Annotated in this window: 52 protein-coding genes and 1 tRNA gene (1 of these 53 running past the window's edge); 15 read left to right on the forward strand and 38 right to left on the reverse strand. The window is 71.9% G+C overall.

From position 1 onward, the window contains the following. Window positions 1–762 precede the first annotated feature (762 nt). Together ADK66_RS13405 and ADK66_RS13410 are read right to left on the reverse strand one after the other, a co-directional pair. Complete coding sequence (locus ADK66_RS13405) at window positions 763–2733, reverse strand: acetoacetate--CoA ligase (RefSeq protein WP_053655261.1); 1971 nt, start codon at window positions 2731–2733, stop codon at window positions 763–765. Between the two features lie 150 nt (window positions 2734–2883). Beyond that, window positions 2884–3408: an acyl-CoA thioesterase gene (locus tag ADK66_RS13410; protein ID WP_053655263.1), complete on the reverse strand. Its 525-nt coding sequence runs from the start codon at window positions 3406–3408 to the stop codon at window positions 2884–2886. A 23-nt stretch (window positions 3409–3431) separates the two neighbouring features. On the opposite strand from ADK66_RS13410, the gene ADK66_RS13415 reads away from it, so the two are divergent. Further along, complete coding sequence (locus tag ADK66_RS13415) at window positions 3432–4097, forward strand: hypothetical protein (protein ID WP_053655265.1); 666 nt, start codon at window positions 3432–3434, stop codon at window positions 4095–4097. 51 nt (window positions 4098–4148) lie between these two features. Here ADK66_RS13415 and ADK66_RS13420 read toward each other — a convergent pair whose 3' ends face one another. Then, the gene (locus ADK66_RS13420; protein WP_369814790.1) at window positions 4149–5426 is read right to left on the reverse strand and encodes a multidrug effflux MFS transporter; all 1278 of its coding nucleotides are present in this window, start codon (window positions 5424–5426) and stop codon (window positions 4149–4151) included. Window positions 5427–5651: 225 nt separating this feature from the next. Continuing rightward, the gene (locus tag ADK66_RS13425; RefSeq protein ID WP_053655267.1) at window positions 5652–6821 is read right to left on the reverse strand and encodes an acyl-CoA dehydrogenase family protein; all 1170 of its coding nucleotides are present in this window, start codon (window positions 6819–6821) and stop codon (window positions 5652–5654) included. A gap of 245 nt (window positions 6822–7066) precedes the next feature. On the opposite strand from ADK66_RS13425, the gene ADK66_RS13430 reads away from it, so the two are divergent. Beyond that, window positions 7067–8494 (forward strand): UDP-glucose/GDP-mannose dehydrogenase family protein, encoded by a 1428-nt coding sequence (locus ADK66_RS13430; RefSeq protein WP_053655269.1) that lies wholly within the window; start codon window positions 7067–7069, stop codon window positions 8492–8494. A gap of 151 nt (window positions 8495–8645) precedes the next feature. Beyond that, window positions 8646–13535: an SCO7613 C-terminal domain-containing membrane protein gene (locus ADK66_RS13435; RefSeq protein ID WP_053655271.1), complete on the forward strand. Its 4890-nt coding sequence runs from the start codon at window positions 8646–8648 to the stop codon at window positions 13533–13535. 178 nt (window positions 13536–13713) lie between these two features. Here ADK66_RS13435 and purE read toward each other — a convergent pair whose 3' ends face one another. The 6 genes from purE to mca all read right to left on the reverse strand — a co-directional run bounded on the left by purE (window position 13714) and on the right by mca (window position 21618). Further along, window positions 13714–14202: a 5-(carboxyamino)imidazole ribonucleotide mutase gene (gene purE / locus ADK66_RS13440; protein WP_053655411.1), complete on the reverse strand. Its 489-nt coding sequence runs from the start codon at window positions 14200–14202 to the stop codon at window positions 13714–13716. Window positions 14203–14219: 17 nt separating this feature from the next. Beyond that, window positions 14220–15395, reverse strand: a complete 1176-nt coding sequence (locus ADK66_RS13445) for a 5-(carboxyamino)imidazole ribonucleotide synthase (RefSeq protein ID WP_053655273.1) — start codon at window positions 15393–15395, stop codon at window positions 14220–14222. A gap of 131 nt (window positions 15396–15526) precedes the next feature. Continuing rightward, the gene (locus tag ADK66_RS13450; RefSeq protein ID WP_053655275.1) at window positions 15527–17563 is read right to left on the reverse strand and encodes a thioredoxin domain-containing protein; all 2037 of its coding nucleotides are present in this window, start codon (window positions 17561–17563) and stop codon (window positions 15527–15529) included. A gap of 129 nt (window positions 17564–17692) precedes the next feature. Then, on the reverse strand, window positions 17693–20215 hold the full coding sequence (locus ADK66_RS13455; protein ID WP_053655277.1) for a bifunctional diguanylate cyclase/phosphodiesterase: 2523 nt from the start codon (window positions 20213–20215) through the stop codon (window positions 17693–17695). 179 nt (window positions 20216–20394) lie between these two features. Beyond that, complete coding sequence (locus tag ADK66_RS13460; RefSeq protein WP_053655279.1) at window positions 20395–20688, reverse strand: hypothetical protein; 294 nt, start codon at window positions 20686–20688, stop codon at window positions 20395–20397. A 48-nt stretch (window positions 20689–20736) separates the two neighbouring features. After that, window positions 20737–21618, reverse strand: coding sequence for a mycothiol conjugate amidase Mca (gene mca / locus ADK66_RS13465; protein ID WP_053655281.1), 882 nt, complete (start codon window positions 21616–21618; stop codon window positions 20737–20739). 200 nt (window positions 21619–21818) lie between these two features. Between mca and ADK66_RS13470 the strand changes: the two genes are divergently transcribed. Continuing rightward, window positions 21819–22259, forward strand: a complete 441-nt coding sequence (locus ADK66_RS13470; protein ID WP_053655283.1) for a DUF4307 domain-containing protein — start codon at window positions 21819–21821, stop codon at window positions 22257–22259. A 157-nt stretch (window positions 22260–22416) separates the two neighbouring features. Continuing rightward, window positions 22417–22914 (forward strand): transcription elongation factor GreA, encoded by a 498-nt coding sequence (gene greA, locus ADK66_RS13475; RefSeq protein WP_053655285.1) that lies wholly within the window; start codon window positions 22417–22419, stop codon window positions 22912–22914. Window positions 22915–22976: 62 nt separating this feature from the next. Here greA and ilvA read toward each other — a convergent pair whose 3' ends face one another. The 5 genes from ilvA to ADK66_RS13500 all read right to left on the reverse strand — a co-directional run bounded on the left by ilvA (window position 22977) and on the right by ADK66_RS13500 (window position 29012). After that, the gene (gene ilvA / locus ADK66_RS13480; RefSeq protein ID WP_053655287.1) at window positions 22977–24197 is read right to left on the reverse strand and encodes a threonine ammonia-lyase; all 1221 of its coding nucleotides are present in this window, start codon (window positions 24195–24197) and stop codon (window positions 22977–22979) included. A 133-nt stretch (window positions 24198–24330) separates the two neighbouring features. Further along, window positions 24331–25224, reverse strand: coding sequence for a DUF4328 domain-containing protein (locus ADK66_RS13485; protein ID WP_082377436.1), 894 nt, complete (start codon window positions 25222–25224; stop codon window positions 24331–24333). Between the two features lie 44 nt (window positions 25225–25268). Next, window positions 25269–26678 (reverse strand): amidase, encoded by a 1410-nt coding sequence (locus tag ADK66_RS13490; RefSeq protein WP_053655291.1) that lies wholly within the window; start codon window positions 26676–26678, stop codon window positions 25269–25271. Window positions 26679–26690: 12 nt separating this feature from the next. Next, the gene (locus ADK66_RS13495; protein WP_053655292.1) at window positions 26691–27833 is read right to left on the reverse strand and encodes a cystathionine gamma-synthase; all 1143 of its coding nucleotides are present in this window, start codon (window positions 27831–27833) and stop codon (window positions 26691–26693) included. A gap of 123 nt (window positions 27834–27956) precedes the next feature. Beyond that, window positions 27957–29012 (reverse strand): YncE family protein, encoded by a 1056-nt coding sequence (locus ADK66_RS13500; RefSeq protein ID WP_157552448.1) that lies wholly within the window; start codon window positions 29010–29012, stop codon window positions 27957–27959. A 105-nt stretch (window positions 29013–29117) separates the two neighbouring features. Here ADK66_RS13500 and ADK66_RS13505 point away from each other — a divergent pair, with 105 nt between their 5' ends. From ADK66_RS13505 to ADK66_RS13520, 4 genes are all read left to right on the forward strand, one after another. Beyond that, the gene (locus ADK66_RS13505; RefSeq protein ID WP_053655296.1) at window positions 29118–29528 is read left to right on the forward strand and encodes an HIT family protein; all 411 of its coding nucleotides are present in this window, start codon (window positions 29118–29120) and stop codon (window positions 29526–29528) included. Window positions 29529–29639: 111 nt separating this feature from the next. Next, a complete protein-coding gene (gene msrA, locus ADK66_RS13510; protein ID WP_053655298.1) occupies window positions 29640–30302 on the forward strand; it encodes a peptide-methionine (S)-S-oxide reductase MsrA in 663 nt (220 codons plus the stop codon). Window positions 30303–30671: 369 nt separating this feature from the next. Next, entirely contained in the window at window positions 30672–31601 is a 930-nt protein-coding gene (locus ADK66_RS13515) for a ribonuclease Z (protein WP_053655300.1), read from the forward strand. Continuing rightward, window positions 31598–32107 carry a GNAT family N-acetyltransferase gene (locus ADK66_RS13520; RefSeq protein ID WP_053655301.1) on the forward strand — a complete coding sequence of 170 codons (510 nt, stop codon included), beginning with the start codon at window positions 31598–31600 and terminating at the stop codon, window positions 32105–32107. Before ADK66_RS13515 ends, ADK66_RS13520 begins: the two co-directional genes overlap by 4 nt. A 189-nt stretch (window positions 32108–32296) precedes the next feature. On the opposite strand, the gene ADK66_RS13525 is transcribed toward ADK66_RS13520, so the two are convergent. Together ADK66_RS13525 and ADK66_RS13530 are read right to left on the reverse strand one after the other, a co-directional pair. Next, the gene (locus ADK66_RS13525; protein ID WP_053655303.1) at window positions 32297–33667 is read right to left on the reverse strand and encodes a cystathionine beta-synthase; all 1371 of its coding nucleotides are present in this window, start codon (window positions 33665–33667) and stop codon (window positions 32297–32299) included. A 72-nt stretch (window positions 33668–33739) separates the two neighbouring features. Next, window positions 33740–34096, reverse strand: a complete 357-nt coding sequence (locus ADK66_RS13530) for a YkvA family protein (RefSeq protein ID WP_053655305.1) — start codon at window positions 34094–34096, stop codon at window positions 33740–33742. A 152-nt stretch (window positions 34097–34248) separates the two neighbouring features. Between ADK66_RS13530 and ADK66_RS13535 the strand changes: the two genes are divergently transcribed. The 3 genes from ADK66_RS13535 (at window position 34249) to ADK66_RS13545 (ending at window position 37451) form a co-directional block, all read left to right on the forward strand. After that, on the forward strand, window positions 34249–35301 hold the full coding sequence (locus ADK66_RS13535) for an SGNH/GDSL hydrolase family protein (protein WP_053655307.1): 1053 nt from the start codon (window positions 34249–34251) through the stop codon (window positions 35299–35301). Further along, a complete protein-coding gene (locus tag ADK66_RS13540) occupies window positions 35298–36110 on the forward strand; it encodes an SGNH/GDSL hydrolase family protein (protein ID WP_053655309.1) in 813 nt (270 codons plus the stop codon). The genes ADK66_RS13535 and ADK66_RS13540 overlap by 4 nt, the downstream gene beginning before the upstream one ends. 78 nt (window positions 36111–36188) lie before the next feature. Further along, window positions 36189–37451, forward strand: a complete 1263-nt coding sequence (locus tag ADK66_RS13545; protein ID WP_053655311.1) for an acetyl-CoA C-acetyltransferase — start codon at window positions 36189–36191, stop codon at window positions 37449–37451. A 2-nt stretch (window positions 37452–37453) separates the two neighbouring features. Here ADK66_RS13545 and ADK66_RS13550 read toward each other — a convergent pair whose 3' ends face one another. The 4 genes from ADK66_RS13550 to ADK66_RS13565 all read right to left on the reverse strand — a co-directional run bounded on the left by ADK66_RS13550 (window position 37454) and on the right by ADK66_RS13565 (window position 39722). After that, window positions 37454–37774 (reverse strand): hypothetical protein, encoded by a 321-nt coding sequence (locus ADK66_RS13550; RefSeq protein ID WP_053655313.1) that lies wholly within the window; start codon window positions 37772–37774, stop codon window positions 37454–37456. A gap of 46 nt (window positions 37775–37820) precedes the next feature. Then, the gene (locus ADK66_RS13555; RefSeq protein ID WP_053655315.1) at window positions 37821–38579 is read right to left on the reverse strand and encodes a Bax inhibitor-1/YccA family protein; all 759 of its coding nucleotides are present in this window, start codon (window positions 38577–38579) and stop codon (window positions 37821–37823) included. Window positions 38580–38715: 136 nt separating this feature from the next. Next, window positions 38716–39531, reverse strand: a complete 816-nt coding sequence (locus tag ADK66_RS13560; RefSeq protein ID WP_053655317.1) for a Bax inhibitor-1/YccA family protein — start codon at window positions 39529–39531, stop codon at window positions 38716–38718. Between the two features lie 107 nt (window positions 39532–39638). Further along, a tRNA-Leu gene (locus ADK66_RS13565) sits at window positions 39639–39722 on the reverse strand. A gap of 102 nt (window positions 39723–39824) precedes the next feature. Here ADK66_RS13565 and ADK66_RS13570 point away from each other — a divergent pair. Further along, window positions 39825–41681 (forward strand): hypothetical protein, encoded by a 1857-nt coding sequence (locus ADK66_RS13570; RefSeq protein WP_197281516.1) that lies wholly within the window; start codon window positions 39825–39827, stop codon window positions 41679–41681. A 92-nt stretch (window positions 41682–41773) separates the two neighbouring features. Here the strand turns inward: ADK66_RS13570 and ADK66_RS13575 are convergent, their stop codons facing one another. The 16 genes from ADK66_RS13575 to eno form a co-directional block, all read right to left on the reverse strand. Beyond that, window positions 41774–43105, reverse strand: coding sequence for an NAD(P)/FAD-dependent oxidoreductase (locus ADK66_RS13575; protein WP_053655319.1), 1332 nt, complete (start codon window positions 43103–43105; stop codon window positions 41774–41776). 90 nt (window positions 43106–43195) lie between these two features. Next, window positions 43196–43756 (reverse strand): LPXTG cell wall anchor domain-containing protein, encoded by a 561-nt coding sequence (locus tag ADK66_RS13580; protein ID WP_369814792.1) that lies wholly within the window; start codon window positions 43754–43756, stop codon window positions 43196–43198. A gap of 34 nt (window positions 43757–43790) precedes the next feature. Further along, window positions 43791–45227, reverse strand: a complete 1437-nt coding sequence (locus ADK66_RS13585; RefSeq protein ID WP_053655323.1) for a DUF58 domain-containing protein — start codon at window positions 45225–45227, stop codon at window positions 43791–43793. Beyond that, window positions 45227–46234: a MoxR family ATPase gene (locus tag ADK66_RS13590; RefSeq protein WP_053655325.1), complete on the reverse strand. Its 1008-nt coding sequence runs from the start codon at window positions 46232–46234 to the stop codon at window positions 45227–45229. Before ADK66_RS13590 ends, ADK66_RS13585 begins: the two co-directional genes overlap by 1 nt. Continuing rightward, window positions 46234–46818, reverse strand: a complete 585-nt coding sequence (locus ADK66_RS13595) for a hypothetical protein (protein WP_053655327.1) — start codon at window positions 46816–46818, stop codon at window positions 46234–46236. The genes ADK66_RS13590 and ADK66_RS13595 overlap by 1 nt, the downstream gene beginning before the upstream one ends. Continuing rightward, window positions 46815–47618: a DUF4129 domain-containing protein gene (locus tag ADK66_RS13600; protein ID WP_053655414.1), complete on the reverse strand. Its 804-nt coding sequence runs from the start codon at window positions 47616–47618 to the stop codon at window positions 46815–46817. The genes ADK66_RS13595 and ADK66_RS13600 overlap by 4 nt, the downstream gene beginning before the upstream one ends. Window positions 47619–47639: 21 nt before the next feature. Beyond that, on the reverse strand, window positions 47640–48380 hold the full coding sequence (locus tag ADK66_RS13605; protein WP_053655330.1) for a uracil-DNA glycosylase: 741 nt from the start codon (window positions 48378–48380) through the stop codon (window positions 47640–47642). Then, window positions 48373–49059 (reverse strand): dienelactone hydrolase family protein, encoded by a 687-nt coding sequence (locus ADK66_RS13610; protein ID WP_053655332.1) that lies wholly within the window; start codon window positions 49057–49059, stop codon window positions 48373–48375. Before ADK66_RS13610 ends, ADK66_RS13605 begins: the two co-directional genes overlap by 8 nt. A gap of 215 nt (window positions 49060–49274) precedes the next feature. Beyond that, window positions 49275–49745, reverse strand: coding sequence for a hypothetical protein (locus ADK66_RS13615; RefSeq protein ID WP_082377437.1), 471 nt, complete (start codon window positions 49743–49745; stop codon window positions 49275–49277). Between the two features lie 130 nt (window positions 49746–49875). Further along, window positions 49876–50862: a hypothetical protein gene (locus tag ADK66_RS13620; RefSeq protein ID WP_053655334.1), complete on the reverse strand. Its 987-nt coding sequence runs from the start codon at window positions 50860–50862 to the stop codon at window positions 49876–49878. After that, complete coding sequence (locus ADK66_RS13625) at window positions 50859–51191, reverse strand: PadR family transcriptional regulator (RefSeq protein ID WP_053655336.1); 333 nt, start codon at window positions 51189–51191, stop codon at window positions 50859–50861. The genes ADK66_RS13620 and ADK66_RS13625 overlap by 4 nt, the downstream gene beginning before the upstream one ends. A gap of 116 nt (window positions 51192–51307) precedes the next feature. After that, window positions 51308–52249: a Ppx/GppA phosphatase family protein gene (locus tag ADK66_RS13630; protein ID WP_053655339.1), complete on the reverse strand. Its 942-nt coding sequence runs from the start codon at window positions 52247–52249 to the stop codon at window positions 51308–51310. Window positions 52250–52302: 53 nt separating this feature from the next. Then, window positions 52303–52839 carry an amino-acid N-acetyltransferase gene (locus ADK66_RS13635; RefSeq protein WP_053655341.1) on the reverse strand — a complete coding sequence of 179 codons (537 nt, stop codon included), beginning with the start codon at window positions 52837–52839 and terminating at the stop codon, window positions 52303–52305. Next, window positions 52836–53393: a DUF501 domain-containing protein gene (locus ADK66_RS13640; protein WP_053655418.1), complete on the reverse strand. Its 558-nt coding sequence runs from the start codon at window positions 53391–53393 to the stop codon at window positions 52836–52838. The genes ADK66_RS13635 and ADK66_RS13640 overlap by 4 nt, the downstream gene beginning before the upstream one ends. Before the next feature lie 34 nt (window positions 53394–53427). Beyond that, window positions 53428–54069 carry a septum formation initiator family protein gene (locus ADK66_RS13645; RefSeq protein WP_053655344.1) on the reverse strand — a complete coding sequence of 214 codons (642 nt, stop codon included), beginning with the start codon at window positions 54067–54069 and terminating at the stop codon, window positions 53428–53430. Between the two features lie 33 nt (window positions 54070–54102). Next, window positions 54103–55386, reverse strand: coding sequence for a phosphopyruvate hydratase (gene eno, locus ADK66_RS13650; protein WP_053655345.1), 1284 nt, complete (start codon window positions 55384–55386; stop codon window positions 54103–54105). Between the two features lie 213 nt (window positions 55387–55599). On the opposite strand from eno, the gene ADK66_RS13655 reads away from it, so the two are divergent. Beyond that, on the forward strand, window positions 55600–56292 hold the full coding sequence (locus ADK66_RS13655; protein ID WP_053655347.1) for a hypothetical protein: 693 nt from the start codon (window positions 55600–55602) through the stop codon (window positions 56290–56292). Next, complete coding sequence (locus ADK66_RS13660; RefSeq protein WP_053655349.1) at window positions 56289–57155, forward strand: NAD(+) diphosphatase; 867 nt, start codon at window positions 56289–56291, stop codon at window positions 57153–57155. Before ADK66_RS13655 ends, ADK66_RS13660 begins: the two co-directional genes overlap by 4 nt. Before the next feature lie 25 nt (window positions 57156–57180). On the opposite strand, the gene ADK66_RS13665 is transcribed toward ADK66_RS13660, so the two are convergent. Further along, window positions 57181–57671: the final stretch of a DUF885 domain-containing protein gene (locus ADK66_RS13665; protein ID WP_053655352.1), read on the reverse strand. 1129 nt of this gene lie beyond the right edge of the window; only the last 491 of its 1620 coding nucleotides appear in the window; its start codon lies beyond the right edge, outside the window — the gene reads right to left on this strand; it ends in the stop codon at window positions 57181–57183.

The following is a 57671-nucleotide window of genomic DNA, read 5'->3' on the forward strand; positions in this document are numbered from 1 at the left end:
CCTCAGCCCGGCACACCTGGCTCGGCACACCTCAGCCCCGCCCAGCCGACCCCAGCCGCGCCCATCTAGCCCAGCCCGGCCGCCCCGACCTAGCCTGGCTCGGCCCAGCCCGACTCGGCCCCGGCCGCGGCCCCGACCCCGACCCGACCCGACCCGACCCGACCCGACCCGACCCGACCCCGACGATCTTGCAGTTTCGGTCGCCGAGATGCACGGGATGCCCGTTAAGTCGCGGCAGCAAGTGCAAGATCGCCGGGCTTTGGGCTCAGCTCGACGTCGATCATGGAGTTGTGGTGGGCGGAAGGCGGCGATACGCGCCTTTCGCAGGGCACCACAACTCCATGATCGACACCAGCGGGCGGGGCGCAGCGGGCGCGGGCGCCAGCTGGGGACGGGCGCCAGCCGGGCAGGAGTGCCAGCCGGGCAGGAGTGCCAGCCGGGCAGGAGTGCCGTTCGGGTCGGAGCGCCGTCCGGGTCGGAGCGCCAGCCGGGCATAGACGCCAGCCGGGGGCGCCCGCCGGGTTGGAACGTCCAGCCCTGGCGAATCCGAACCGAACGTCAGCGCCACGGCACAGACGCCAGCCCCGGGGGACACCAGAGGGACAGACGCCAGCCAGGGCGGGACCCAGAGGGGACAGACGCCACCCAGGGCGGGGCGCCAGCCAGGCACCCACGCCACCCAGGTCAGGGCGCCCGCCAGGCACCCACACCAGCCGGGGCGGGGCGCCGGTCGGTACGCGGACGCTGGCCGGGCGAGGGTTCTTAGGCTGAGGTGCGGGACTGGGCGAAGGTTGCGAACGCGTTCAGGGACTCGGGGTTCGCCAACGCGCCCTTGGCCGCAGCGCGGTCGACAGGGATTCCGGTGAGAATCTTCTTGACCGGAACCTCCAGCTTCTTGGCCGAGAGGGTGCGAGGTACCGCGCGTACCTGGTGGATCTCGTCGGGGACGTGCCGGGGCGAAAGAGCGGTACGCAGTTCGCGGCAGATCTTCTTGCGCAGCGCGTCGTCCAGTTCCAGGCCGTCAGCCAGCACCACGAAGAGCAGCAGCTCGCCGGCTCCGCCCTCGTCGTCTTCCAGGTGTACGACGACGGAGTCGACGACCTCGGCGAGCCCTTCGACCACCGTGTAGAACTCCGCGGTGCCCAGGCGTACCCCGCCACGGTTGAGGGTGGCGTCGGAGCGGCCGGTGATGACGCAGCCGCCGCGGGAGTTGATGGTGATCCAGTCGCCGTGCCGCCACACGCCCGGGTAGACGTCGAAGTACGCCTCGGCGTAGCGGCTGCCGTCCGGGTCGTTCCAGAACCCCACGGGCATGCTGGGCATGGGCTCGGTGATCACCAGCTCGCCCAGCGAACCGATCACCGGGGTGCCGTCTGCGGAGCGGGCCTCCACCTTGGCGCCGAGCGCGCGGCAGGCGATCTCACCGGCGTACACCGGTAGGAGCGGGACCCCGCCGACGAAGCCGGTGCACACGTCGGTGCCGCCGGACAGCGACTGGAGCTGGACCTGGTCGCCGACCGTCTCGTACACCCATTCGAAGCCCTCGGCGGGCAGCGGCGCACCTGTGGAGCCGACGCCGCGCAGCGCGGACAGGTCGGCGATGTCACGGGGCACCAGCTGGGCCTTGCGGCAGGCCAGCAGGAACGGCGCCGAGGTGCCGAAGTAGGTGGTTCCGGTCTCGGCGGCGAGCCGCCACAGCCCGCCCAGGTCGGGGTGGCCCGGGTTGCCGTCGAAGAGCACGATCGTCGCGCCGACGGCCGGGCCGGAGGCCAGGAAGTTCCACATCATCCAGCCGGTGGTGGTGAACCAGAAGAACCTGTCGGCCGGGCCGAGGTCGTGGTGCAGGGCGAGCATCTTCAGGTGTTCCAGCAGGATGCCGCCGTGGCCGTGCACGATCGGCTTCGGCAGCCCGGTGGTGCCTGAGGAGTAGAGCACGTACAGCGGGTGGTCGAAGGGCACGGGCGTGAACGTCAACGGCTCGTCGGTCGGCGCGGCCAACTCGTCCCAGCTCAGCGCGCCCTCCGGCGGGGTGCCGGCCGGGTCCAGGTAGGCGATGCTGACGGTGTGCCGCACCGACGGCAGGGCGGCGCGGATGGCGGCGACCTCGGCGCGCCGGTCCACCGCCTTGTCGCCGTACCGGTAGCCGTCCACGGCGACAAGCACCGACGGCTCGGTCTGCTGCCAGCGGTCGGTGACGCTGCGGGTGCCGAACTCGGGCGCGCAGGAGGAGAAGATCGCGCCGAGGCTGGCGGTGGCGAGCAGCAGGACGTACGTCTCGCCGATGTTCGGGGCGTACGCCGCCACGCGGTCACCGGCGGTGACGCCGAGCCGGCGCAGCCCGGCGGACACCCGGCGGACCTGTTCGCGCAGCTCGGCGGCGGTAAGGGTGACCGGCGCGCGGGTCTGGCCGTGCGCGATGACAACTGCGTCGTCGTCGGCGCGCCCGGGCATCCGCAGCACGTTCTCGGCGTAGTTGAGCGTGGCACCGGGGAACCAACGGGCGCCGGGCATTGCCCGCTCGGCGAGGGTGGCGGTCGGTGGGGTGTGCGCCACGACCTCGAAGTGGTCCCAGATCGAGCGCCAGAACCCATCCAGGTCGGTGACCGACCACTGCCACAGCGCGTCGTAGTCGGCGAAGTCCAACCCGCGGTGCTCCCGCAGCCAGCGTAGGTAACCGCCGATTCGGGACCGATCGAGTACGTCCGCCGGCGGCGTCCAGAGCATGTCGTTCACTGCCCTACCTCCCCTGACCACGCACGACACCGCGAATGTGCCGTGGCGACATCATGCCCTACCCGGAAACGCCATTCTGCGGACCGGGTCCGGCCATCGACGCGGGCCCACACCACATACCGGCACTGCGGAGCATGTGGGTGTGCCCACTCAGCCGTCGGTTCCGCGATGGGCTTGGATGGCTCGGCGCCGGGCGAGGCGGTGCGCGCGACGGATCTCGGCCTCCCGGTACCGGCGCTCGTCCTCCGGTGTCTCCGGCAGCACCGGGCGGACCGTTCGCGGCGCGCCACCGACGTCCACCCCGACGAAGACCAGGTACGCGGTGGCGACCCGGACCGGGGCGTCCTCGGCGGAGTCCCAGCGCTCGGCGACCACCCGTACGCCGACCTCCATCGAGGTCAGTCCGCTCCAGTTCACCTGGGCGTGCGCGTGCACTAGGTCGCCGACCCGGACGGGCTCGGAGAAAACGATCTCGTCGATGGCCGCGGTGACCGCCGTTCCGCCGCTGTGCCGGGCGGCGGCTGCCCCGGCCACGTCGTCGACGAACTTCATCAGGACACCGCCGTGGACGGTGCCGTGGAGGTTCACGTCGACGGCGGTCATGATCTTGCTGAGGGTGACTCGCGAGTACGAGGTCGGCTTGCCCGTCGGAGCGTCGGAGGGATGCTCGGTCATGTCGGAAACGGTACGGTGCGCGGATGCGACATCTCTGGAGCTTCCTCGCCGGGTTGGTGGTGGCGCCCATCACCTGGGTGCTTGTCACACTCGGGCAGGACGGGTCGAGCCGGACGGTCGACCGCTGGGTGGAGATCGGCACCTTCAACACAGCCAACCTGATCGAGCCGGCCGTGTACCTCGGTGTCGGCGGTGTCCTGCTGGGCCTGCTCGGCACACTGCGCTTCTCACCGGCCGGCCCACTGGTGGCCGGGCTACTGCTGGCCACCCCGTACGTCGGGATGTTCGTGGCGCCGTTCGAGGTGCGGGACGCGGTCCCGCAGGGGTGGAAGGTCTTCGGTGACCCGCTGCCGCTGCTGCTGCCGGTGGAGAACGGCACGCTCTTCCTGATCGGCCTGCTGTTGCTGATGGCGACGTTCAGCGGGCAGCGCTGGCGGCCCTGGCCGCAGGCGGCGACCACGCCGGCACCGGCGACGACACCGGCGGACGGCCCGCGCAGCGACGACTTCACAATGACCGACTGGCCGACGCCTGAGCCCTCGGAGCGCGACACCGCCCCGTTGACCCTTGGTTACCCGGCCGATCCGACACCGACCGAGCCGCTGCCCCGCCGGGTGGGCGGCGAGTCGCCGTGGTCCGCCCCGCCGCGCGGCCAACCGCGCCCCGAGGACACCACCGAGATCCGATGACCGTCGGGCGGGCCGGTCACCCGGCCCGCCCACCAACCCACCGGGCACCGGTCAGTGCAGGCCGATCGCCAGTTCCGGGTCGACGGTGTCGCGGAGGGCGGCGCGGGGCACGACCAGGAGCATGACCGCAAGGGCCGCAGCCATACCGCCCGCGATGACGACCGCCATCGGTACGCTCCCGGTGCCGAACAGCCCCGCCAGAGGTGCCGAGAACGCGCCGATGCCGAACTGCACGGCACCGAGCAGCGCCGCGGCCGTGCCGGCGGCCTCGCTGTGCCTGGTCATCGCCAGCGCGGGCGCGTTCGGCATGGCCAGTCCAGTGGCGGCCAGCACCAGCCACAGCATCGCGAGCAGGGCGCCCAGACCACCGAAGCCCGTCGCGGCGATCACGATCAGCAGCACGCCGAACACCGTTCCGGAGATCAGGGCGCTGATGAGGATCTGCTGCGGCGTGAACCGGCGCAGCAGCCGTACGTTGAACTGGGTGGCCGCGATCAGGCCGACCGCGCCAGCACCGAAGGCCAGCCCGAACTCCTGCTCGTCGAGGCCGTACTGCTGCTGCAACACGAACGACGACCCGGAGACGTACGCGAACAGGGCTGCCATCGCCAGCCCCGCGACCAGTACCAGTCCGACGAAGGCCCGGTCGTTGAGCAGCCCTCGGTAGTCGCGCAGGGTCGCTCGCACCCCGCCACGGCGGCGACGGGCGACGGGCAGGGTCTCCGGCAGCTTCAGTGCGGCGACGATGATCAGCAGCCCGCCCAGCACCGCCAGCGCCGCGAAGACGCCCCGCCAGTCGGTCCAGGCCAGCAGGGCGCTGCCAAGCGTCGGCGCGAGGATCGGCGCCAGCCCCATCACGAGCATCAGCCGGGAGAAGATCCGGGCGAAGGCGGAGCCGCTGAACAGGTCGCGTACGACGGCCGTGGCGACCACGGTGGCGGCGGCGACGCCGAGCCCCTGAAGGACGCGCAGCACGCCGAGCACGGCGATGTCGGGTGCGAAGACGCACAGCACGGAGGCCACGATGTGCACGGCCAACCCGGCCAGCAGGGGCTTGCGCCGGCCGACCACGTCGGAGAGCGGCCCGATCAGCAACTGGCCCAGCGCGAGGCCGACCAGGGTGCCGGTCAGCGTCAGCTGGACGGCGGTCTCGGTGGTTTCCAGGCCGGACGTGATGGCGGGCAGCGCCGGCAGGTACATGTCGATGGTCAGCGGGCCGATCGCGATCAACGCGCCCAGCACCAGGACGAGTTGCGCGCGCTGGCGGTTGGTCATCAGGTCACCCGGCAACACCTCGGGCTCGGCGGTTTTCTCCACCAACTGCTTCATGATCTCGATCTCTCTGCGGGTGTTGTACGTCGTGGGGCATGCCCGACCGTGGGCTGCGAGTGGACGAGGCAGACGGTGGTGGCGGCTGAGCGGCTCTGTGAGTCTGCCTATCCGACAACGTCTCCAGCCGGGCTGAGACGGCGACTGTGTGCGGACTCACGCACGAAACCGGCCCGTCCCGCCGCTGGGCAGCGGTGGGACGGGCCGGATGCGGTCAGGTGGCGCTCAGACCGTGTCGGCCAGCAGCTGACGTGCCATGACGATGCGCTGGACCTGGTTGGTGCCCTCGTAGATCTGGGTGATCTTGGCGTCCCGCATCATCCGCTCGACCGGGTAGTCGCGGGTGTAGCCGTAGCCGCCGAGCAACTGCACGGCGTCGGTGGTGATCTCCATGGCGGCGTCCGAGGCGAAGCACTTGGCCGCCGCGCCGAAGTAGGTTAGGTCGGCGTCGCCCCGCTCGGACCGGCCCGCCGCGGCGTACGTCAACTGCCGGGCCGCCTCCAGCTTCATGCCCATGTCGGCGAGCATGAACTGAATGCCCTGGAACTCGGCGATCGCCTTGCCGAACTGCCGGCGCTCGGCGACGTACCCCTTGGCGTAGTCGAGCGCGCCCTGTGCGATCCCGACGGCCTGCGCGGCGATGGTGACCCGGGTGTGGTCCAGGGTCTTCATGGCGGTGGCGAAGCCGGTGCCCTCGGCGCCGATCATCCGGTCGGCGGGGATCCGCACGTTGTCCAGGTAGACCTCGCGTGTGGGCGAGCCCTTGATGCCGAGCTTCTTCTCCGGCGCGCCGAAGGTCACCCCGGGGTCGGACTTCTCGACCACGAAGGCCGAGATGCCCCGGGAGCGGGCGGCCGGGTCGGTGACGGCGAAGACTGTGTAGAACTCGGACACGCCCGCGTTGGTGATCCAGCGCTTGACGCCGTTGAGCACCCAGTGATCCCCGTCACGCACCGCGCGGGTAGTCATCGATGCCGCGTCGCTGCCCGCCTCCGGCTCGGAGAGGCAGTACGAGAACATCGCCTCGCCGGACGCGACAGGGGTCAGGTAGCGACGCTTGAGGTCCTCGGAACCGGACAGCAGCAGCGGCATCGTGCCGAGCTTGTTGACCGCCGGGATGAGCGAGGACGACGCGCAGGCGCGGGCCACCTCTTCGATCACGATCGCTGTGGCCAGGGCATCCGCGCCCGCCCCGCCGTACTCCTCCGGGATGTGCGGCGCGTGGAAGTCGGCGGCCCGCAGCGCGTCGTAGGACGCCTTCGGGAACTCCCCGGTCTCGTCCGCCTCCGCGGCGTGCGGAGCCACCTTGGCGGCACAGACCTCACGCACGGCCTCCCGGATCGCCTCGTGCTCATCGGGCAACCGGTATACGTCGAACGACTCCACTGCGGCCATGTCGGCCCTCCCCTTCACCGCTATCATGCGCAGTCTGTGGCCTTCCCTGACCGCCAACCGCGCAGACTGAAGGATAGCGACTGCAGTTCAGGCGATGTTACCGGCGCGTAGGTACGGGGCATGACGGCGCACCCACGCCGCTGGGCAATGATGGACACAAACAGAGTCATACCTCCGGTGCCCGCCAGGCGCCGCAGCAGAATGCGACGCGACGAGCGCCGCCAGTGCGAGCGGAGAAGACAGGCGTGACGATCCCCTACCCCACCATCCAGCCGAGCCCCGCTATCGCCGCGGTGACCCCGCCGTCGGGCGCACCTCGGCCGCGGGTGACCTTCCTGGGGACCGGCTACCTCGGCGCGACGTACGCCATCTGCTACGCGGAACTCGGGTACGAGGTGCTCGGGTTCGACGTCGACGCCGACAAGATCGCGATGCTGAACGCCGGCCAGGTGCCCATCCACGAGCCTGGCCTGGACGAGCTGCTCAAGCGCAACCTGGCCGCCGGCCGGCTCCGGTTCAGCACCGACATCGCCGAGACCGCCGAGTTCGGCGACGTGCACTTCATCTGCGTCGGCACCCCGCAGCGGGCCGACGGGATGGGCGCCGACCTGTCGTACGTCGAGGCGTCGGTGACCAGCCTGGCGCAACACCTGACCCGCAAGGCGCTCATCGTCGGCAAGTCCACCGTGCCGGTGGGCACCGCCGAGTGGGTGGAGCAGCTCGTCGGCAAGCACACCCCCGACAACCTTGGTGTCGAGGTGGCGTGGAGCCCCGAGTTCCTCCAGGAGGGCTTCGCCGTCGACGACGTACTCCGCCCCAACCGGATCGTGGTCGGCGTCAAGAGCGAGTGGGCCAACGGCATGCTCTACGCCGCGCACAAGGGCGTCTTCGACCTGGCCGCCACCGAGGACCGCGAGGTGCCCCTGGTGGTCACCGACTTCGCGACCGCCGAGCTGGTGAAGGTCGCGGCGAACGCCTTCCTCGCCACCAAGATCTCCTTCATCAACGCGATGGCCGAGGTCTGCGAGGCATCCGGTGGTGACGTCACCCAGCTGGCCCGGGCGATCGGGTACGACCCCCGCATCGGCAACCGGTTCCTCCAGTCGGGCCTCGGCTTCGGCGGCGCCTGCCTGCCCAAGGACATCCGCGCCTTCCAGGCCCGCGCGCAGGAGCTGGGTGCCGGTGAGGCCCTGCGCTTCCTGCACGAGGTCGACCTGATCAACCTGCGCCGCCGGGCCCGGGTGCTCCAGCTCGCGGCGGACCTGCTCGGCCGGCGCTCCGGCCCGGCCGGCCCGGACTTCTCCGGCACCCGGATCGCCGTGCTGGGTGCCACCTTCAAGCCCAACACCGACGACGTCCGCGACGCCCCGGCGCTCGCCGTAGCCGCACTGCTGCACAAGGCCGGCGCCGACGTGCACGTGTACGACCCGCAGGGCACCGAGAACGCCCGCCGCGCCGTTCCCGAGCTGACCTACGAGACCGGCATCAACGAGGCGGTCACCGGCGCCGACCTGGTCTGCGTCCTCACCGAGTGGGCCGACTTCCGCAACGCCGACCCGGTCGCCCTGGGCGAGCTGGTCGCCGGCCGCAAGGTCGTCGACGGACGCAACTGCCTCGACTCGGCACTGTGGACGCAGGCCGGCTGGGAGTACCGGGGCATGGGCCGCCCCTGACGTTCCGAGAACCCACCGGCCGGCCGCGAAGCACCAGTAGCGGCCGGCCGGTGATGTTGTTTGCCCCGGACCCGCCGACAAGAGTCGAAATCCACGCCGGCATTGGGCATGCTGCGACAGTGGGAGTCCACAGTGCGGGTGGAGGGGTGTCGTGGCGACCTTTCAATGCTCCTCGTGCGGCCGGGAGATCAAGCCGGCCGTCCGCTGTCCGCACTGCGGGTCTGACCAGCCGCAGTGGGTCGAGCATCTGGCAAACGTCGAGCGCTCGATCGCGGAGATGAAGGCGCGCGACGCCGCCATCGCCCGTGAGCAGCGGCAGATCGCCGCCAAGATGCAGGCCGCGCTCTTCCAACGGGACATCCTCGCCCATGCCGGGGAGGAACGACTCAAGCAGGCGACCCGCCCCCGGCGGGTGCTGCGCCGCCGTCCCGGTCGTCGCCCACCGACGGCCACCACCGGCGCCCCGCCCCGGGTGCCCCGCCAGGGCACGCCTACCGCTCCGGAGGACCCGCCACCGCCGCCACCGCCGTCCTGGCTGGATGCCGACGACCCGGAGCACCCCCCGGAGGCGTCCTCCCGGGAGGTACAGAACATCCCCCTCGGTCTGGGTGCGCTGCTGCTCGGCGTGGCCGCCGTGGTCTTCGCCGCGGTGGCGACCAGCTCGATGGACGCCCTCGCCCGCCTCGGTGTCCTGCTGATCGCCACAGTGCTGATGCTGCTCGCCCCGCCGGTGCTGGCCCGGCGCGGGCTCACCTCGACGGCGGAGACGATCGCCGCCGTGGGTCTGCTGCTCGTGCCACTCGCCGGGTACGCCCTCTGGGCAGTCGACAGGATCGGCGACGGCGGCACCTCCGGTGCGATCTTCGCCGGCCTGATCTTCGCGGGCACCGTCGCCGTGTCGGTCGGCTACGCCACGTGGACAGGTCTGCGCGCACCCCGCTTCGCCGCCGTACTCGCCGCACAACCGGTGCTGCCGCTGCTCACGTACGACCGCATCACCGGGCCGGGCGGCTGGGCGCTGGTGCTGACCGTGGTCGCCCTCCTCAACCTCTGGCTGGTCCGCTCCGGGTTGATGGTGGAACGCCCCGTCCGGCAGGACCTGCCGGAGGCGAGCACGCCTGCCCCGCCCCGGCAGCGTGACGCCGAAGGCCGGCCGGAGGGCGCCCCGGAGGAGGCCGGCGAGGTGATCGACGCCGGCGTGGGGACCACCCAGCCGCCGGCCCGTCCGGTTCCCGGGGTGCGCGAGCTGACCTGGTCGCTGCACGCGGTGGCGGTCGCCGTCGCCCTTGCGTACGCCGTCACCGCCCTGCTGCGGGCACAGACCGTTCCGACGGCGACAGGCGCCGGGCTGGTGCTGCTGCTGGCCGCGGCGGTCGGGTTGGCCGGTGCGCTGGTGCTGCGCCGCCCACCGCTGCCCGACGTCGGGGCCGGCATCCTCACCCTTGCCGTGATCGGCGCCTTCGGCCGGATCGCGTCCGTGGCCCTGCCCGGCCAGTCGCTGCTGCTGATCGCCGCCGTCATCACGGCGACCGGTCTGGCGGTGCGCGCGGTCCCCGAGGCCGCCCGGCGCGGACCGCAGATCGCCTCTGCTGTGGCGCTCACCGTCAGCGGGTTGGTGGTCGCCGGGGGCGCGCTGCGCGCCGGCGTCGCCACGGTACGGGCGGCGCTGCCCGCGTGGGGCGCCGACCTCGACGGGTACGCCGCCGAACTGGCCGCCGCTGTCGGCCCCAACACCTGGCAGCTCGCCGCCGCCGCGTTCCTGCTCACCATCGCCGCCGTGCTGGCCCTGCCAACTGACATCCGCCGCGAGTTCGCCGTCGCGGGAGCCGCGCTGACCGCGCTCGCCGTACCGGCCTCGTTCGGTCTCGGCTGGGTGTCGGCGCCCTGGCCGATGGTGCTCACCGCGATCGGCATCGGAGTGACGGGCCTCTCTGCGCGGACCACCCGGGCCGCGCTGGCACACTCCGCCGCCGCCGCCGTGGTGGGCATGTTCGGCGTCGGTGCCGGCCTGTCCCGGCCGGGGCTCACGGCCGCCGTTCTGCTCACCATCTTCGCGGCAGCCACGCTGGTCGCGCTTGCCCCCCGGGTGCGGATCGCGTCCGCCGCGGCCGACACGGTCACGGACTGGGCCTCCGGCGGCGCCGCCTTCGCGCTGCCCGGCGCTGTGGCGGCGTTCGTGGCCGCAACAGCGACAGTCGACCCGACACCCACCCCGGCCAGCCTCCGCGAGGTGACAGTGCCGGTGCTGGCGGCGAGCTTCCTGGCGGTTTGCGTGACCCTCGGGTACGCCGCCATGGTGCAGGTCTCCCAGCGGCGCATCCCGGCGCCCCTGTCGGTCGGCACGGGGCTGGGCGCGCTTGTGGTCACCGCCGCCGCCTTCGGCGCCCCCGGGGCGACCGTCGCCGACGCCTGGGTCGGCGCGCTCCTGCTTGTCGCGGCGGTGCTGCTCTACCTGGCGCCCTCGATCGACGCCGGCCGCCGCTCCGACCTCACACTGGACGGCTCCGACCTGGCCGCCGCGGCGGTCACCACAGCGCTGATCGCCACGATGGTGCGCATCGGCGCAGTCATCGCCCCCGGCGGGCAACTCGCCGTGGCCGCCGGCCTCGTGCTGGTGGTCGCCGTCGGCGCCCGTGCCATGCCCGAGGAGTGGCGGCGCGGGCCGACCCTCGGCATCACCGTCGGCGGCGTACTCATCGGTGTGCTCGCCGGTTGGATGGCCCTGCGCGGCGGGGTGGGAGTGCTCGCCACGCCCGGCCCGATCTGGGACGGCGACCTGAGCAACTGGCCGGCCGCACCGACCGGCGGCTCGACCTGGCAGGCCCCGATCGCGCTGCTCCTGCTGGCCGTCACCGCCGGCATCCTGCTGCCGCCGCCGTGGCGGTGGGACGTGTCCGGCGCCGCCGTGGTGCTCGCCACGATCGGCGCGCCGGCCGCGTTCGAGCTGCCCTGGTGGTCGCCGGTGCTGGTCGGCGGGATGGTGGCCACCGTCTTCGGGATGGCCTCGGTGGCCACCGAGGAGGCCCGCGCCGGGCTGTCCCGGGCCACCGTCGCCGGGGTGGTGGCGTTGCATGCCGCCGGCGCGGGCCTGGTCCGCCCCTGGACCACAGCGCTGGCGCTGGGCAGCATCGCGCTCATCGGCGTGGTCGTGGCCGCGGTGGCCCGCGTGCTGGCCGGCCCGCAGGTGACCGACCTGGAGACCGAGGGGATGCCGCCGCACCTGGCCCAGATCGGTGGGGCGGCCGCCGGCGCCGCGCTGCTGGCCCTGCCCGGTGCGGTGGCGGCGCTGGCCGTCGAGTTCCAGCACTCGCCGCAGGTGGTGCTCACCGCAGCGCTGGCGGCTTCCAGCCTCGGTCTCGCGGCCGTGGCCGCGGTTCGCCGGCACGTGCCGCAGTACCTGCCCTGGGTCAGCGTGGCAGTGGTCGGCGGTGCCACCATCAGCGCCCTCGCCGCCATCCCCACCGGCCTGCCCTCCGGGGTCTACGCGGCCGCCGCCGCCCTGCTGGGCGTCCTCGCCGAACTGGTCCGTGCGGCCACCACACCGCCCACCGGCTCGGCCCAGCCGGTCCGGCGGTGGGCGGTGCTCCTCGACGGCGCGCTACGCCGGCTACCGGACGACCCGGACCGGCTGCGCTGGCGAATCAGCCCGTCCGCCGGTGCCCTCGCCGCTGCCGCCCTACCCACGGCGCTGGCTCTCGCCTCGATCACGCCCGCCCTGGTCACCGCCCTCGTCGAGCCGCACCGCACATTGAGCCGGATCTGGCAGGGCCCACCGCCGGAGCTGCTCACCCCACCGGCGGACGTGGTCAACCCGACCCATGTGCTGACCGCGCTGCTGCTCACCGCGACCGCCGCGCTGGCCGCCACCGGGTTCAGCGGCGGACGGCGGTCCCGCGCCGTGCCTGTGGTGCTGCCCGGTGCGGCCGTCACGCTGCTGATCGCGCCCATCGCGCTCGGCCGGGGCTGGCCCGCGAGCACCATCGGAGCGCTCTCCGTCTTCACCATCGCGATGCTCGGCCTTGCGCTGACCCCGCCGCCGGCGCTCGTCGAGCGGGCCCGGTCGCTGCGGCTGGCCCGGGTGCTGGTGTTCGCCATCGGTCTGGCCGGCGGCAGCGCCGGGCTCGCCGGCAGCCTGGCGGACCGGCAGTTGACCCTGTTCACCCTCGGCAGCGCCGTCGGTGTGGGCGCGGTGGCGGCGTTGTTCGGCGTCACACAGCGGGCGCGCATCCTCGGCTGGCTCTTCGCGTCGCTGATGGCGCAACTGTTCGTGCTCACCGCCGGCCTGGTCGCCGGGCTTGCCGCTGTGTGGTCCGCGTTCGGTGTGCTCGCCGTCGGCGCGGTCCTCCAGGTGCTCGCCGCGACCCTGCCACGGCTGCGCCGCCCCGAGGCGCAACGCGAAGCGTCCACTGTCGAATGGAGCGGGTACGCGGCGGCGCTCATCGCCCTGGCCCTCGCCTTCGACTCGCCCCGCCACATCGCCGCCCTGCTTGCCGCGTGGGGTGCCGTGCTCGGCGTGGCGGCCACCCGCCCGGGTCGCCGGCCGGTGGAGCGCCGCATCCTCTTCTGGGCGGTCGTGTTCTGCGAGATCACCGCCTGGTGGATCCTGATGCGCGTCGCCGACGTGGCGCTGCCCGAGGCGTACACGCTTCCGTTCGCCCTGTTGGCCCTGCTCGTCGGGGTGCTGGAGTTGCGCCACCGGCCGGACATGAGCAGCTGGGTGGCGTACGGGCCGGCGCTGGTCGCCGCGTTCGTGCCGACACTGGCCATCGTGCTTGCCACCGAATCCAGCACGCTGCGGCAGATGCTGCTGCTGCTCGGTGCGGTCGCGGTGCTGATCTTCGGCTCGTCCAGCCGTCAGCAGGCACCGGTCATCGTCGGCGCGTCGGTCACCGCGATCGCGGCGATCCATGCGCTTGTCAGCCTCGGCCCGTGGCTGGCGCTGATCCCCGTGGGCATCCTGCTGCTCATCCTCGGCGCCAGCAACGAGCGCCGCCGCCGAGCCCAGGAACGCCTACAGACCGCGCTACGCGGCATGAGATGAAACCGGAGGGTCCCCGCGGCGTAGGTGAGTGGGGACGGTGAGCGTGCCGGATCCGCCCGTCCCCCTCCCCCGCGATCTTGCACTTTCTGCCCGGGCATAAGGGGCATACCCGCTCTGATCGGCGGCTGAAAGTACAAGATCGCCGAGGGCTGGGGGTGGGAGCGCGAGGGCGGGCGGGTTACAGGGTGGCCTGGAGGGCTTCGTCCTTGGTCTTGATCAGCTTGTCCAGGTCCTGCTGGTAGGTCGTCATCTGGGCGCGCAGGGTTTCGTCGGCGGCGCCGAGGATGCGTACGGCGAGCAGGCCGGCGTTGCGGGCGTTGCCGATCGACACTGTCGCCACCGGGATCCCGGCCGGCATCTGCACGATCGAGAGCAGCGAATCCATGCCGTCGAGGTGCTTGAGCGGCACCGGCACCCCGATCACCGGCAGCGGCGTCACCGAGGCCACCATGCCCGGCAACGCGGCGGCACCACCCGCACCCGCGATGATCACCTTGAGACCCCGATCGGCGGCCTCCTGGCCGTACTCGATCATCGTGACCGGGGTTCGGTGCGCCGAGATCACCCGGACCTCGTACGACACGCCGAAGTCGTCAAGCACCTCGGCCGCGGCTCGCATCGTCGGCCAGTCCGAGTCACTACCCATGATCAACCCGACGGTGGGCACCCCGGCCGCCTTCTCGCTCATTCGTGCCCCTCACGCAACCAACGGGCGGTCCGCACAGCCCGCGCCCGTACGTCGTCCAGGTCGTCACCGAGCACCGTCACGTGCCCGATCTTGCGGCCGGGCCGCACCTGCTTGCCGTAGAGATGCACCTTCGCGCCCGGCTCGGCGGCGAAGAGGTGGTGCAGCCGCTCGTCGATCGACATTCCGCCCGGCTCGCCACCGAGGACGTTCGCCATCACCACCACCGGCGCGGTCAGCGCGGTGTCGCCCATCGGGTAGTCCAGCACCGCCCGCAGGTGCTGCTCGAACTGGGAGGTCCGGGCGCCCTCGATGGTCCAGTGCCCCGAGTTGTGGGGCCGCATCGCCAGCTCGTTGACCACGATCGCGGGTCGACCGGCCTCGTCGCGTACCTCGAAGAGTTCGACGGCGAGCAGGCCGACCACGCCGAGCGCGGTGGCCAGGTCGATGGCGAGTTGCTGGGCGGCGACCGCCAGTTCCTCGTCCAGGCCGGGCGCCGGGGCCAGCACCTCAACGTTGATGCCGTCGCGCTGGACCGTCTCGACCACCGGGTACGCGGCCACCTGCCCGAACGGCGACCGGGCCACCTGCACGGCCAGCTCCCGGCGCAGCGGCACCCGCTCCTCGACGATCAGCGGGGTGCCACCGGCGAGCAGCGTGGTCGCCAGCTCGGTGGCCTGGGCGGCGTCGTCGACAAGCCAGACACCTCGGCCGTCGTAGCCACCCCGGGCCGCCTTGAGCACCACCGGCCAGCCGACCTGCTCGCCGAAGCCGACGAGGTCGGCGGGCTCACCGACCGGCTGCCACCGGGGGTTGGGCGCGCCCAGCTCGGTGAGGCGTTCCCGCATCACCTGCTTGTCCTGGGCGTGCAGCAGCGCGTTCGCCGGCGGGTACACCGACACGCCCTCCGCCGCCAGCGCGCGGATGTGCTCGGAGGGCACGTGCTCGTGGTCGAAGGTGACCACGTCGCAGCCCTTGGCGAAGGTGCGCAGGGCGGCCAGGTCGGTGTGCTCGCCGTACTGGACGTCGGCGGCGACCAGTGCCGCGCCGTCCTCGGGACTGGCGGCGAGCACACGCAGTGACTGGCCGAGGGCGATCGCGGCCTGGTGGGTCATCCGGGCCAACTGGCCGCCACCCACCATGCCGACAACGGGGAGACCGGTACGGGAATCCATAGCGCGGCCAGCCTATCCGGGTGGCCGGCGCGGTCGTCCGGAGGGCCGGCGCCCGCCGCTCCGCGAGACGCCGGCCACCACCGTGCCCGGGTCGCGGGCGACTACCGGGCGCTACGTCGGTCGCGGTGTGTTCAGCCGAGCTGGGCGACCAACTCCTCGACTGAGGTCACCGGCCGTTGGCAGACGAAACCCCGGCAGACGTACGCCGCGGACCGCCCGTCGACGAACGGACGGTCGGCGAGCAGCGGGACCCCCGGCTGGTCCGGAGCTCCGGCGACCACCACCGCTCCGGGCGGGGCGTGCCGGTGGGCTGCGGCCACCAGCGGATCGCCGGCCGGGTCGCCGGTCACCACGGCGATCTCGTACGGCCCGGACAGCAGCGCCTCACCGACAGTGGCCGCGTACCCGGTGAACCGGGCGTGCCGCCCGACGATCGGTGCCACAGTGGCGAGCGCCGCCTCGGCGGCCTCCCGGTAGCGGGTCTCGCCGGTCAGCGCGGCGTACGCCACGAGCCCGGCCACCAGCGCGGACCGGCCCGACGGGGTGGCGTTGTCGGTCGGGTCGGCCGGCCGGGCGACGAGCTGCTCGGCGTCGTCGGCCGTGTCGTAGTAGGCGCCGCCGGGCGCGGCGAAGTGCTCCAGCGCGGTGTCCAGCAGCCCGCCGGCCAGTGTGAGCCAACGACCTTCGCCGGTGAGCTGGTGCATCGCGCAGAACGCCTCGGCCACGCAGCCGTAGTCCTCGAGGACGCCGGCCGGCTCACCGACCTTGCCGTCGCGGGAGACCCGGCGCAGCCGGCCGTCGACAAGGTGCACGCTCGCCAGGTGCTCGGCGGCGTTACGCATCGCGCCGTCGGCGACGATTGTCACGCCGTCCATCAGGTTGGCGTCCTCGTCCTGCGGCGACGCGTACAGGGCGGCGACCTGCTGGAACTCGGCCATGGCGGTGATCGCCAGACCGTTCCACGCGGCCACCACCTTGTCGTCACGAGCAGGCTGGGGGCGTGTGTCCCGAGCCGCGAGCAGCCGGCCCACCACCTGCTGCCAGCGGGCGCGGATCTCGGGTGCGGCGTCATCGACGTCCCGGGCGAGCCGCAGCACGCTCATGCCGTGCTCGAAGGTCCCCTCCTCGGTGACGGCGAACAGGTCGGCGGCCCACCGGCCGTCCTCCTCGCCGAGCACCTCGACGAGCTGGGCGGGCGTCCAGGCGTAGGTGAGCCCCTCGACGCCCTCCGTGTCGGCGTCCAGCGCGGACGTGAACCCCTCCCCCGGCCGGTGCAGCTCGTCGGCGAGGAACCGGGCGGTGTCCCGGGCGATCCGGCGGGCCAGCGGGTCGCCGGTCAGCCGCCAGAGCTGCGTGTAGACCCGCAGCAGCAGCGCGTTGTCGTAGAGCATCTTCTCGAAGTGCGGCACCGTCCAGTGCGCGTCCACCGAGTAACGGGCGAAGCCGCCGGCCAACTGGTCGTAGATGCCGCCCCGGGCCATCGCCTCGGCAGTGTGCCGGACGATCTCCAGGCTGCGCGGGTCGCCGGTGCGCTGGTGGTGGCGCAGCAGGAAGAGCAGGTTCATGTGCGGCGGAAACTTCGGGGCGCCCCCGAAACCGCCGTTCGTCCCGTCGTACTCACCTGCCAGGTTGGCGGCCGCGGCGTCGAGCAGCGGGGCGTCCAGCGGGGCGGTGGGGCCACCCACTGCCTGTGCGCCGCCGATCGCCTCGACCACGGCGGCGCCCTGACGCAGCACTTCCGCACGCTGGTCGCGCCACGCGGTGGCGACCGACTGGAGCAGCCGGATGAAGTTGGCACGCGGGAAGTAGGTGCCGCAGAAGAACGGCGTGCCGTCGGGAGTGGCGAACACAGTCATCGGCCAGCCGCCCTGACCTGTCATCGCCTGGGTGGCGGTCATGTAGACCGCGTCCACGTCGGGGCGCTCCTCGCGGTCCACCTTGATCGACACGAAGTCGTCGTTCATCAGCGCGCCGACGTGCTCGTTCTCGAACGACTCGTGGGCCATCACGTGACACCAGTGGCAGGCGGCATACCCCACCGAGATGAGCACCGGTACGTCGCGCCGCTTCGCCTCGGCGAACGCCTCGTCGCACCACGGCCACCAGTCGACCGGGTTGTCGGCGTGCTGGAGCAGGTACGGGCTGGTGGCGTTGACGAGTCGGTTCACCTGTCGACCATAACCAGCTACGCCGAGCCGTGCCGGGCGCAGTCACCCGGCCGGTACGTCAGCGCGTCAGGAGGCGCGGCCGGCCCGTCAGGCAGTGCGGCCGGCCCGTCAGGCAGCGCGACCGGCCCGTCAGGAGGCGCCGTCGGCGCGGAGCCGGAAGACGTTCGACTCGGCCGAGTCGCGCAGCGACCCGAGCACCGCGCCGATCTTGTCCGCCGGCATGGGCTTGAAGAAGTGGTAGCCCTGCGCGGACGTGCAGCCCAGCTCGGCCAGGGCCAGCCGCTGCTCGGCGGTCTCCACGCCCTCGGCGACCACCCGCAGCCCCAGCTCGTGGGCGAGCCCCACGGTGGTCCGCACGATCGCCGCCGCCTCCGGCGAGTCGGCCATCCGGATCACGAACGAGCGGTCCACCTTCAGCTCGTCCACTGCGATCCGGGTGAGGAAGGTCAACGACGAGAAGCCGGTGCCGAAGTCGTCCACAGCGAGCTGCACGCCCATCGACCGGAGCGTGGACAGCACCTCGTCGATGACCTCCAACTCGCTCATCACCACGGTCTCGGTGATCTCCAGGACCAGCCGATGCGGCGGCACCTGATGGCGGCGCAGCGCCTCGGCGATCTCCGCCGGCAGGCGCGGGTCGAGCAGGCTACGCGCGGACAGGTTCACCGAGATCGGTACGTCGAGTCCTTCGCGGGCCCAGCCGGCGGCGACGCCGAGCGCCTTGTTCAGCACGTACCGGGTGAACGTGCCCAACTGCTCGCTGTTCTCCACCGGGCGGATGAAGTCGATCGGGTTGAGCCAGCCCCGCCGGGGATGCTGCCAGCGGATCAGCGCCTCCACCCCGGTGGGCGCGCCGGTGGCCAGGTCGACGGCCGGCTGCAACGCCAGCACCAGCTGGTCGTCGACCTCCAGCGCCTCCCGCAACTCGGCAAGCAGCGCCAACTGGTCGGTGCTGGCCGCGTCCCGGGTGCTGTCGTACGCGGCGACGCTCCCGCCGCCCTCCTTGGCCTGGTACATGGCGATGTCGGCCCGGCGCAGCAGCTCGGTCAGGTCGGCGGTGCCCGCGTCGGCGACGACCACCCCGACGGACACCTCGATCGACATCCGCACCCCGGCCACCTCGGTCGGCGCGGCCAGCCGCTCGGCGATCTCCCGGGCCTGCCGCAGCGCGTACGCCATCGGGGCGGTGCGGTCGCCGAGCACGGGCACCGAGGTGAGCAGCAGCGCGAATTCGTCGCCGCCGAGCCGGCCGAGCAGGTCGCCGGGGCGGGCAAGCGCGCTGAGGCGGTTGGCGGTGAGCCGCAGCAACTGGTCGCCAGCCGCGTGCCCGAGGGTGTCGTTGACCTCTTTGAACTGGTTGATGTCCAGCAGCAGCAGAGCCACCGGGTGCTCGTGCGCGAGCTGCCGCAGCGACTGGTCGCCCTTGCTGAGCATCGCCGTCCGGTTGACCAGCCCGGTGAGCGGGTCGTGCACCGCCTCGTACGACGATCGGGCGGTGACCAGTCGCAGCTCACGGTGGGTCGCGGCGTCGTGCAGGGCGGCGGCGAGCGCGTCACCGAACGCGGCGATGGCGTCGCGCTCCCGGGCGGTGGGCGGGGCGGAACGGGGGAACCGGACCCGCAACCGGCCGACCGGCGCGGCGCCCACCGACAGGGGGCGCACCAACTCGTGCTCATCGGGCTCAGACTGGTCCGGTGGGCCCACCTCCCGGTCGACCAGCTGACCGCCGGCGTCGCCCCGGTAGCGCCGCCACCTGCCGTCGGCCCGCGCCACGTCGACGTCGACCAGTTCGGCGTTGAACAGCGTCAGCGCGCCGCTCACCGCGGCGCTGGCCACGCCGCGCTCGTCGAGCTGGTTGAGGGCCGCAGTGGCCTCGGCGAAGGCCCGCCACGTACGGCGTTCCTGGTCGGCGCGCAGCCGGTAGCGGTAGGTCTGGTGCAGCAGCCACAGCAGTGGCGGCAGGAGAAGCAGCCAGCGTGGGTCCAGCTCCAGCAACGTGACGACCACCAGGCCGACAGCCACGTTGCCGACGAACATGAGCAGCTTGGCGCGCAGCGCGGCGAGCAGCGGCGGTCCGATCGGCAGCCCGTGCCGCAACCCCAGCGTCACCCCGCCCAGCCAGGCGGTCACCAGCAGGTACGTCACCGACCCGGCGATCACGGCCAGCGCCAGCATCGGTGTCGGCGGGGCGAGCAACGGCTCCCCCAGGGCCGTCGTGACGGACACCGCCAGTGCCGACGCGGCGGCGAGCGACGCGGCGATACGGACGATCTCCAGCAATGGACGGCGGTCGCCGTACAGCGAGTGCGCCGTCCAGGCCAGTCCGGCGCCGAGCAGGGTCGCCGACGGCAGCCAGCCTGCCGGCGTGAGGTAGAGGCAGACGATAAGCGCCGCCTCGCCCCAGGTGATGCTGACCATGCCCGCGCCCGTGCGGAACCGCAGTCGGGCGAGCTGGGCGACGGCGAGGATCGCCACGGCGATGCCGAAGCGGGCAGGGCCACCGAGGGGATCGTCAGCCGGCAGTCGGAACGGGAGGGTCCAGCCGACCATGGCGGAGACCAGGGCGGTCAGCGTCACCGCGCCGGTCAGCACGAGCAACCGGGCCGGCATACCGCGCGCGCCGAGCCGGTCGGCAGGGGGGCCGGAGGTCATCGACCATACCCGTCAGCCGGCCGACCGACGCTGTGACGGGTCACCGGTGCTGTGTCAGTCATCGGCGCCCCCTTCCGCGCACGGCTCGGAGACTTTTGGTCCCCCCGGCGGAAGGCTAAGCCAAACCGGGTGGTCGCAACAGGGGTCGACCACCCGGTTCGGCGTGAATCATGCGCGGACTACCCGTTCCGGTGCTGCTGGTGCCCGTTGGAAGCGTGCGGGGATGATTCACTCGCTCCCGTCCCGCCTGTCGGATCGACGACTGTCGCGTCCGCCCTGGTCGGGTCGGTCGCCCGCGCCTGCTGCGGGAACCGGTCCGGCAGGCGGCGCAGACGGGCGTTCATGTTGCGGATCAGCAGGATGGTCGCGGTGGCCAGCAGCAGGATGAGGAAGAGGCCCATCGGTCCGGCCAGGCCACCCGTGCGGGTGTCCCCGAAGTTGTTCTCCGCGAGCACCTGGGCAGCGGTCAGCATGGCGTTCCTCCGATGTGCGGTTGGGTACCAGGGTAGACCCGGCCGGAATCAGCGCGCGTGCGCCGTCTCCCGCACCCCTGCGAATAGGTCGGACTCGGGCAACGGGCTGTCCACGACGGTGCGGGCCAGCTCGAAATCCTCCGTCGGCCAGGCACGCTGTTGCAGCTCCATCGGTACGTGGAACCAGAAGCCGTCCGGGTCGACCTGGGTGGCGTGGGCGCGCAGCGCGTCGTCGCGGACGTGGAAGTAGTCGCCGCACTCCACCCGGGTGGTGATCCGGGGGCCCTTGTCGGGTCGGTCGTCCCAGCGCTTGAGCCACTCCTCGTACGGGGATTCGCGGCCGATGGCGAGCATCGCCTCGTGCAGGGCCATGATCTTGGCCTTGGAGAAGCCGATGTCGTAGTAGAGCTTCAGCGGCTGCCACGGGGCGCCCAGCTCCGGGTAGCGCTCCGGGTCGCCAGCGGCCTCGAAGGCGGCCACGCTGACCTTGTGGCACATGATGTGGTCGGGGTGGGGGTAGCCACCCTCCTCGTCGTAGGTCGTCACGACGTGCGGGCGGAACTCCCGCATCAGCCGCACCAGTGGGCCGGCGGCGACCTCGACGTCCTGGAGGGCGAAGCAGCCCTCCGGCAGCGGGGGCAGCGGGTCGCCCTCGGGCAGACCGGAGTCGACGAAACCGAGCCAGGCCTGCTCGACGCCGAGGATCGCCCGCGCGGCGTCCATCTCGGCGCGGCGGATCTCCGCGATGTTGGCCCACACGTCGGGCCTGTCAAGCTTGGGGTTGAGCACGCTGCCGCGCTCACCGCCGGTGCACGTCACCACAAGCACGTCCACGCCCTGCGCGACGTACTTCGCCATGGTCGCCGCACCCTTGCTCGACTCGTCGTCCGGGTGCGCGTGAACGGCCATGAGACGCAGTTGCTCTGCCAACGTCGGCGCTCCTCGTCTGTGCCGGCCGGCGGACCCGACCGGTATCAACCGGCTGACCTGCCGGGATCCTCCGCACCCCGCCGCTGGTCGGCGTTGCGGGCCCGACCCGACCTGCCGTTGCTGCCGTTGGGTCGGGTGGGAGAATGGACTCTGTCATTCTTGCCGATGCCGCCGACAACAACGCCAGGAGATACCCGCCGGTGACCGAGACGCACGCCACAATTTCACCGGGCGCGCCGGTCTTCCCGACCGGGCGCTACGGCCGCCGTCGGGCATCCGGCGGAGGCCGCCGTCGTACGCTGCTGGCCGCGCTGGCGCTGTTGGCGCTGTTGGCGGCGCTGAGCCTGATCTCGGTGCGGCTCTACCAGCAGTACGGTGATCCGAACTACCGCGCCGAGGTGATCACCTACACCGACATCACGGACACCCAGATGGTGCTCGACTTCCGGGTGACAGTGCCGGCGGGTGAGTCGGCGGTCTGCGTGCTGCGCGCCCGGGACCGCGCCGGCGCCCAGGTCGCCCGCGAGGAGATCACTGTGACCGCCGCCCCTGGCGAACGGCACCTCACCGTCCGGCACCGCCTGAGCACCACCGCCCGGCCGTTCATCGGCGAGGTGCTGCGCTGCCGTCCTCCCGCCTGAGCTGCGCGGACCACAGCTCCGAGCAGTGCGCGGGCGCTCCTACCACGGGACGCCCGATCCGGACAGCGGTGATGATCGCCGACACGCTGTGTCGTACCGCACTGGTAACTTGGTAGTTCACCTGTCAGCCAGCCACGCACATCTGAGGAGACCGCCTGTGTCCACTGGCAACGAGGCGCCCGCCACCTGGCTGTCCCAGGACGCGTACGACCGCCTCCAGGCCGAGCTCGACGAGCACATCGCCAACCGACCGGCGATCGCCGCCGAGATCAATGCTCGGCGCGAGGAGGGCGACCTGCGGGAGAACGGCGGCTACCACGCCGCCCGCGAGGAGCAGGGCAAGGCCGAGGGTCGCATCCGCTATCTCCAGGAACTGCTGCGCACCGCGAAGGTCGGCGAGGCGCCGACCACGGACGCGGTGTCGCCCGGCATGGTCGTGACGATCTACTTCGACGACGACACCGACGACACCGAGACGTTCCTGCTCGGCTCACGGGAGATCGCCGCCACCACCGACCTGACCGTCTACAGCCCCGAGTCCGCGCTCGGCAAGGCGATCCTGGGCGGCCGTCCCGGGCAGACCTGCACCTACACGGCACCCAGCGGCGCCGACATCAAGGTGACAGTGGTCAGCTTCGAGCCGTTCTCCGGCTGAGCGCCGCCGGCCTCCGGGCCGTCTGAGGGCGTACCCCCGCCGAGGTGTGGCACCCGCCGGTGTCACGCCTCGGCGGCGAAGACCACCTGGTAACCGCTGGCCCGCAACGCGCTGATCAGCGTGTCCGAGTGCTCCACCCCACGGGTCTCCACCGACAGTGCCACCTCCACCTCGCCGAGGCCCAGGTGTGGGTTGGCCCGCTGGTGTTCCACATCCACCACGTTGGCCCGGTGCTCGGCGATCTGACCGAGCAGCGAGGCGAGCTGCCCCGGCCGGTCGGAACACCGCACCGTCACGCGCAGGTAGCGTCCCGCGGCGGCCAGGCCGTGCTCGATCACCCGCAGCATCAGCAGCGGGTCGATGTTGCCACCGGAGAGCACCGCGACCACAGGCGTCTCCACCTCCACCACACCGGCCAGGAGCGCGGCCACGCCGACCGCCCCGGCCGGCTCGACGACCTGCTTGCCCCGCTCCAGCAGCATCAGCAGCGCCCGGGAGATGTCCTCCTCGGACACCGTGACGATCTCGTCGACAAGCTTGCGGACATGGTTGAAGGTGATCTCACCGGGCCGCCCGACAGCGATGCCGTCCGCGATCGTGGCGAACACGGGCAGCCGCACCGGCTCCCCGGCCACAAGCGAGGGCGGGAAGGCCGCCGCGCCGGCCGCCTGCACGCCGATGATCCGGACGTCCGGCCGCAGCGCCTTGGCGGCGACCGCCATGCCCGAGATCAGACCGCCGCCGCCCACGCCCGTGATGATGGTCCGCACCTCCGGGCACTGTTCGAGGATCTCCAGCGCCACGGTGCCCTGGCCGGCGATCACGTCCGGGTGGTCGAACGGGTGGATGAGCACCGCGCCGGTCCGCTCGGCGTACGTCTGCGCGGCCACCAGCGACTCGTCGACGGTGTTGCCTGCCAGTTCGACCTGCGCGCCGTACCCCTTGGTGGCGGCGACCTTCGGCAGCGGGGCGTTGACAGGCATGAAGACCGTTGCGTGCGTGCCGACCAGGCCGGCGGCCAGCGCCACTCCCTGGGCGTGGTTGCCGGCGCTCGCCGCGACGACGCCGCGTTCGCGCTCCGCCGCCGACAGTCGGGAGATCCGCACGTACGCGCCGCGCACCTTGTACGAGCCGGCGCGCTGGACGTTCTCGCACTTGAGCCAGGCCGGCCCGCCAAGCGCCGCGCTCAGTGGCCGCGAGGGCTCCAGCGGGGTGATCCGGACGACGTCGGCGAGCAGTTCCCGCGCGGCCCGTACGTCGTCGAGGCCGACCAGTTCCGTCATGCCCCGATCGTGCCACCCGGGCCGAGCGCCCTCTTCGTCGACACCGGGACGAGAGGCTCAGTTCCACTCGGCGTCACCGATGCCGCGGCATCAACCTCGCGCCACCGGCGCGGTGTCCGCGATCCGAGGTGGGTCACGCCCGGGGTTGATTCTCCGGGCCTGCCGGCTCCTCACCGCCCGATCCGGAAGCCGACGGCGTGGCCCCGGCAGCGGGGTGCCCGCCCGGGACCGGGGCAGCCGGCCAGGCCTGGGCGGTCGGCCATGCTGGCGACCCGCTGGCGATGCGTGCCTCCTGAGCGGCGGAGATCCGTCGGATCAACAGGATCAGCGTCACCCCGGCGACCACGCACGCCACTGCGGGCACGGCGTTACGGAGCAGGGAATCGCCGTAGTGGTCGATGTACGCCTGGTAGTCGGCATCGGTGGACGGGTTCTGCGGCAGCCTGATGTACGCCTGGGCGTTCTGGTTGCTGACGACCCCCTCGCCGATGCTGAACACGAGCCAGGTAATCCACCAGACGAACACCGTGGCCGGGGTGCGGCGCCGCCAGAGGCTGTCCCGCGCGACGCTGGCCATCACCCGGGCCGGTACCACGAGGTTGACGAACGGGATCAGCCAGCCGGCGATCGCCCAACCGGCACCGAGTGTCGGCAGCGCACCCGGGAACGCGTCGATGTTCTTCCGCGCCCGCCACATCCAGACGATCACCAGTACGGCGGCGGCGGGGAACACGACCACCGAGGGCTGCGACAACAGCGCCTGCACTGACAAAGCGTCGACCAGCAGGTCCGCGTCGTCGGCGTTCTGGGCCCGCCGGGTCATCAGCAACCCGACAATCGGATCGAGTGCCGTCACGAGAGAGAGCACCACGGCCACGCCGACGGCGATGCAGGCGGCCAGGCCGATGCCACGTACCCGGTAGGTCGCCACAGCGGGCCAGACGGCGGGCTGGCCGAGCGGCGTGTTGCAACGCTGGCAGTCGTTGTGCTCGGGAGATGTGGCGTCCCCACAGGTCTGACAACGCATCGATGTCTCCCGAGTCCGCGCGACGTGGCGTCCACAGTAGACGATCACGCGGCGGCTGGCGACCCCTTGCCGACCCGGGGGTAGCCGGGGGCGTGCCGTGACCAGGGGGCGGCCATTTCGAACTGGCCGGCCACACCGAGCAACAGCAGCTCCGAACCGGGCGGACCGACGATCTGCACACCGACCGGCAGACCATCCGGGCGGCGGCCCACCGGCACCACTACCGCCGGGAGGCCGGCGATGTTCCACGGCGCGGCGTACGGGGCGTACCTGATGCTTGCCGACATGTTCGACCGCCAGGACCGCTCGGACCAGCGGCCGGCCTCCGGCGGGGCACTGGCCAGCGCCGGGGTGAGCAGCAGGTCGACCGAGTGGTCGGTGAAGAAGTCGATCGACCGCTGCCGCCAGGCGGTCCGGTCGGCTTCCCGGACGTACCCCCGGCGCTGCGCCCACTCGCCCAGCGCTACGTGCCGCCGGGTACGCCGTTGCAGGCCACGCCTGTCCAGTCCGGAGGCCCGGACGTCCGTGGCGGCGGCGGCGAACCAGGTGGCGATGCCCTGCAGGCCCAGCGCTGTGGGATAGACCGGATCGGCCGGCACCGTGTCATGCCCGGCAGCGGCGAGGAGCCGGCCCGCGGCGGCGACAGCGTCCCGGTTGGGCGCGTCCGGTGAGACGCCGCGTACCGGGGAGCGCAGCGAGACGCCCACCCGCAGCCGCTGCGGCGGGACGAGCTTCTCCGGACGTCTACCGGCCAGCACCGAGAAGCCGACCGCCGCGTCAGCGACAGTGCTGGTGAGCATGCCGTGCTCGGTGAGACCGAACCAGTCGTCCGCGCCGAGCTGGCAGGGCACCACGCCCCGGCCCGGCTTGAGCCCGACCAGGCCGCAGCAGGCCGCCGGGATCCGGATCGAACCGAGGCCGTCGTTGCCGTGCGCGATCGGCACCAGCCCGGCCGCCACCGCCGCGGCCGCGCCACCGGAGGAGCCCCCAGGGGTACGCGTGCTGTCCCACGGGTTGCGCGTCACAGCGCTGTCGTCGTCGGTGAGCGCCCACAGGCCCAACTCCGGCATCCGGGTCACACCCAGGATCACCGCACCGGCGCCCCGGAGCCGGCGGACCACCTCGTGGTCGGCCTCCGCGACCTCCGTACGCGCCGCGGGCGACCCGTTCCAGGTGGGCAGGCCGGCGACCGGCGTGTTCTCCTTGACCGCCACCGGCACCCCGGCCAGCGGCAGGTTCGCCAGGTCCTCCTGCTCGTCGACCTTCTCCGCCTCGGTGATCGCCTCGCCGCCGCGAACGGCGCGGAACGCCGCCAGATCGCGGTCGGCCGAGGCGATGTACTCAAGGTGGTCGGCGACGACCTGGGTGGCCGAGACGTCACCTCGGCGTACGCCCCGGGCGATCTGCTTGGCAGTCGCCCCGACCCAGGTCGCCATGATGTCCTGCACGGCCATCCTCCCCAGCGGTCAGCCCAGCGCCTGCTCCAGATCGGCGAGCAGGTCGTCGACCGTCTCGATGCCGACAGACAGTCGCACGAGATCCCCGGGAACTTCAAGCGGCGAGCCGGCAGCACTTGCGTGTGTCATCCGACCCGGGTGCTCGATCAGGGATTCCACGCCGCCGAGCGACTCCGCGAGCACGAACAACTTGGCCCGGTTGCAGATCTCCACGGCGTGGTCCTCGCCGCCGGCCGCGCGGAACGAGATCATGCCGCCGAACCGGCGCATCTGCTTGGCGGCCACCTCGTGACCGGGGTGCGACGGCAGCCCTGGGTAGATCACCTGGGCCACCTTGGCGTGCCCGTCGAGGTACCCGGCGAGCCGCTCCGCGTTGTCGCAGTGCCGGTCCATGCGTACCCCGAGGGTCTTGATGCCGCGCAGGGTGAGCCAGGCGTCGAACGGGCCGTTGATCGCGCCCATGGCGTTCTGGTGGTAGCGCAGTTCCTCGCCGAGCGCGGCGTCGGAGACGACGAGCGCGCCGCCCACCACGTCGGAGTGGCCGCCGATGTACTTGGTGGTGGAGTGCACCACCACGTCCGCGCCGTGGGCGATGGGCTGCTGCAGGTACGGCGAGGCGAACGTGTTGTCGACGACGAGCAGAGCGTCGGCGTCGTGTGCCACGCCCGCCATGGCGGCGATGTCGGCGATGCCGAGAAGCGGGTTGGTGGGCGTCTCCACCCAGACCATCTTCGTCCGGCCCTGCCGCACGGCAGCACGGACGGCGGCCGGGTCGGAGACCTTGGCCGGGGTGAACTCGATCCCCCACCGCTGGGCGACACGGGCGAAGAGCCGATAGGTCCCGCCGTACGCGTCGTCGGGGATGACCACGTGGTCACCCGGCTGGCAGACGGCCCGCAGCAGGGTGTCCTCGGCAGCCAGGCCGCTGGCGAAGGCCAGCCCGACCGGGCCGCCTTCCAGCGCGGCCAGGCACTCCTGGAGAGCGTCGCGGGTCGGGTTGCCGGACCGGCTGTACTCGTAGCCGAGCCGGGGCGCGCCGACGGCGTCCTGGGCGTAGGTGCTGGTCTGGTAGATCGGAGGTATCACCGCGCCGGTGCGGGCCTCGGGGTCCTGACCGGCGTGTATGGCGAGCGTCTCGAAGCCGTGGTTCATCCTGTGAGGCTAGTTCTTCGTCTCGATGGCTGGAACGGAACCCGTCCGCCCGCGCCGTTCGCGCCGGGCGCGCGGGGCCGGACCCGGTGGCCCGGCCCCGCGCGTCGGCAGTGCTGGGGCCGGTCAGGCGGCCGGAACGGGCAGGACGTGCAGGGCGACCGGGCGGGCGCCGGTCCAGTCGTAGGAGGCCGCGTAGACCCGGGCACCGTTGGGCGACCAGGCCAGCGCGCCGGGGCTCAGCTCGTCGTTGCCCAACTCGAAGCGGGCCAGCTCGGTGCCGTCGGGCCGGAAGACGAACACGTCGGGGTCGTAGGAGGCGTCCGCGCCGGCGGCGACCTTGGTGCCGTCGCGGGAGAGCTCGACGGCGTTCGGGTACGGGCCGGTCGGATAGGTCGCGGACGGGGTGGTGATGTCGGCGAACGGGAACGCCTGCACCGAGTACGGGGAGCCGGCGGCGGTGTAGAGCGTGGTACCGGTCGGGTCGAGCGCGACGTCGCGCAGGTTGCTGCCGACCACCGTCCACTCGTTGGTCCTGGGCGCGCTCAGGACGCCTCCGGTGCCGATGTCGTACGCGTACACCGAGGCGGGGCTCAACGACGGCTGCCCGGCAAGCAGCACCGCCCGGTTCTGGCTGGCCGCGGTGAGCAGCGGGGCGTCGTAGAAGTCCTGGCTGGTGGCCATCCCCGTGGTGACGCGGGCGGGTTGGCGGCCCAGGTCGATTCGGCCGATGTTGCCGCCCCACTGGTCGCAGCCGTAGCCGAACCACAGGTACCGCCCGGTCAGCGCCAGCGACGACGGGCACTCGCCCGCCCCGGTGTCGTACCGTGCCGACTCGACGAGCGAGCCGGTGTCGAAGGCGGCGATGGCGTTCGCGGTGGGCAGCGCCACGTAGAGGGTCTGCCGGTCGGCGCTGAGCAGCAGGTCGGAGGGGCCGGGCAGGCCGGACAGGGTGCCGACCACCGCGCCCGTGGCGCTGGCCACCACGATGTCGGTCGACGACCGGCCACCGCTGACGAAGACCCGGTCACCGGCCGACACCACGTCGGCCACCGTGGCCAGCGGCAGCGGGGTGGCGGTCTGCGCGGGTGCCGCCTGGGCGGGAGTCGGGAGCGCCGCGGTGAGCAGCCCCGCGGTCAACGCCGCCAGCGCCGCCCGGGTCGTACCTTTTCTGATGTGCAAGGTGTTGTCCTTCCCCGTGTGAATTGAGCCGAGTGAATGAATAGCACAGTCGATGCCTGCACGGGGTTGTCGGGTCCGGCGGTGCCGCCGGCATAGCCTGGACCCATGAGCGGGTGCGTGTTCTGCGGGATCGTGGCGGGCGAGGTTGCGGCGTTCCGGGTCGCCGACGAGCCGGACGGGGTGGCGTTCCTGGACACCCGTCCCGTCTTCGCCGGGCATGTGCTCGTGGTGCCCCGGGTCCACCTCGTGACCCTGGGCGAGTTGCCGGCGGACCTGCTGCCCGGCTACTTCGCGCTGGTACGGCGGCTGGCGGTGGCGGTGGAGACGGGTCTGGGGGCAGGTGGGACGTTCGTGGCGATGAACAACAAGGTGTCCCAGTCCGTCCCGCACCTGCACACACACGTCGTGCCCCGGACCAAGGGCGACGGGCTGCGAGGCTTCTTCTGGCCGCGCACCCGCTACCAGGACGACACCGAGGCCCAGACCTACGCCGACCGGATCGCCGCAGCCCTCTGAGGAGCCCGACCCGCCGACCGGCCGGGTGGGGGCCTGAGTCACAGTGGCGCGGGTAAGGAAGGAAGACCCACCGGTGTTACACGCTGGGAGAGGTACGAGAGGAGTCCCACCGTGTTCCTGCGCCGTATGAACGCCGAGATGATTTCGCCCGAGCAGGCCCTGCCGGGCCGCCCGATCGCCATGCCGGTCGCCGACCGGCACGAGGTGCTGGGTACGCCGCTCAAGGGCCCGTTCCCCGAGGGCCTCCAGGTCGCCGTCTTCGGCATGGGCTGTTTCTGGGGCGCCGAGCGGCTGTTCTGGACGCTGCCCGGCGTGTTCACCACCTCCGCCGGCTACGCGGGCGGCTACACAAAGAACCCGACGTACGAGGAGACGTGTTCCGGCCGGACCGGGCACGCCGAGGTCGTCCAGGTGGTGTACGACCCCAGCAAGATCACGTACGAGGACCTGCTGAAGGTCTTCTGGGAGAACCACGACCCGACCCAGGGCATGCGCCAGGGCAACGACGTGGGCAGCCAGTACCGGTCGGCGATCTACACCACCACCGACGAGCAGCGCGCCATCGCGGAGTCGTCCCGTGACGCCTTCCAGCCGATCGTGACCCGCGCCGGCAAGGGTGAGATCACCACCGAGATCGCCCCGCTCGGCAGCTACTTCTTCGCCGAGGACTACCACCAGCAGTACCTCGCACCGACGAAGAACCCGAACGGCTACTGCAACCACGGCCCGAACGGCCTGAGCTGCCCGGTCGGCGTGGCCCGTACCGCCGGCTGACCCGCCACCACCCGCACGAGCGCGATGCCCGGCTGCCGACAAGGTGGCCGGGCATTCCCGTCTGACCGTGTGATCGAAATCCGTTGCCGAGCCCGGCGGGGCTAGATAGCGTGCAGGTACACGTGAAGGGAGGTGGTCCAGACTTGTATAGCAATCGGACTCGTGAGGTGGCTGTCCGCTAGCCGCTGTCCTCGACAGTGATCGGTTCGCCGACAGGCGGGCATCAGCACCATCGTCGAGACCGTGTGGCAGCGGTGCGGCGAATCCACGACAGCCACCCGACCCCCGGGGTGCCGGCATAGTCCAGCCGGCCCGTGCGCGAGCACGGAGCACCCCGGGGGTCGCTTCATATCCGAAAGGGCCCCGGCGATGTCGATGCGCGAGCTGGTGGTCCTCGGCACGGCCAGCCAGACCCCGACCCGCCAGCGCAACCACAACGGGTACGTGCTGCGCTGGGACGACGAGGTGATCCTCTTCGACCCGGGCGAGGGCAGTCAGCGCCAACTGCTGCACACCACCGTCACCGCCACCGACCTGACCCGAATCTGCGTCACGCACTTCCACGGCGACCACTGCCTGGGCCTGCCCGGCACCATCCAGCGGCTCTCCCTCGACCGGGTGGCGCAGCCGGTCGCCGTGCACTTCCCGGCGGGCGGCGCCGAATACTTCGCCCGGCTACGACACGCCACCTCCTTCCACGAGACCGCCGAGCTGGCCGTCACGCCCATCGAGACCGACGGTCAGCGGATCGCCCTGCGCTGCGGCACGCTGGAGGCCCGCCGGCTGCGGCACTCGATCGAGACGTACGGCTATCGGCTGGTCGAGCCCGACGGGCACCGGATGCTGCCGGAGAAGCTGGCCGCGTACGACATCGCTGGTCCGGCCGTCGGTGAGCTGATCCGCGTCGGGCACCTGGACGTCGACGGACGCCGCGTCAGCCGCGACGAGGTGAGCGTGCCCCGGCCGGGACAGCGGTTCGCTTTTGTGATGGACACCGGCCTCTGCGACGGGGTGTACGCCCTCGCCGAGCACGCCGACCTGCTGGTCATCGAGTCGACATTCCTGGAGTCGGAGGCCGCGCTCGCCGCCGAGGTCGGCCACCTGACCGCGGCGCAGGCCGCGAAGGTGGCCACCGAGTCCGGGGTACGCAGGCTGGTGCTCACGCACTTCTCACAGCGCTACTCCGACCCGCGCCGGTTCCACGACGAGGCGCGGGCGCACTTCGACGGGGATCTGATCATCGCCGAGGATCTGACCACCGTGCAGGTGCCACCGCGCCGGGTAGCCTCGGCGGAGTGACCGTCACGCTCCGTCCCGCGACCGGTGATGACCTGATGGGGGTGGGCGTCCTGCACCAGCGCTCCCGGGTCGCCGCGTACTCCTCGTTCGTCCCGGCCGAGGCGCTTGCCGAACCGACAGGTGAGGCGATGGGCGCGTACTGGACCGAGCGGTGGAGATGGGAGCGGGACACCCACCGACTGACCGTCGCGGAGCGTGCCGGGGCGCTTGTGGGGTTCAGCTACCTGGGCCCGGACGACGAGGACGACCCGGCGACGGGGCTGCTCAACGCCATCCACCTCGACCCGGCCGAGCAGGGCCGGGGCGTGGGCCGGGCGCTGATGGTGGACGCCCTGGACGCCATGCGGGCGCGGGGCTGGCAGCGGGCAGTGCTCTGGGTGCTGCGCGACAACGCACACGCCCGCGCGTTCTACGAGCGCGGCGGGTGGGTGCCGACGGGCGCGCAGCGCGAGGAGTACATCGGCATCGCCCCCACGCCGCAGCTCCGCTACGCCCGCCGCCTGTGACGTGTAAGGAAGGGCACCTTATTAACGCCTCCGGTTGTACAGGGGGCCCTTATTATCACGAGCGTCGCCGCCAGATGCTTGGCGCTGCTGCCGACTCCCGGCCGCCGAAGGACTGCGGCCGGGAGCGCGTTTGTTAATAGGGGGCCCGTGCTCTACACGAGGCGTTAATAAGGTGCCCTTCCTTGCGACCTAGTGGGCGCCCAGGTGGGCCAGGAGATCCTGGCGGGTGAGTACGCCCTTGGGCTTGCCGTCGACGAGGACCAGCGCGGCGTCGGACTTCTCCAGCAGGCCGACTGCCTCGCTCACCGGCTGACCGCCACCGATCATCGGCAGCGGGTCGCCCATGTGCCGCTCGATGGTGTCGTGCAGGTGGGCCTGGCCGGTGAACAGCGCGTCGAGCAGGTCACGCTCGGCGATCGAGCCGGCCACCTCACCGGTCACCACCGGCGGCTCGGCCTTGAGCACCGGCAACTGCGAGACGCCGTACTCGCGCATGTAGTCGATCGCGTCGCGGACCGTCTCGGTCGGGTGGACGTGCACCAGCTCGGGCAGCCCGCCCGGCTTGCTGGCCAGCGCGTCGGCCACCGTGGGCTCGGCACCGGAGTTGTCGAGGAAGCCGTACCGGGCCATCCACGAGTCGTTGAAGATCTTCGAGAGGTAGCCGCGGCCGCCGTCGGGCAGCAGCACAACCACCACGTCGTCCGGGCCGGCCTTGCGGGCCACCTCCAGCGCGGCGACCACTGCCATCCCGCAGGAACCGCCGACCAGCAGCCCTTCCTCGCGGGCCAGCCGCCGGGTCATCTCGAAGGACGCCTTGTCGGAGACCTCGACGATCTCGTCAGCCACACCCCGGTCGTACGTCTCCGGCCAGAAGTCCTCGCCGACGCCCTCCACGAGGTACGGCCGGCCGGTGCCGCCGGAGTAGACCGAACCCTCCGGGTCGGCCCCGATGACCTTCACCCGGCCGTCGGAAGCCTCCTTGAGGTACCTGCCGATGCCGGAGATCGTGCCGCCGGTGCCCACCCCGGTCACGAAGTGGGTGAGCCCGCCCTCGGTCTGCTTCCACAGCTCCGGGCCGGTGGTCTCGTAGTGCGAGCGCGGGTTCGCCGGGTTGCTGTACTGGTCGGGCTTCCAGGCGCCGGGGATCTCCCGGGTCAGCCGGTCGGAGACGTTGTAGTAGGAACGCGGGTCCTCCGGAGCGACAGCCGTCGGGCAGACCACCACCTCGGCCCCGTACGCCCGCAGCACGTCCTGCTTGTCCTGGCTGACCTTGTCGGGGCAGACGAAGACGCACTTGTAGCCCTTGAGCTGGGCTACCAGGGCCAGCCCGACGCCGGTGTTGCCGCTGGTGGGCTCGACGATGGTGCCGCCGGGCTTGAGCAGGCCCGCCGCTTCGGCGTCCTCCACCATCCGCAGGGCGATCCGGTCCTTCACCGAGCCACCCGGGTTGACGTACTCGACCTTGGCGAGCACTGTGGCCTGGATGCCCTCGGTGACGTTACGCAGGCGTACCAGCGGGGTGTTGCCGATCATGTCGACGACATTGTCGTAGTACTGCACGGTGTGCCCTTCGTTGCGGCGCCGGCGACGGCTGCTCGGCAGACGGATCCTCGACGCCCAGGGTACGTGCTGTCAGGGCACCAACCCGCCGGGGATGACGGAGCTGCGTCGGGCCTCCCACTCCAGGAAACGCTCGGTCTCGGCGAGCACGCTGCCGGCCAGCCAGGTGACCATTACCGCGTCGTCGGCCAGCCCGAAGATCGCCAGCGGGATCTCCGGCAACAGGTCGAAGGGCGAGACGATGTACGCCGTCGCCGCGGTCATCAGGGCCAGCCGGAGGCCGCCGTCGTATTCACCACGGGTGGTGGCCCGGATCATCCGGGGCAGCGCCGCCAGCCTGGTCCCCAGCGACGGCCCGCCGCGCGCCCCCGCCGTCAGTGCCCGGGCCAGGGCCGCGAACGCCGCGCTGCGCTTCAGTGTCTTACCCATCGTTGCGCTCCTCTCCGCCGGATCAGCGTGGCGGGTCGACGCAAGTGTGGCCGGCCTGCACCCGGACAGATACCCCGTCGCGTCGGGTTCCAGGCATCCACGAGGCGTGACGACGACAGCGGCGTGTCGGTCCGGCGCGATAATGTCGCTGTATGGGGGTGGCTGGTTCTGTCGTACCCGTTGTTCCGCGCTGGCGACACGCCTTGCGGATCGCCCGCCTGGCAGCCATCGGGACGGGCGCGACCGCGGCGGCCGTGGTGGCGACCGGCGGGGTGCTGCTCGGCCAGGCCCGGCAGGCCCGACGCACCATCCCGATGGCCGAGGCCCCACCGCCACGCTGCGACGGGGTGTACGGCGCGAAGTTCCCCGGCCCGACGCTCACGATGGTCGTGCTCGGTGACTCGTCGGCTGCCGGTTACGGGGTGCACCGCCGCCGCGAGACGCCCGGCGCGTTGCTGGCCACCGGCCTGTCCCGGCGCCTGCACCGGCCGGTCCTGCTGCGCCGCTTCGCTGTGGTCGGTGCCATCTCCTCGGCGTTGCGGCACCAGGTGGAGGCGGCCCTGGAGTGCGAGCCCGACATCGCGGTCATCCTGATCGGCGGCAACGACATCACCAACCGCACGCCGCGCGGGCTGGCAGTGCGCTATCTGGTCGAGGCGGTCCGGACGCTTCGCGACGCGGGTTGCGAGGTGGTCGTGGGCACCTGCCCCGACCTGGGCGCGATCCGGCCGATCCAACCGCCGCTGCGCTGGCTGGCCCACCGGTGGAGCCGCCAGCTCGCCGCCGCCCAGACGGTCGCCGTTGTCGAGGCGGGCGGCTGGACGGTGTCCCTGGGCGACCTGTTGGGTCCACGGTTCAATGCCGAACCGCACCGGATGTTCGCCTGGGACCGGTTCCACCCGTCCGCTGAGGGGTACGCGGTCGCTGCGGCCGCCCTGCTGCCGACGATGCTCTCCGCGCTCGGCGCCGGGCAGGAACGACGGGCCACTGCGGCGCGGGGTGAGGGCGTACGGTCGCTGCCAAAGGCTGCGCAGGAGGCGGCCCGGCACGCCGGCACCGAGGTCAGTGGCACCCAGGTCCACGGCCACGACCGGGGGCCGGCCGGTCGGTGGGCGCAGCTGCGCCGGCGGGCGTTCTTCGGTGTCAACGCGGTGCCGCAGGGCGGTGCAACGTCGGACACTTCGACGGTGGAGGGACTGGCATGAACCAGCGCAGCGAGCGGCACGTGACCGACGGCCTCACTGGCCGACTGGGTCGGGCGGCGGCGCTGTCGCTGCTCGCCGGCACCGTGGGCGGTGCGGCAGTCCTCGCCGGTGAGGCGTTCGTCGCGCGACACCGGCGGTACGCCGAGCCGGAGCTGGGGCTGGCGCTGCGCGCCACGATCGGCCGGGCCGGCGGGACGCCGCTGCGGCTGGTGCTGCTCGGCGACTCGTCGGCGCTGGGCGTGGGCGTCGACAGGCTCGACGACACCATCGGCGGGCAGTTGGCAAACCTGCTCGCCGAGGGCCCGACCGGCCGTCGGGTGCACCTGTCGAGCGTCGGTGTCTCCGGGTCCCGTTCGACCGATCTGGCGACGCAGGTGGCCCGGGCCCTGCTGGGCGAGCGTCCCGACGTGGCACTGATCCTGATCGGCGCCAACGACGCCACAGGCATGCGTCGGCCCGCTGACGCGTCGGCGTATCTGGGCGCGGCGGTGCACCGGCTGCGGGAGGCGCGGGTCGAGGTGGTGGTGGGCACCTGCCCCGACCTGGGTGCCGTACGCGCCATCGCGCCCCCGCTGCGGCAGTTGGTGGGCTGGGCCGGCCGGCGGATGGCCCGCGCGCAGACCACGGCCGTGCTGGAGGCCGGTGGCACTGTTGTCGACCTGGCCACCGAGACCGGTCCGGTGTTCCGGGCGGACGCGGGCACGCTCTGCCACGACGGCTTCCACCCGTCCGCCGACGGTTACCGGGTGTGGGCGCACGCCCTGTTGCCGGCGATCACGGCGGCGGCGGCGGTCGCCTCCCGACGCTAGATCAGCCCCGCTGAGGGTGACATTTCCCGCCGTGTCTGCTTCTTCCGCGTGATGTTACCGGCGGGTTAACGTTGGTCCATGCCGATTGAGTCGTCCCGCGACGCCGTCATCGTCGCTACCGCCCGCTCCCCCATTGGCCGGGCGCACAAGGGGTCCCTGCGCGATGTCCGCTCCGACGACCTCGCCGCGACAATCGTCCAGGCCGCCCTGGACAAGGTTCCCCAGCTCGACCCGACCACCATCGACGACATCTACCTCGGGTGCGGCCTGCCCGGCGGTGAGCAGGGCTTCAACATGGCCCGTGTGGTGGCCACGCTGCTCGGGCTCGACACCGTTCCCGGTGCCACGCTGACCCGCTACTGCGCGTCCTCGCTCCAGACCACCCGGATGGCCCTGCACGCTATCCGCGCCGGCGAGGGCGACGTGTTCGTCTCCGCAGGCGTCGAGATGGTCTCCCGGTACGCCCGGGGCAGCTCCGACGGTCTGCCGCCAGAGGCTCAGGCGCTGGTCGGCGGTGGCTGGGAGAACCCGCGTTTCGCCGAGGCCGCCGAGCGCTCGAAGCGCCGCGCGCAGGGTGGCGCCGAGGTGTGGACCGACCCCCGCGAGTCCGGCGACCTGCCGGACATCTACCTGACCATGGGGCAGACCGCCGAGAACCTGGCCCAGGTGTACGACGTGAGCCGCGCCGACATGGACGAGTTCGGCGTACGCAGCCAGAACCTCGCCGAGAAGGCCATCGCCGACGGCTTCTGGGCCCGGGAGATCACCCCGGTCACCACTCCGGACGGCACCGTGGTGAGCACCGACGACGGCCCTCGGGCGGGCGTCACCCTGGACGCGGTGTCCGGGCTGAAGCCGGTGTTCCGTCCCGACGGCCGGATCACCGCCGGCAACTGCTGCCCCCTGAACGACGGTGCGGCAGCAGTTGTGGTGATGAGCGCCCAGCGGGCCGAGGAACTCGGGCTGACGCCACTGGCCCGGATCGTCTCGACAGGCGTCACCGCCCTGTCGCCGGAGATCATGGGTCTCGGCCCGGTCGAGGCGTCCCGGCAGGCGCTCAAGCGGGCCGGCATGACGATCGACGACGTCGACCTCGTGGAGATCAACGAGGCGTTCGCCGCCCAGGTCATCCCGTCGTACCGGCAGCTCGGCATCCCGGAGGAGAAGCTGAACGTGATGGGCGGCGCGATCGCCGTGGGCCACCCGTTCGGCATGACCGGCGCCCGGATCACCGGCACCCTGCTCAACGCGCTGGAGTGGCACGACAAGACCATCGGCCTGGAGACGATGTGCGTCGGCGGCGGCCAGGGCATGGCAATGGTCCTCGAACGGCTGAACTGACCTCAGAGCGCGCTGCGGGTCGCCGTCACTTCGGCGGCGGCCCGCGCCAGCGTTCCGGCGTCGGCTCCGGCGGCCAGCAGGTCCGCTGTCACCACCCGCACCTGGTCGGGCAGCGCCAGGTCGTTGTCCAGCCGAGGGACGGTGCGGCGGGGTCCGCCCTCGGCGTCGGCGGCAAGGTTGGCGATCTCCTGCACCAGGCGGTGGACCAGGTCGGCGCGGGACATGTTGCCGGTCGTTGCGGCCGCCGCCCAACGAGGCTGCTGCCAGTGCCCGATCTGACCGACAAGCAGTCGTACGGCCTGCTCCAACTCCACTGCGCTCATCGCCGCCGAGTCTACGGCCGGCGTCGGCCCCGCCACCCCGGCCCGGTCAACGGCGCAGGTAGCTGAGCAGCCGCAGCAACTGCCAGTAGAGGAAGACCAGGCCGGTGAGCAGGCCGAAAGCGCTCAGCCACGCGTACCGGCGGGGTCGACCGTCGCGCACCGAACGCTCGACGAGGTCGAAGTCGAGGATGAAGCTGAACGCGCCCGCGATGATCGCCACCACCGAGAAGGCGTACGGCAGCCAGCCGACCTCGCCGCTGACGCTGTAGACAGCCAACCCCTGCCGTCCAGAGATCAGGTACGACACCAGGTTGACCACGCTGAGCACCGCGATGCCGAGCAGCGTGCCGATCACCAGGCGGGCCAGTCGGGGCGTCGCCCGGATCACCCGGGCCCGGTACAACGCCGCCATACCGAAGAAGACGCCGAACGTGCCGGCCACCGCCTGCACCACGATGCCCGGATAGACCTGCTCGAACGTCCTGCTGGCCACCCCCAGCAGCAGCCCCTGCAGCAGCGCGTAGCCGGCGATCGGCACCGGGTTGGTGATCGCCCGCAACGAGATGACCAGGACCAGGGCGATCGAGGCCAGCGCGCTGCCTGCCAGCGCCGCGCCCAGCCAGGCCGCCTCCGGCACCACCACCCAGGACACGGCCGCGGCCACGCCGGTGAGCAGGAGCAACCCGACGGTACGGACCACGACGTCGTCGACGGTCATCGGCTCGACATCCTGGGAGCCGAGCACCCGGCTCTCCAACCGGCCGGTCTCGTCCAGCCGGTTGAGCACCGGATTGTTGCTGCGCACCGTCGCCTCCCTCACCCGCGTACCCCTCGCAGTCACTCTGCCTCGGGCGGCCCGGCGGCGACGGCGAAACGGCGCGGACGACGGCGCCCGCCCCCACGGAAGCGGAGGCGGGCGCCGATCGGCAGAGCGGACGAGGTCAGTCGTCGCCCTGGAAGTAGCTCAGCAGGCGCAGGATCTCGATGTAGAGCCAGACCAGGCTGACCAGGATGCCGAACGCGGCCACCCAGGAGTAGCGCTGGGGCAGGCCCATCCGGACGCCGTCCTCGACCTCCTTGAAGCTGAGCACGAAGCTCAGCGAGGCGACCACGATGCAGACCAGGCTGAAGCCGATGGCAAGCGGGCTGCCGTCCCGCAGGCCGGTGTTGACGCCGAACAGCGCCAGCACCAGGTTGATCATCATGACGGCGAAGAGGCCGACCATGACCGCGATCATGCCCTTGACGAAGGCCGGGGTGGCCCTGATGACCTTCGCCCGGTAGAGCATCGCCATCAGGAAGAAGATGCCGAAGCTGGCCACCGCCGCCTGGAGCACGATGCCGTCGTAGCGCGTCTCGAACGCCTTGCTGACCATGCCGACGAAGACGCCCTCGACGACCGCGTACGCGATGACGAGCGCCGGGTTGGCCATCCGGGAGAAAGAGATGATCAAACCGAGGGCCAGGCCGACAACTGCCGCGCCGATCCAGGCGACCCCGACCAGCGAGTCGGGCACGAGAACCCAGGCGGCCGCGGCGGTGATGCCGAGGATGCCGAGCAGGGCGACCGTCTTGACGACGACGTCGTCGACGGTCATGGGGGCCACGGTGGGCGGTGCGACCGGGTAACCGGCCTGGGACGGGTACTGCTGGGGAATGCCGGGCTGTCCGTACGGCCCGGCCGGGGCGTACCCGGCGGCGCGCTCCCGCTCGGCCGCTTGGCCGAGCCGGGCGAGCACCGGGTTCGAGGTCTTCACTGTCTGGCCTCCCTCAGGGGGTCGTTTGCACGTGAACGTGCCCTCCAAGAGTAAACTGCCCGACCCACTCCTGGTGATCACGGATGGGAATGCGGGCCGGTCGCGGTTGGTGCCCGGGGCGGGGGTCGAACCCGCACGCCTTGCGGCAGCCGCTTTTAAGGCGGCCGTGTCTGCCTTTCCACCACCCGGGCGGGTGGCACCGGCGCGTCGACACGCGCGAGTGCAATGTCACCGTAGCCGGTCGTCGACAACCCGGCGTACCCCGACGGGCGTGCCACATTAGGGTCGATTCCGTGAGCAGCGCAGCCCCCACGGCCCCCGACGCCGCCCCTGACCAGGCCGTCCGCCTCGCCGATCAGGTCAACCGCCGAACCCGGGCCGTCCGGCTGCTGGCTGCCGTCCGCCGCCACCGGGCAGATCTGCTCGTCGCACTGCTCTGGGTCGTGCTGGCCGGCTGGTTGACCCACGGGCTGTGGCCCGACCCGGGCGGCCGGACGCTGGCGCTCAACCCGGAGGACCAGGCCCTCTACGAGTGGTTCCTGGCCGTCGACGCGAGAGCGCTGCTCGGCGACTTCAGCCTGCTCACCGACAGGCTCAACGCGCCCGACGGCGTCAACCTGATGGCCAACACCACTGTCATCGCGCTCGGCATCGTCTGCGCGCCGATCACCCTCCTGCTCGGCGCGCCGGTCACCTTCGCGCTGCTCGCCGCCGCCAACCTGGCCGGCACGGCACTCGCCTGGTACCTGCTGTTCCACCGGACGATGCGTACCCGTCGGCTGGCCGCCGCGCTGGGCGGAGGGCTCTGCGGCTTCGGGCCGGGAATGGTGTCGCAGACGAACAGCCACCTGCACATGACCGCGCAGTGGCTGGTGCCGGTGATCGTCTGGCTGGTGGTCCGCCTGCTGCGGGCCTCCGACCCGGGTCGTACCCCGGCCGGGTCCACGCGTGCTCTGCCCAGCGGGCCGGACCGGCGACGGATGATCAGCTCAGCCGTCGGGCTGGCCGCTGCGGTCACCGCGCAGGTCTTCATCGGTGAGGAGGTGCTCTTCCTGGCCGCCGTCACCCTGCTGGTGATGGCGATCAGCTACGCCGTGGCGGACCGCGACCTTGCCCGTCGTGCGCTGCCCGGCTTCGCCGGAGGCCTGGCGATCGCCGCCGGCCTGGCGCTGATGGTGCTCGGATACCCGCTGTGGTTCCAGTTCGCCGGGCCGCAGGGCGTCGCCGACGGCATGTTCAGCCCCTCCTACTTCTCGGCCGACCTGAGCAGCTGGTGGGCGATCTCCCCGCTGTCGATCGCCGGCAGCGACCAGGCGTCCCGGCTGACCACCGGCCCCGCCGAGTACAACACCTTCCTCGGCTGGCCCCTGCTGCTCGTCACCGCGGCCTGCGCGATCTGGACCGGCCGGCGCCGGCTGGTCTTCACCTGTGTCGTGGCCGGGCTGGTGATGGGCGCGCTCTCGCTCGGCCCGGAGGTGGTGCTCGGCGGCATCCGCACCGCCGTGCCCGGCCCGTACGCCCTGCTGGCCGGGCTGCCGGTGGTGGACGGCGCGCTGCCGATGCGATTCGGCCTGGCGCTGCTCCCGATCGTGGCGACGCTGCTGGTGCTGGCTGTCGACAGGGCCCTGCGCAGCACCGGCCGCGCACGACGACTCGTGCCACTGGCGGTCGCCGCCGCGCTGCTGCCAATCTTTCCGACCCCGCTGCCGACAGCGGCACGGCCCGAGGTGCCCGAGTTCATCACCGGCGGGCACTGGAAGCAGTGCGTACGCCCCGGCGGCGTGCTCGTTCCGGTGCCGCTGCCCACACCCAAGGAACCCTGGCCCATGCGCTGGGCGGTCGCCGCGAACGCCGGGTTCGGCATGCCCGAGGGCTTCTTCATCGGCCCGTACGGGAGGGGCGGCACCGCAGCCATGGGCACCTTCAAGCAGCCCACCTCGGCCCTGCTTGCCGACGTCGCCCGGCGCGGTGACCTGCCGGCCATCGGCGACGAACAGCGCCGGCAGGCAGCCCGGGACGCGGACTTCTGGGGTGCCTCCTGCGTGGCGCTGGCCGACGACGCTCCCCACGCCGACAGCCTGCGCGCAACCCTGGAGCAGCTCTACGGCCCCGCCAACCGGATAGCCGACGCGTGGACCTGGCGGGTCTGACGCCGCCGCGCTCAGCCGATCTCAGGCAGGCGTCAAGAAGGGGCCCCTCCTATATCGAAAACGATAAGAAGGGGCCCTTCCTTTCGGCTGGGTCAGACGCGGGGTGCGCCTACCGGCGCGGACGCCTCGACGAACTCCTCGCGCGGATCGTGCAGCTGGCCCAGGGCGACAACCTCACGCTTGAGGAAGAACGCCAGCGACCAGTCCACCACGACCCGGACCTTGCGGTTGAACGACGGGATACGGCTCATGTGGTACGTCCGGTGCATGAACCACGCCGGCCAGCCGGTCATCTTGATGCCGTACACCTGGGCGACGCCCTTGTGCAGGCCGAGGCTGGCCACGCTGCCCGCGTGCTTGTGCTTGTAGTCGACCGGCTCGCGACCCCGCACCACCGCGACGATGTTGTCGGCCATCCGGGCCGCCTGACGCACCGCGTGCTGGGCGCTCGGCGAGCAGAAGTTGCCGGGCTCCTTCGTCAGGTCCGGAACGGCGGCGCAGTCGCCGGCGCTCCACGCACCCTCGACCACCCGGTCGCCGTCGACGACCTGGAGCGTGGGCAGGCAGGTCACCCGCCGCCGCTCGTCGCGCGGGAAGTCGGTCGCGTCAAGCATCGGCGACGGCTTCACACCGGCGGTCCAGACGATCGTGTCGGAGCGGAAGCTGTCACCGTCGGAGAGCTTCACCACCCCGTCGACGCAGGACTCCAGTCGGGTGTCCAGCCGGATGTCCATGTTCCGCTTGAGCAGCTGCTGCACCGTGTACGCGCCCATGTCACGGTCGACCTCGGGCAGCACCCGCTGGGTGGCCTCGACGAGCACCCAGCGCATGTCCTCCGGCTTCAGCTCCGGGTAGTAGCGCAACGCGTCCCGGGCCATGTCCTCCATCTCGGCGAGCGCCTCGATGCCGGCGTACCCACCGCCGACGAACGTGAAGGTCAGGGCCGACTGACGAACCTCCGGGTCCGGGGTGACAGCCGCCACGTCCAGCCGGTCCAGCACGTGGTTGCGGAGGTAGATCGCCTCACCGATGGTCTTGAACCCGATGCCGTGCTCGTGCAGGCCGGGAATCGGCAGCGTCCGCGACACCGAACCCGGCGCCACGATCACGTGGTCGTACGCGATCTCCCGGGCCGGGCCCACGATCGGCTGGACGATCGCCACCTTGCGGTCGTGCTCGACACGGGTGACGGTGCCGGCCACCACGGTGCACCGGCGCAACTCGCGTCGCAAAGGCACCACGGCATGCCGCGGGGAGATGTTGCCCGCCGCCGCCTCCGGCAGGAACGGCTGGTAGGTCATGTGGGGCTGAGGGTCCACCACAATGACCTCAGCCTCACGGGAGCTGAGCTTCTTCGACAGTCGCAGGGCCGCGTAGAGACCGACGTGCCCAGCGCCCACCACAAGGATCCGCTTCGGATTCACGTCATCTATCTTTCCCCGGCCAGCTCAGGTAATCCCGCTCGCGCCCCCCTTCTGTGACGGAGCACAAGCCATGTGACCTGCCTAACCCATCTATTTACGCCGCAGCAGCCAACCCAGCAGCCCGACCAGACCCACCGCCACCAGCAGCCCCAACACCGTCACCCACTGATGGCCGGTCTCGCCACCCAGCCCTGCCACCCGCAACAGCAGCACCGCCAGCACGGCAGTACCCAGCAGCACCGCCCCGGCCCGCAGCAACCATCGACTGATCAGGTCAGGATCCACCACCCCGTCGTACGGCAGCAGCGCCGCCAACGCACACAGCGAATGCGACAGGTAGAGCAACGCGGCGACGGCGAGCAGCCGCCACAGCTGGACCGGGCGGCCGTACCCGTCGGTGGCGAGCAACCAGCCACCGACCATGACGAGGGCCGCGAAGGTCGGCCACGGTCGACGCGGACCCACCGCCGGCAGCAACGCGGCCACCGCCAGGAACAGCAACGGCCGACCGCTCAACACCTCGGCGGGAAACGCCAACGCCAACCCGGCCAGCACGGTGGCGAAGATCCCCGCCCGGACCAGGAGCGGAACGGCGCTGACCCGGCCTGCGGCCTGCTGCACCGCCCGAACCCGCCCGGTGACCGCCTCGATCATCCGCACCCACCCCCAACCGCACTGCTCACGCTCACCGGGAACCGACCCGAGGGGCCGTCGCGAGCCGCGCCACGTCCCGCAGCACCTGGTCCAGGCTGCCGGCGCCGGCCCAGCGCACGACGGGCACGCCGTGCTCCCGAAGCTGCCCGATCATGGTCTCCCGATCCAGCCGCCACAACCGGTACGCCACCTCGGCCCACCCCCGGTCCTTCGGCGGTGTCAGATCCGTCGGCAGCGTGTCGACTGCCACCACGAAGCGCCCGGAGCGGGCCAACCGCGCCAGCATCTGCGCCGACCGCTCCTCCAGCAGCGGGGTGAGGACCACCACCAGCGCGTCCGAGGAGAGCATCTGCGGACCGAAAACCAGGTCGTACGGCTCATGCTGGGAGGCTTCGGCGCGGACGTCGAGCAGCCACTCAAGGACTGTCAGGTACTGCCGGCGACCAGCGGCCGGACGCAGCCTGCGGGCTGCCGGCCCGTACTCCAACAGCGAGACCCGGTCACCCCGGTGCAGATAGTGCTCGGCGATCGCCGCGGTGGCCCGCACAGTGGTGTCCAGCACCGAGGCGGCACCGCCCACCCCGCCGGAACGGCCGGCCTCGGCGAGCACGTCGAGCAGCACCACCACCTCGGCGTCCCGGTCGGACAGGGTGGCCGCCACATGCAACTGCCGGGCGCGCAGCGAGACCCGCCAGTCGATGCGGCGCAGCCGGTCACCCGGGGCGAAGATCCGCACGCCGGCCAACTCACCGCCCTCACCGGGCCGGCGGGAGTGGTGCGCGCCGACCAGACCGGCGGCCCGGGGCATCGCCTCCACCGCGTCGAACGGCTCGGTACGCGGATAGACACGCACCTCGACCGGCTCGGTGATCACCGCCCGGGAGACCAGCAGCCCACCGGCCGCGGCGACCCGGGCACCCGCCGGACCGACCGGGTGCCGACCCCAGCGCAGTGCCCGACCGGCCAGCTCCAGATCGACCACGGCGGCGACCGGCACCGATGTCACGAACGGGCGGTCGACGGCGGAACGACCCGCACCGCCGGCCGGCTCACCACCGGTCGGCTCACCGGCCGACGGCGCAGCATCGGCGGGTACGGGCCCGGCGAAGCCCGCCCGGGTGATCCGCAGCCATGGCGAGACCCGGGACCGCACCACCATCAGGTCGTAGTCGACGGTGTCCGGGTTGCCGACGCTCACCGTCGCCGCCACCTCGCCACCCTCGACCAGCGGTCCGTCGTCGCCGGAGGTGATCCAGACCTGCGGCAACGCGGTGGGCCGACGACGCAGCGCGTACGCGGTGCCCAGCGCGAACGGCGCGGCCAGCACGATCAGGTCGATCCGCCCCAGCAGCACGCCCGCCACCAGCAGCAGCCCGGCGAGCAGCACCGCGCGGGCGAGCGCAGGGGTGGGTGCCCAGCCGGCCGTCGAGTCCGGCTCGGTGGATCGCGGCGCGGTCGGTCCGGTCATCAGTGCCGGAGCCCACCGGCGGCGTAGCTGGGCAGGGCGCCACTGGCCGGGGCGGGCGTCGCCTCCAACACCTCACCGACCACAAAGGCCGGATCGACACGACGCAACCACATCTCCGGCCGCAGGGTGATCCGGTGTGCGAGAGCGGGCGCCGCCACCTCCTTGACGTCCTCCGGCACCACATAGTCGCGGCCACCGAACACCGCGCGCACCCGGGCCAGCAGCAACAGCGCCAGCGAGCCACGCGGCGAGGCGCCGACAAGCACCGACGGGTGCTCCCGGGTGGCCGCCGTCAGGGACACGATGTAGCGGCCGATCGAATCCTCCACCACCACGTCCTCCAGGGCGGCCTGCATCGCCCGCAAGGTGCCCGCGTCGACAACCGGCTTGATGTCCGCCTCCTCACGGCGACGGCCCATCCGGCGACGCAGCACCTCCCACTCCTCCTCGTGCTCCGGATAGCCGAACGAGACCCGCAGCAGGAACCGGTCCAGTTGCGCCTCGGGCAGCGGATACGTGCCCTCGTACTCGATGGGGTTGGCGGTGGCCAGCACGTGGAACGGCTCGTCCAGCTTGTACGTGACGCCCTCCACCGAGACCTGCTTCTCCTGCATGGCCTCCAGCAGGGCGGACTGGGTCTTCGGTGGCGTCCGGTTGATCTCGTCGGCGAGGAGGAGGTTGGTGAAGACCGGCCCCGCCCGGAAGCTGAAGTCACCGGTGCGCTGGTCGTAGAGGAAGGAGCCGGTGACGTCGGCGGGAAGCAGGTCCGGGGTGAACTGGAGCCGGCGGAAGTCCAACCCGAGCGCCTGGGCGAACGACCGCGCGGTGAGCGTCTTACCCAAGCCCGGCAGATCCTCCAGGAGCACGTGCCCACCGGCCAGGATGCCGGCGAGGACCAGCTCCAACGAGTCCCGCTTGCCGACCACGACGGTGCCGACCGCGTCCAGGACCGCCCGGGCCAGGCGACCGACCTCGGCGGCGGGCATGCTGCGGTCCACGTCGTTCATCAGATCTTCTCCAGTTCGGCGACGATCACCGCGAGGTCGCGCGGCGACGGGGGGCGGCGGGGCGGGGTTTCCAGGAACGTCCACAGCCGGTCACCCAGTAGGGCACGGGCGCGGACCGGATCCGACTCGCGGGTCACGGCGTGCTTCAGGCGCAGCCGCTCGTCGGCCAACTCCCCGAGTCGGGGCAGGATCACCCCGCTGAAACGTTCGGGTCGTGTCGTGGACCAGTCCAGCGGCAGTTCCCAGCCGTTGATGGCGGCCCGCAGCGCATCCCGGGCACCCCAGTTCCAGGTGCCGTCGTCATAGCGGACGGCAGGCGTCCGGGACTTCCCCCCGGCTGGCGGCGCGAGAGCGGCGGCGACCCGACGCACCGCGAAAACCGCGAAAACCCCGGCGATCAGGATGACAAGCGAAACCTTCAGGCCTACCGCACGCAGACCGACGATCAGCACGACGACCACCGCCGCGTTGGCGGCCAGTGCGCGCAGGACACGCCCGGCCCGACCGCCCCGGCCCCGGTCGTCGCTGCGCGCCCGCTCCTCCTCGAAGGTGAGCAGGTCGTCGATGCTGGCGCTGCCACTCACGGTGACACCTCGGGAGCACCCATCGTCACTATCGCCAGCTCGCCGCGCAGCCGACGCAGCGCGGCGCGGGCCTGGTCACGGGTGCCCTCGTCGACGTCCCGGGTGGCGTACCGGGCCTCGCGGTAGACGTGTGCGAAGTCGGCCAGCACGTCGGCGCTGACGATTGCCGGAACCCCTGCCGACGGGTCGCCCCGCAACAGCCGGGTCACCAGGTCGGTAGGGGTGTCGCCGGGCTGGCGGGGAACACCGGCTGCTGCGGCGGCGTCCTCCAGGCGTACCCAGCAGGCGATGACCGCGACGCGCGGGTCGGTGTCCTGGTCGTCCAACTCGACAAGGCCCGCGTCGAGGGCGGCGACCACCTCGCGGGCGGTGCCCTCGGCCGTACGCCGGGGTCGTTGCGCCGGCAGCGCCCGGGTGGTGCGGCGCACCACCCCGCGGATCAGGATCCAGGTGAGATAGCCCAGCACGACGAGGATGGCCAGGCCGAGCAGGGCGAGCGCCGCTGTCGCGATCCACTGCGGGATGTGCGCCTGGGTGGCCTCACCGGCGTCCCTCGGCTCCACCGGGTACGACGGGGCCGGCTGCTCCGACGGGTACTCGGGCACCCAGGGAATGTTCTCGGCGGCCGGCGGGATCCGGTTGGCCCCGATCGACGAGTTCCCGGAGGCCAGGGCAGCCGCGGCGAGCAGGGCGGCGACCGCACCCACCGGCCACCACCGCCGGAACAGGCCGACCACCGGGCGCAGCACCCCCGGCTCGACGGTCGGGGACGGCGTGGGCGGTCGCGTTCCGTCAGTCATCGCCACCACCCCACGCGTATCTCAGTCCACTTCGGCCAACTGTTTGGCCCGGCCGAAGACGTCGTCCAGCATCCCCGGCGTCAGCCGCCCGGTGAAGGTGTTCTGCTGGCTCACGTGGTAACAGCCGAGCAATTCTGGTACGGCCACGCCGGACCAGTGTGCCCCATGCCCGAACGCCGGTCGCGGGCTGGGCGGGCGCTGGCCGTACACCTGGCGTAGCACCGGCCACCACGCGGCCCAGGCGAACGCGCCGAGCGCGACCACGACGCGCAGGGTGGGCTGGATGAGGGTGACCTCACGGTGCACCCAGGGCGCGCAGGTGTCCCGCTCGACCGGGGTGGGCTTGTTGTCCGGCGGCGCGCAACGGACTGCCGCGAAGATCCGGGTGGTCCGCAGGGCCAGCCCGTCGTCGGCGGCGACGCTCGTCGGTTGGTTGGCCAGGCCGGCGCGGTGCAGGGCGGCGAAGAGCACGTCGCCCGACCGGTCGCCGGTGAAGATCCGGCCGGTGCGGTTGCCGCCGTGCGCGGCCGGCGCCAGGCCGAGGATGCCGATCCGCGCGTCGGCGGGGCCGAACCCCGGAACCGGGCGGCCCCAGTATTCCTGGTCGCGGAAGGCGGCCCGGCGGGTGCGGGCCACCTCCTCCCGCCACCGGACGAGCCGGGGGCAGGCGAAACAGTCGCTGACGGCAGCGTCCAGGTCGGCCAGGTCCTCCGCCCGCGCAGCGCGGGCGACGACCTGATCGGGGGTACGCGGCTCAGCCAAGCTTGCCCCGGAAGTGTTCCAGGGTGCGTGCCCAGGCGCTGGCGGCGGAACGCTGGTCGAACGCCTCCGGCCGGTCGTCGTTGAAGAAGGCGTGCGCGGTGCCCGGGTAGTCGTACAGCTGGCAGCTGCCGCCGGCCTCCTCGATGGCCCGGCGGGCGGTCTGTACGCCCTCGCCGGACGAGGTGCCGTCCTCCTCGGAGCAGTGGATGAGCGCAGCCTTGCCGGCGTAGTCGGTCCAGTCGGGGCGCATCGATTCCCAGGGCAGCACGGGGTAGAAGCCGACTGTGGCGACGATCCGCTCGGAGAGCGTGGCCGACCACAGCGCCAGGCTGGCGCCGGCGCAGAATCCCACGGCGCCGACCTTACCGGTGACCTCCGGGCGACCGGCGAGATAGTCGGCGGCGCCGGCGATGTCCTTTGCCGCCTCGTCCATCCGCAGCGCCAGCAGCAGGCGCTGCGCCTCGTCGGGCTCGCTTGTCGTCTCGCCGTGGTAGAAGTCCGGTGCGAGGGCGACGAAGCCGGCCTCGGCGAACCGGTCGGCCACCGACCGGATGTGCGGGACCAGCCCCCACCACTCCTGGATGACGATGACAGCCGGGCTGGTCATGCCGCTGGCGGGTATCGCGAGATACCCCTCGCTCGTGCCACCGTTGCTGGGGTAGCTCACCATTTCGCCCATCGGCCCGTCCTCCTAGCGGTCAGTCATCGTTGGCTGGTCGCCCAGTGGTCCTACGTGCCGGTAGCCTGCCATGCCGTGACCGCGCCGGGGAAGACGCGGGAACAGTGGCATTCACCTCCTGTTTCCCCGGGCCCGTGACCCCGCTTACACCGATGGCGGCGAGGACGTGTCCTCGCCGCCATTGGCGTTGGTGCCTGGCCTGCGTGAGGCTCTGGTCAGGCCTTCTTGGTCAGGCAGAGCACGTAGCCGGTCTTGCCCGGTGCGATGCTGGAGAAGATGTAACCCTCGTCGTCTTCCTTGAAGAACTGGTTACAGGCGGTGTCGGCCTTGGCCTGGGCCTCGGTCTGGTCCTCCACCCGACCGACCACGTTGTACGCAGCGTCGGTGGAGGTGCACTCGACGACCTTGGCGCCGCTGACCTTCTCCTGCTCGGTGCCGGTGATCTCGGGCAGCTCGGCGATGCAGTCGCCCGCCTTGGCGTCGGCGGTCTCGTCCTTGTTCAGGAAGCTGCCGATACCGAACTTCAGGCCGGCGATGACGACGATCACGAGGATCGTGCCGATGATGCCGAGGGCTTTCTTTGCACCGGATTTCTTCGCCTCAGACGGGGCCGGAGGCGGCGTCGCGACGGCCGGCTGGGGTGTTGCGGCGTCGGACGCGGGGGGCGGTGCGACCTGCTCTGACAAGGGGATTCCTTCCGGGGGCTGGATGAGCAGACGACACCGTAACGATCATTGATTTCCGGCGCTGCCCCGCTCGCCTCGTCCGTTCAGCTATTTCCCAGCTTCCTGTGCATGGTCTTTGTCACCAGCCATCTCACCTCGTCGGACTCGGCGTCGGATCGCTACTGTGCGTCGTGGTCGGCGTCGCGGTGGGGCCCGGCGGTGTTGGCGCCTCCGGCGTCGGTGTGGGTGTCACGTTCGGCGTCTCGGGTCGCACCGGCACGCCCGGCGCGCGATGGCCGAAGGGCGCCTGCTCCACGCAGTACGGGTAGGGCCGCAGCAGCGGGTTGCCGTACTCGTCGATGCGGCCCTCGCAGTCCGGGTAGCCCAGGCGAATCGGGTCGCCGTTCTGGTCGAAGAGCCGGGCGTTCTCCACCAACCGACCCTCGCTGTCGTAGACGAAGACGTCCCGGACATTGTCGTAGGGGCCGTTGATCGACGCCGGGTCGACGCCGTAGTCGCCGTAGCGCATCCGGTCCTCGGCCTGGACCAGGGCGGAGAGCGCGAAGACCACGAGCACTGCGCTGCCGACCTGAAGCGCCGAGCGCGGCCAGCGGCTCAACTGGGCGGAGCGACGGCCGAGCCAGATCGAGGCGAGCACGAAGGCGACAAGCATGATCAGACCGGCGAGCAGTTCGCCGCCGAACCGGGGCAGCACACCGAAGGCGCCCCCGGTGGTGATCACGGTGAGCAGCATGGCCGCCAGGTAACCGCGCAGCACCCACCAGGCGGGCCGCAGCAACCGGAGGAAGTCGCTTGCCGTCTCGTACCCCAGGGCGGGGCCGAGCCCGGTGTCGAGCACCCGGAGCCGGCCCTGGAGCCCGGCCAGCATGGTGGCGACCCGCTGGTCGAGGTTGCGCCCGCGAACCGCACCGACGCCGGCCGCGGCACGCAGCTCGGCGGCGTACGTCTCCGGCTCGCCCAGCCGCTCGACGAGGGTGCCCTCGGATTCGGCGGCGACCTCGGTCAGGTGGTCGGCAAGGTCCTCGGTCAGCTCGTCGCGTTGAGCCGGCGGCAGGTCGGCCAGAGCGGCCCGGACCCGCGTCACATAGTCGGTGATCTCCTGCTCCGTGACGGTCATGCCGCCAGCCCCCGATCGTCGAGCAGACTGTCCATTGTGGTGGCGAACGAGCGCCAGAGCTTGCCGGAGCGGGTCAACTGGTCACGCCCGGCGGCGTTGAGTGCGTAGTACTTGCGGTGCGGGCCGGATTCGCTCGGCACGACGTAGGTGGTGAGCAGGCCCGCGGCGAAGAGCCGGCGCAGCGTGCCGTAGACGGAGGCGTCGCCGACCTCGTCCAGGCCGGCCTCGCGGAGCCGGCGCAGGATGTCGTAGCCGTAGCCGTCCTCCTCGCGGAGCACGGCGAGGACGGCCAGATCGAGCACGCCCTTCAACAACTGTGTGGTGTCCACGCATTGCACACTAGTGCGCAATGCGCAGTAGCGTCAACGCAACTGACACGGCGTGCCACACGGGTTTCTGGAATGTCCCGCCCCGACCCTCTGGAGGCGAGTCGATCAGTCGCCGGCTAGCGCACGGCTGGCTGGAGACTCCAGGCGATGCCGTCGAGGATGTCGTGCTCCGAGGCGACCACCGACGGCATCCCCGCCCGCTCCATGATCACGCGGAGCACCAGCGCGCCCGCGCCGATCACGTCGGCCCGACCCGGATGCATAACCGGGTTCGCCAACCGCTGCTCACGGGTCTGCCCCAGCAGGTCCGAGGTCACCTGGGCGACCGCCTCGTACGACACCCGGGCGTGGTGGATGCGCTCCGGGTCGTACTCCCGTAGGCCCTGCGCGAGCGCGACAACAGTGGTGACCGACCCGGCGAGACCGACAAGGGTGGCCGCCTCGCGGCCCGGCACCGCGGCGAGCGCCCTGTCCACCACCGTCGCGATGTCGGCCTGCGCTGCCGCCACCTGCTCGGGCGTCGGCGGGTCACCGGGCAGGTGCCGCTCGGTCATCCGGACGCAGCCGATGTCCACCGAGATCGCCGCCCGCACCCCACCGGCCCGGTCACCGACCACGAACTCGGTGGAACCGCCGCCGATGTCCACGACAAGGAACGGCTCCTTCGCGTCGGCAGGCAGCCCCCGCACCGCGCCGGTGAACGACAGCCGGGCCTCCTCGTCGCCGGTGACCACCTCGGGCGCCACACCTAGGGTGCGCTGCACCATCTCGGTGAAGTCGGCGGCGTTTGCGGCATCGCGGGAGGCCGACGTGGCACACATCCGCACCCGCTGCGCACCCAACGTCTCGATGTCGGTGGCGTACGACGCCAACGCCACCCGGGTCCGCTCGATCGCCTCCGGTGCGAGTCGCCCGGTGCGGTCCACGCCCTGCCCCAGCCGGACGATCTCCATCCGCCGGGTCACGTCGACAAGTGGCGCCTTGGCGCCTGCGGACTCGTCCGGCAGGTCGGCGATCAACAGTCGGATCGAGTTGGTCCCGCAGTCGATGGCCGCCACACGCGTCGTCACCCCGCAACCCTACGACAGCCGCCGGAAGGGCTCCCGCGCACTCAGAGCCGCAGCAGCATCCGGGTGTTGCCCAGGGTGTTCGGCTTGACCCGCTCCAGGTCCAGGAACTCCGCGACACCTTCGTCGTACGAGCGCAGCAACTGCTCGTACACCGGCTGCGGCACCGGCGCGCCGTCGATCTCACGGAAACCGAACGCGCCGAAGAACTGTGTCTCGAAGGTGAGCACGAAGATCCGTGCCACGCCCAACTCCCGGGCAGCGTCGATCAGCTCGCCCACCAGCCGGTGCCCGATCCGCCGGCCCCGGCACGACGGGTCCACCGCCACAGTGCGGATCTCGGCAAGGTCCTCCCACATGACGTGCAGCGCCCCGCAGCCCACCACCGCGTCGTCGGAGTGGCGGACCGCCACCCGGAACTCCTGCACCTGCTCGTAGAGGGTGACTGTGGCCTTGCTCAGCAGCCGCCGGTCATCGGTGTACGTGTCGACCAGCCGCCGGATGCCCCGCACGTCCCCGGTGCGTGCCCGCCGTACCAGGATCTGACTCTCGGGCGCCGAGGACCCGGCCTGCGCGCTCATTCGGCCGCCGGCACGTCCACGCACGGGCCGGTCGTCCACCAGGGCTCGACCAGCGCCAACGTCTCGTCGCCGAACGGGTTCACACCCGGGCCGGCGCCCAGCGCGTGCCCGACGTGCACGTGCAGGCACTTCACCCGCCCGGGCATCCCGCCGGCGGAGATCCCGGCGATCTCCGGCACCTCGGCGATCGCCTCCCGCCGGGCCAGGTAGTCCTCGTGCGCCGCACGGTAGTGGGCGGCCAACTCCGGATCGGCTGCCAGCCGGTCGGCCATCTCCTTCATCAGCCCGGCCGACTCCAGCCGGCTGCACGCCGCCGTCGCACGGGGGCAGGTCAGGTAGAACAGCGTCGGGAACGGGGTGCCGTCGGCCAGGCGGGGCGTCGTCTCCACCACGTCCGGCAGGCCACACGGGCAGCGGTGCGCCACCGCACGGCTGCCCCGGGGCGTACGGCCGAGCTGCGCCGCCACCGCGGCCAGGTCGGCCTCGGTGGCCGGCTCCCGCTGCGGCAGGGGTACGGAATCCGCCGCCGGCTCCGATGGTGGTACGACAGTCACGGTGCCCATCTCTCCTGGTGTGCTGGTCGGTGGATCACTTGCCCGGTTGCTGGCTGTCCGCCGCCCGCACGCTCGACCAGAGCGTGTCGTACCAGGTCGTCGGGCCGGCCGGCGTGGCCGGGCCGTCGGGCTTCCCGGCGTCGCGGGCGGCGCCCTCCGGGTCGTGCAGCACCACCATCATCTTCTCGCCCGGTTCGCCCATGAAGAACCGTTCCCGGGCCTGCGTCTTGATGTACTCGTCGTCCTTCCACTTCGCCGCCTCGGCGGCGAGCTTCGCGATCTCCTCCTCCTGCGCCGCCTGCGCGGCCTCCATCCGTTCGATGTCGGCCTGCTGGTCCAGGTAGACCTGAACCGGATAGGTGTACGCGAGGGCGAGCGCGATGAGCACCGCGAACAGCACTGTGGCCCGGCCGGTGAAGCGACGGGGGTGGGGTGCGGAGAGCCGCTTCACGGAACCACCGGAGGCGGTACGCCGGGCAGCGGCCGGACGGTTCGCGGAGCGCCCGCCCTCAGCACCCCGGGCGGCGCTCGGTGCCCGGCCGGCAGCGCCGCGCGGCTCGGCGCGTACGCCCGCGTCCCGGACCGACCCACGGATGGCCCGGCCACCGCCCGGCCGGCCGGACTGACCCGGCCGGCGGGCGGGACGCTGACCACCCGGTGTGCGGCGCTGCTGCATCGTCACACCCCTCCCCCGAGGCTTCTACGCGTCTCAGGCCGAACGGTAGCGCGGGAAGGCGCCGGCACCGGCGTAGCGCGCCGCGTCGCCCAGCTCCTCCTCGATCCGGAGCAGCTGGTTGTACTTGGCGACCCGGTCGGAGCGGGCCGGCGCGCCCGTCTTGATCTGGCCGCAGCCGGTGGCCACCGCCAGGTCGGCGATTGTGGTGTCCTCGGTCTCGCCGGAACGGTGGCTCATCATGCACTTGAAGCCGGCGCGGTGCGCCAGGTCCACAGCGTCCAGGGTCTCGGTCAGCGAGCCGATCTGGTTGACCTTCACCAGCACGGCGTTCGCCGCCTTCTCCGCGATACCGCGGGCGATGCGCAGCGGATTTGTCACGAACAGGTCGTCGCCGACGATCTGCACCCGGTCACCGATCGACGCGGTGAGCGTCTGCCAGCCGGTCCAGTCGTCCTCGGCCAGCGGGTCCTCGATCGACACGATCGGGTACTCGTCGGCCAGCTTGGTGTAGTAGGTGCTCATGTCCTCGGCGGACTTGCCGGCACCTTCGAAGGTGTAGGTGCCGTTGTCGAAGAACTCGGTCGCCGCCACGTCGAGGGCGAACACGATGTCCGTGCCGAGCCGGTAGCCGGCCTTCTCGACAGCCTCGGCGATCAGATCCAGGGCCGCCGCGTTGGTCGGCAGGTTCGGCGCGAAGCCGCCCTCGTCGCCGAGCCCGGTCGACAGGCCCTTCTTCTTCAGCACCGACTTCAGCGCGTGGTAGACCTCCGCGCCGGAGCGCAGCGCCTCCCGGAAGGTGGGCGCGCCGATCGGCGCGATCATGAACTCCTGGATGTCGACGTTGGAGTCGGCGTGCGCGCCACCGTTGAGGATGTTCATCATCGGCACCGGCAGCAGGTGCGCGTTCGGGCCACCCAGGTAGCGGAAGAGGCTCAGCTCGGCGCTGCCGGCGGCGGCCTTCGCGACCGCGAGGGAGACGCCGAGGATGGCGTTCGCGCCCAGCTCCGACTTGCTGTCGGTGCCGTCGATGTCGAGCATCTTCTGGTCGATCAGCCGCTGCTCGCTGGCCTCGTACCCGATGATCTGGTCGACGATCTTGTCCTCGACGTTGGAGACCGCCTTCTCCACGCCCTTGCCCTGGTAGCGGCCGGCGTCACCGTCGCGCAGCTCGATCGCCTCGAAGGCGCCGGTGGAGGCGCCGGAGGGCACGGCGGCGCGGGCCACAGTGCCGTCGTCCAGGCCGACCTCGACCTCGACCGTGGGGTTGCCCCGCGAGTCGAGAATCTCCCGGGCGACGATTCCCTCGATGGTTGCCACTGAGTCGCTCCTCGTTGTTGATATCCGGTCCGTGGGTGGGCCGCGACGGTGCGGCTGAGGCAGGTGTTGCACGCAGCGTATCGGGCGGCGGGAACGGGCACGGCGTCGCCCGCGCACCCGAGTCGGCCCGTACTGACGGACATTCCCGTATTTCCGGGCCTCAACCGGCAACGAGTTTGCGCTGCGCCGACCCGATCGACCAGGCTGGTCGCCATGCCCGCCGCCTCGACCACCCTCCGCATGCTCGCCGTGTCGGTCATCGCGTCGCTCACGGTCACCGGCTGTCAGACATTCGAGGACGCCGGACGCGCCATGGGCCGCTCCGATCTCGTCAACGACCTCGCCGCCCGACTCGACCGGGCGCTGGAGTTGACCTACTCGGCCGACTATCAGCTTCCCGGCGGCCAGGCCGCCGGGATCGTGCAGGCGCAGGACCCGGCGCGCTCCGCGTACTTCTATCCGGGTGGGCGGCTCACCGTCACACCGGATGCGGTCACCCGCTGCACGGAGACCGGCGGCCGCATGGCGTGCACTGTCGTCACACCTCCCACCCCCGGCACCAAGCCAACTGTGGCGCTCTTCGCCGAGGCCAACCAGCAGGGCCTGGTCACCCCTCCCGTGGTGATCGGCATGCTGACCGCCGCCGCGCTCGACCCGGAGTCCGTGATCAAGCAGAGCGACACCACAGTCGCCGGCCGTCACGCCGCCTGCGTCGAGGTGCAGCGCGCCGACGGCAACTTCACCGCCTGCGTGACCACCGAGGGCGTGCTGGGCAGCTTCAACGGCCCTGTCGACGGCAAGCCCACAGAGTTGGCGCTGAGCCGCTACAGCGAGACCGTGCAGAAGGGCGCGTTCGACCCGCCGCCCGGCGCTGGCGTGGTGGACCGCCGGCAGGGCGGCTCGTGACCGACCCGTCCGTCCAGCCCTCGCCCGCCGAACAACGCGCCGGCTTCCTGCCGGGGGTCGACCCCGACCGCCTGCCGGCGCCCACCGACATCGCCCTGCCGGTGCTCGGGGCGAAGCTGCTGACCACCGCCGACGGGGCGGTGGCCCGGGTCGGCGACCTGCCCGCCGACACCTTGTGGACGCCCGTTGGCACCCTCGACGGGGTCCCGGCGTGGGCCACCGATCTCACCACCGCCGACGCCTTCCCCGGTCGGGCGCGACGCTGGACGTCACTCGCCGCCGAGGTGCCCGAACCTCTCGCCACGCTTGCCGGCCGGGCGCTGGCCGTGACCACCTGGCGGCGTACCCACCGCTGGTGCGGCGCCTGCCGGGCCGAGCTGACCGACCAGCCCGGCGAGATCTCCCGGCGCTGCCCCGACTGCGGCCTGTACGTGCCGATGCAGCTCTCCGTCGCGGTGCTGACCGCCATCACCCGCCCCGGCCGGGCGGGCCGCCCCGACGAGCTGCTGCTGGTGCGGCACGCCACCGGGCCGACCAACCTGTGGGCCCTTGTCGCCGGCTTCGTCGAGGCCGGCGAGACACTGGAGGCGGCGGTGCGCCGGGAGGTCGGCGAGGAGGTCGGGCTGACCGTCGACGGGTTGGCCTACCACGGCAGCCAGCCGTGGGCGATCTCCGGCCCAGGTGTGCTGCTCGCCGGTTTCACAGCCCGTGCCGCCGACAGGCACGCAGAGCCGGTGGTCGACGGTCGGGAGCTGACCGAGGCCCGCTGGTTCGGCCTGGATGCGCTGCCGGCGGAGCTGCCTCCGGCGTACTCCATCTCGCGCTGGCTGATCGACGCGACGGTGACCGCCGGGCTGCGGTGACCGCCGCCGGCGAGCGGCGGCGAGGTCAGACGCCGAGCAGGGTACGCAGGTGGCGCGGCGGCGGGCAGCCGTGGGCGAGCATCGCGTCGTGCCATTCGCGCGCTGAGACCCCGTCGGGGCGGGCGGCGGCGATCTCGGCCACCTCGCTGTAGCCCACGAAGTAGGTGGACAGCTGAGTCGAGGTGAGCAGCGACCGACGCCACTTGCCGGCCGCCTCGCCCTCCTCCTGGAAGCCGCGCCCGGTCATCAACGCCAACGCCTCGGCCTCGGGCATGTCCTCGGCGTGCACCAACTGGTCGAGCAGCGCGTTGATGGTCATCCGCAGCTGCATCTTGAGCTGCTGCAACCGCACCGGCACGCCGCCGTAGCCGAGGCCCGTCATCAGCTCTTCGGCGTACACCGCCCAGCCCTCGATGAACGGGCCGGACCGGACCAGCGCCCGGACCCGGGTGGCACCGACGTAACGGCGGGCGTGAGCGAGCTGGAGGAAGTGCCCCGGCATCGCCTCGTGCACCG

It is taken from the genome of Micromonospora sp. NRRL B-16802 (assembly GCF_001279555.1).
Classification (GTDB): Bacteria; Actinomycetota; Actinomycetes; order Mycobacteriales; family Micromonosporaceae; genus Micromonospora; species Micromonospora profundi.

Excerpts from the sequence above, each read along its gene's own strand:
- ADK66_RS13530 (WP_053655305.1), bottom strand. The coding sequence starts at position 34,096 with ATGGGTAAGACACTGAAGCGCAGCGCGGCGTTCGCGGCCCTGGCCCGG.
- ADK66_RS13515 (WP_053655300.1), top strand. The coding sequence starts at position 30,672 with ATGTCGATGCGCGAGCTGGTGGTCCTCGGCACGGCCAGCCAGACCCCG.
- ADK66_RS13460 (WP_053655279.1), bottom strand. The coding sequence starts at position 20,688 with ATGCTGACCGCTGCCCAGGTGCTCGCGGAGAACAACTTCGGGGACACC.
- ADK66_RS13585 (WP_053655323.1), bottom strand. The coding sequence starts at position 45,227 with ATGACCGGACCGACCGCGCCGCGATCCACCGAGCCGGACTCGACGGCC.
- ADK66_RS13490 (WP_053655291.1), bottom strand. The coding sequence starts at position 26,678 with ATGGCCGTGCAGGACATCATGGCGACCTGGGTCGGGGCGACTGCCAAG.
- ADK66_RS13505 (WP_053655296.1), top strand. The coding sequence starts at position 29,118 with ATGAGCGGGTGCGTGTTCTGCGGGATCGTGGCGGGCGAGGTTGCGGCG.
- ADK66_RS13445 (WP_053655273.1), bottom strand. The coding sequence starts at position 15,395 with ATGGATTCCCGTACCGGTCTCCCCGTTGTCGGCATGGTGGGTGGCGGC.
- ADK66_RS13610 (WP_053655332.1), bottom strand. The coding sequence starts at position 49,059 with ATGGGCGAAATGGTGAGCTACCCCAGCAACGGTGGCACGAGCGAGGGG.
- ADK66_RS13455 (WP_053655277.1), bottom strand. The coding sequence starts at position 20,215 with ATGACCTCCGGCCCCCCTGCCGACCGGCTCGGCGCGCGCGGTATGCCG.
- ADK66_RS13495 (WP_053655292.1), bottom strand. The coding sequence starts at position 27,833 with ATGAACCACGGCTTCGAGACGCTCGCCATACACGCCGGTCAGGACCCC.
- ADK66_RS13545 (WP_053655311.1), top strand. The coding sequence starts at position 36,189 with ATGCCGATTGAGTCGTCCCGCGACGCCGTCATCGTCGCTACCGCCCGC.
- ADK66_RS13485 (WP_082377436.1), bottom strand. The coding sequence starts at position 25,224 with ATGCGTTGTCAGACCTGTGGGGACGCCACATCTCCCGAGCACAACGAC.
- ADK66_RS13535 (WP_053655307.1), top strand. The coding sequence starts at position 34,249 with ATGGGGGTGGCTGGTTCTGTCGTACCCGTTGTTCCGCGCTGGCGACAC.
- ADK66_RS13645 (WP_053655344.1), bottom strand. The coding sequence starts at position 54,069 with ATGCAGCAGCGCCGCACACCGGGTGGTCAGCGTCCCGCCCGCCGGCCG.
- ADK66_RS13540 (WP_053655309.1), top strand. The coding sequence starts at position 35,298 with ATGAACCAGCGCAGCGAGCGGCACGTGACCGACGGCCTCACTGGCCGA.
- ADK66_RS13620 (WP_053655334.1), bottom strand. The coding sequence starts at position 50,862 with ATGACCGTCACGGAGCAGGAGATCACCGACTATGTGACGCGGGTCCGG.
- ADK66_RS13550 (WP_053655313.1), bottom strand. The coding sequence starts at position 37,774 with ATGAGCGCAGTGGAGTTGGAGCAGGCCGTACGACTGCTTGTCGGTCAG.
- ADK66_RS13655 (WP_053655347.1), top strand. The coding sequence starts at position 55,600 with ATGCCCGCCGCCTCGACCACCCTCCGCATGCTCGCCGTGTCGGTCATC.
- ADK66_RS13410 (WP_053655263.1), bottom strand. The coding sequence starts at position 3,408 with ATGACCGAGCATCCCTCCGACGCTCCGACGGGCAAGCCGACCTCGTAC.
- ilvA (WP_053655287.1), bottom strand. The coding sequence starts at position 24,197 with ATGACGGAACTGGTCGGCCTCGACGACGTACGGGCCGCGCGGGAACTG.
- ADK66_RS13600 (WP_053655414.1), bottom strand. The coding sequence starts at position 47,618 with ATGACTGACGGAACGCGACCGCCCACGCCGTCCCCGACCGTCGAGCCG.
- ADK66_RS13415 (WP_053655265.1), top strand. The coding sequence starts at position 3,432 with ATGCGACATCTCTGGAGCTTCCTCGCCGGGTTGGTGGTGGCGCCCATC.
- ADK66_RS13420 (WP_369814790.1), bottom strand. The coding sequence starts at position 5,426 with ATGAAGCAGTTGGTGGAGAAAACCGCCGAGCCCGAGGTGTTGCCGGGT.
- ADK66_RS13425 (WP_053655267.1), bottom strand. The coding sequence starts at position 6,821 with ATGGCCGCAGTGGAGTCGTTCGACGTATACCGGTTGCCCGATGAGCAC.
- ADK66_RS13635 (WP_053655341.1), bottom strand. The coding sequence starts at position 52,839 with ATGAGCGCGCAGGCCGGGTCCTCGGCGCCCGAGAGTCAGATCCTGGTA.
- ADK66_RS13590 (WP_053655325.1), bottom strand. The coding sequence starts at position 46,234 with ATGAACGACGTGGACCGCAGCATGCCCGCCGCCGAGGTCGGTCGCCTG.